The sequence below is a fragment of the Butyrivibrio sp. FCS006 genome, from assembly GCF_000424525.1.
GTDB lineage: Bacteria > Bacillota > Clostridia > Lachnospirales > Lachnospiraceae > Butyrivibrio.
In genome coordinates this window covers 435,151-492,821 of sequence record NZ_KE384205.1, presented here as the reverse complement: position 1 = coordinate 492,821, position 57,671 = coordinate 435,151, and the positions used below count along the sequence as shown (strand labels likewise).

The following is a 57,671-nucleotide window of genomic DNA, read 5'->3' as shown; positions in this document are numbered from 1 at the left end:
TCGCTTGATAACTTTGATTACCAGACAACTGTTACATCGGTAATTGCTACACTGAATAACATTGGTCCCGGACTCGGTATGATTGGACCTATGGGTAACTATTCTGAGTTCTCATATTTCTCCAAAATCGTGCTAATGTTCGATATGTTGGCGGGTCGTCTGGAATTGCTCCCGTTCTTCATAATCATGAAACCGAAAACATGGAGACGGTAACAAATATAAAAATTCTATAAACTATTTTTATAAAAGCCATTGCTAATTGTGTCCAAATTGTGATAAACTTATAAAAGTTTTTGAGATTAGAACGTTTAAGTAATGGAGAGAGTCTTATGAATAAGACAAGGAAAGCGGCTATTGCAGTCCTTGTCATGTTCCTTATCGGATGTATAGCTTTTGCAGGTTTTGCTGTTTATGCTGATAAACAGACCAGTACAAACAAAGACGGAGATTGCTATAACGCAGTTACAGAAGCGATTCTCGGACTGGCTGGCATTGACCTTGATAAAGAGGCCGGTGATGTCTTGGGCGACAAGAGATTATCGCAGAAGCTTATAGTTACTACAGATAACGGCGCTGTTATCTCCAGTGGAACAGTGACAAAGATTCAGGATGATTTTTATCCCGATAGCTATAAAATAACATTTTCAAAGAAAGCCATTCTGACATCCAGAGCAGTTGTGGAAGTTACCATGGATATTAAGAAGGGCGAAGAAGTATATATCCTGATCGGTGACAAGGATTCAGGCTACACAGAATATGCCTGTGTAACAGCCAAGGAAGACAACCTGGTTACCTTCGATACCAACATTCTTCAGGATTACACACTTAGTAAGACAGACATTAAGAGTGCTCAGGAAGCCATGGCTGATATCTTTTCTTCAGATACAGGCGCTTCAGACAGCTCAAATAATTGATTCATTAATTTGTTATAAGTCCTCTTGGTTGCATAATGCAGCTGGGGGGATTTATTTTTTGCTTTTACAGCCCCGCGCGCTGATAATTGTAGTTCAAAAAGATACCGGAGCCAAGGGCTGCCCGGGCGCTTGAAATGCAGCGCCCAGCGTACTGTCCCTTGGCTCCGGTATCTTTTTGAACATTACGGTCACTAAGCGGGGCTGGTTAAAAGGGGATTGTGGCAAGGTAGATTCTGTGGCAAAAAGGCAGGATATTGGCTCCAGAACATGAGAAAACAAGCCAAAGGGGATTGTGGCAAGCCGGAATCTGTGGCAGGAAGGTAGGATATTGGCTCCGGGACATGAGAAAAGCAAGCACAAGGAGTTATTCCAAGCCAGAATCTGTGGCAGAACGGTAGGATATCGTCTCTGGGACATGAGAAAACAAGCAAAAGGGGATTGTGGCAAGCCGGAATCTGTGGCAGGAAGGCAGGATATTGGCTCCAGGACATGAAAAAAGCAAGCATGGAACACTGAATATCGAATTCATTACTGCTTGTTGAAGATTTTTAATCTAGGACAGTAGTGCCTCATGGACATTTCAGCTCAACCTTACGGTATATATGAAGATTTTGCTTTAGGACAGTAGTGCCTCATGGACATTTCAGCCCATCATTACGGTATATATGAAGATTTTGCTCTAGGACAGTAGTGCCTCATGGACATTTCAGCTCAACCTTACGGTATATATGAAGATTTTGCTTTAGGACAGTAGTGCCTCATGGACATTTCAGCCCATCATTACGGTATATATGAAGATTTTGCTCTAGGACAGTAGTGCCTCATGGACATTTCAGCTCAACCTTACGGTATATATGAAGATTTTGCTTTAGGACAGTAGTGCCTCATGGACATTTCAGCCCATCATTACGGTATATATGAAGATTTTGCTCTAGGACAGTAGTGCCTCATGGACATTTCAGCTCAACCTTACGGTATATATGAAGTTTTTGCTTTGGGACAGTAGTGCGTCATGGATCTTTCCGTTTTTCATTACGGTATATATTGAGTTTTTACACAGGGACAGTAGTCCACCATGGATCACCCCGTTTTTCATTACGGTATATATTGAGTTTTTGCTCAGGGACAGTAGCCCTCCGCGAATCGCCCAAATTCCCTTACGGTATTTTTGCAATTTCCCTCTCAGGACAGTAAACTTCCCATTCATCCACGCTATTGGCTCGCCATACCCTTCGCAAACACTTGCACAAGGGGCTCTCCCTGCCTAGGCGCGCATCCTTTCCGGTGGTCACCTTCTGCCGGCCCCCTTAGTGACCTAAACGCATGAAATGCCAAAACGTCAAGAATGGGCGATCTTTGCCCACTTGCTTTGTTCTTGACGTTTTGGCATTTCATGCTACAATCCCCGAAAGCAGGGGGCGGCAGAAGATGTATCAACCGTACATCAAACATCTAAGTACATAAATCAGGAAAATATGCACAGGATAAAATGCATAGAACAAGTACTTCAGCTTCCCAATCTTTCTGCCTCTCTTATGGTTGTAGCAATAAAGAAGCACAAAAGAAGGAAGAGCATAGTACTCGGTACCAAGGAAGCTCAGTTCCAAATATCCCGCTACTAAATTGAGTGGGGACTGGTATCTGAGCAAGTAGAAAATAAAGATAAGCCCAACGCCGAAGCCATGATAATCGGAGTGAATACGTTCTGCAACAAGTATTCCGAGTCCGCAGGAAAGTCCGGCTAAAGTGTAAGAGACCCAGAGCGGAACAGGAAACTTTTCTCTAAGCTTGTCAATAAAGAAATCAGCAGCCCAGATAACAAGCAGTCCGATAAGGAGCGTGAAATACACATTGCACCTATCCCAGATATGATCAAGGTTGGCGCTAAGGCACTCAAAGAAATTGATGTTAAAGACTTCTTTCTTCGCAAAGAAGGTTACATCAAAAAACGGTTCTGAAATTAGGCCAAAAAGTAACAGGCTAAGAGCATATCTTAGCCTGCTTTTTGTATGAATGAATCCTTCCACGATCAAAAAGCAGAATATCGGAAAAGCATTTCTGCCGATAGCACGAAGGATATCGTATATAAGCTTGATCTTCTCAAAAGGAATATCATCAGGATAAAGACCGGCTTTCACAACCGGAAGCATTATACCTGCTGTTAAGTGGTCCAGAAGCATAACAAGACATGCAATCACTTTAAGAGTGTTACTGTTTATTCTCTTCATGCCATCTGAAATACCACGCATAACTGCTCCTAAATGATTTACTCGAAGATGACTTTGTCCCAGGTGTCGTCAGGAACAAGAGCGATGTAAGTCTTACCTGTGTTGATCTGAAGCTCTTCACCGTTTTCATCGTAGAACTTGGTTACACCGGTCTCACTGGTCTTAGCCCATGTGCAATCCTTAGCTACACCGTTTGTGAGATACCATGCATACTCTCCTGAGCCGATGCAGTTGTAGATAAGATATCCGTTCTCATCGAGCTGAGCGAATGAGCATTTCTGAAGGATTACGTTCTTGAAAGTAAGTGGCTGCTCATTGGCTGCATCAAAGTACTGATCACCGTACTCGTAGTACTCGTAAAGACCTGTCTCTGCATTGTATACAAGCTTGGATGAGTTGTGTGTGAAAGGAAGAATAACACCGTTTGCTGTGTATGATCTGTCATACTTCTCATCGAGCTTGATCTCTTTGCCGTACTCAACGAAATTGAAGTGGCTTCCCTCGTTTGCATACTGGTTGTAAGTTGCTGAGATGCCGAATCTCTCGATATCTGACTCAAGGTCACCGTTTAAGATGTACTCGGTAAACTCTCTTGACTTACCGTTGTCTACTCTTGAGAAGTAACCTGAGATGTGATCCTTAGCCCAGTCCTTAGCAAAGTAAGCATCGTTGTGGTAAGGGCCTCCGTCGTGGCAGAGGATTGCGTTCCACTCAGAAGCAAGAAGGATATTGGTAGGTCTTGTGCTTCGGATACTTCCAAGCTGGTCGATTGATCCCCAGTCCTTAACAACGCACATAAGTCTTGTGATTCTGTCATTCTTGGTGCTGTTCATGAGCTCATAAACAACATCAGCTTTTGTTGTGTCAAAGTGAGGAAGAGCAGTGATCTCGTTGTCGACCATGGCTGCGATAGGACGCTGGTCATTGATATCCTCGCTGATAGGCTCACCTGTGAGCTCTGAGAAATACATTCCTTCAGGAAGTACGTAAGGCTCGTCGGTATCTACAGGTGCTTCCTCCTCTACAGAGGTCTCCTCGGTAGCAGTATCTGTTATCTGTTCAAAAGAAACTCCGCTGCTTGACTCACTGTCATCGCCACCTTCAGGTGTTGATCCGCAGGCTGCTAAAGTCACGAGCATTGCTGCACTGAGAATAGTTGCAATAGCTCTTTTGCCATATGTTCTAAACATTTTCATAATCTCCTTATTTAAATTGAAAATAATCAATCCTTTATATTCTACCAAAAGCGCAGGGGTTTTTCCATGCCTTTTACATTAAAGTTTCATGGTATAATAAAGAAGAATAGCAAGACTATAATGATTTTAGGAGGCAGTGCTTATGAAACTGATGTTTATTGGTGCTGACCATGAAGTTACCGGAAGCTGTCATTTTATCGAGGCTGCAGGCAAGAACATCTTAGTTGATTACGGAATGGAGCAGGGCAGGAATTACTTTGAAAACGTGCCACTGCCTGTATCTGCGCCGGAAATTGATTACGTGTTCCTGACACATGCTCATGTGGATCACTCAGGAAATCTCCCACTCCTATATGCAAAGGGCTTTAGAGGCAAGATCTTTTCAACAGAAGCCACAGCTGAGTTGTGCAACATAATGCTCAGAGACTGCGCCCATATTCAGATGCAGGAGGCAGAGTGGAGAAATCGTAAGGGAAAAAGAACTAAGGAAATCGATATAATTGAGCCCACCTATACCATGGAAGATGCAGAGAACACTATCAGGTGCTTTGTTCCCTGTAGTTATGGTACAGAGATTAACGTTTGTGAGGGCATTAAGATAAGGTTTACCGACATCGGTCACCTTCTTGGTTCCTCCAGTATCGAAGTCTGGCTTCAGGAAAAGAATGTGGAGAAGAAGCTTGTCTTTTCCGGAGATATAGGAAACAAGAACCAGCCGCTTATCAAGGACCCTCAGATGACGGAAGAGGCCGACTACGTCGTTATGGAATCCACCTACGGCGACAGGCTCCATCCCGGCGAGAGACCCGATTATGTAAAAGAGCTGGCGGCTATCCTGGACAGAACCTTTGCCCGGGGAGGAAATGTTGTAATCCCTTCCTTTGCAATTGGCAGAACCCAGGAAGTACTGTATTTTATAAGACTTATCAAGAGGGGACAGCTGGTCACCTCGAAACCTGATTTCAAAGTATTTGTTGATAGCCCTCTTGCAGTTGAGGCCACAGAGATCTTTGAGAGAAATCAGTATGATTGTTACGATGATGAGGCGCTTGAACTCATCAGGAAACATATAAATCCGATAACCTTCCCGGGACTTAATCTGTCCATCACAACAGAGGAGTCCAGGGCCATCAATGAGGACCCGGAGCCCAAGGTCATCATCTCTGCAGCCGGAATGTGCGATGCAGGCAGAATCAGACATCACCTTAAGCACAACCTCTGGAGAGAAGAGAGTACCATTTTATTTGTAGGCTATCAGTCCGTTGGAACCACTGGACGCGCCATCATAGACGGTGCAGAGCAGGTCAAGCTCTTTGGCGAGACAATTGATGTCAAGGCAGAAATAGCCAAGCTTGAAGGCCTCTCAGGCCACGCCGATCACAACGGCCTTATTGAGTGGATAGAAGGCTTTAAAAAGAGACCTAAGAAGGTATTTGTCGTACACGGCGAAGACAGCGTATGCACATCCTTTGCAAAGTGCCTTGAAAACGAGCACGGATTCGATGCTTACGCGCCTTACAGCGGAACAGAATTCGACATAATCTCCGGACAGATAATGAAGGAAGGCATTCCTGTTCCGGTCAAGAAGAAAGAATCTACCCTTGTTTCCGACGTCTATGCCCGTCTCAAAGCCGCAGGGGCAAGGCTTATGGGCATCATAGCCAAGGCAGAGGGAATGACAAACAAGGACAAGGCGAAATTCGCAGATCAGATAAATTCACTTTGCGACAAGTGGAGCAAATAAAGGGAGGAGTAACTATGGCAAGAGCGGATGAGATTTTCATCGACATGTGCAGGGATATCCTGGACAATGGCACCTCAACCGAGGGGGAGAAGGTAAGACCACACTGGCCGGACGGAACACCGGCATACACTATCAAGAAATTCGGTGTTGTAAACAGATATGACCTTTCCAAAGAGTTTCCGATCATGACTCTGAGAAAGACAGCTCTTAAGAGTGCAACTGACGAGGTTTTGTGGATCTACCAGCAAAAGAGCAACAACATCCATGACCTCAACAGCCACATTTGGGACGAGTGGGCTGATGAGACCGGATCCATCGGAAAGGCCTACGGCTATCAGATCGGTCAAAAGAGTATCTACAAAGAGGGAGAGTTCGACCAGATGGACAGGGTTATCTATGACCTCAAGAACAATCCTTTTTCAAGACGTATCATGACCAATACATATGTCTTTTCCGACCTTCACGAGATGCATCTCTACCCCTGTGCTTACAGCGTGACCTACAATGTAACTCAGAAGAAGGGCGAGGATAAGCTCACACTTAATGCAATCTTGAACCAGAGATCACAGGACGTTCTTGCAGCCAACAACTGGAACGTTGTTCAGTATGCTGTTCTGGTGCATATGATCGCTCAGGTATGCGACATGAACGTAGGCGAGCTGGTGCATGTAATCGCCGATGCGCACATCTATGACAGACATGTTCCGCTCATCAAGGAACTCATTGAGAGAAAGCCTCTTCCGGCGCCCAAGTTCCATCTCAATCCGGACATCAAGGACTTCTACAAGTTCACCAGAAACGATGTTTCACTTGAGGGCTATGAGGTTTCAGGTGAGCAGTTAAAAGACATACCGATCGCCATATAATTACGGAGGACATATAAATGCAGGCAATTGTAGCAGTGGACAGCAACTGGGCCATTGGAAATAAGGGACAGCTCCTGGTGAGCATCCCTGCGGATCAGAAGGACAACTTCAGGGCAAGGACCCTTGATAAGACCATAATCTACGGAAGGAAGACTCTTGAGACCTTTCCCCAGAAGATAGTTCTTCCAAAGAGAAGAAACATCATCCTCTCAACCAAACCCGACTACGAGGTGAGGAACGCAGAGGTTGCACATAACAGAGAAGAGCTCCTTGAACTTATTAAGGATGAGGATCCGGATGATGTATTTATCATCGGCGGAGCCAGTGTTTATAAGGAGTTTCTTGATGACTGTGACAAGTGCATCGTAACCTTCATCGACAAGGAATATGAAGCAGATGCTTATTTCCCTAACCTGGACAAGATGCCGGAATGGGAGCTTACAGAAGAGAGCGATGAACAGGTTTATTTTGACTTAACATACACATACAGGATTTATACAAGAAAATGACTAGAAAAAAGGCTTTAGTACTTATCAACAAGACTGCCGGAATGGGCAGAGCAGGTAACGATACCTTCGACATAGTGAAAAAACTTGCGGAGAACGGATATGAGCCGCTGGTTTATCCAATAATTCCGGGGACAGAACTGTCCTCGGAAATTCTTCTTTCGCAATATGACGGAAAGATTGATATGGTTTTGTGCAGTGGCGGAGACGGTACTCTTAATCACGTCATGAGCGCCATTATGGACATGGACCAAAAGCCGGTCCTTGCCTATGTGCCTGCGGGAAGTACCAATGATTTCGCCAAGGGTCTCGGTATTCCTGCTCAGCGTTCCAAGGCTATAGATATCGCTGTTTTGGGAAAAGAGTATACGTATGACGTTGGAAGGATCGGAGAGCGCTACTTTAATTACGTGGCTGCCTTCGGTGCTTTTTCCAAAGTGAGCTATGCTACGGATCAGGAGCTTAAGAACGTTCTTGGATATGCAGCCTATGTCATCAGCGCAATTGCGGAGCTTCCGCAGAACATCGGCTACAGCACTCATATGAAGGTAGAGGCTGAGGGTATAAGCGAAGAGGGCGATTATCTTTTTGGTGCCATGAGTAATTCGGCTTCAGTGGGTGGAATGAATCTGTTCGGTGATTCGGATATCCATCAGGACGATGGTAAGATGGAGCTCATGCTTATCAGATCTCCCAAGAATCTAGCAGAATTCAATGCAATTCTGACGGCTCTTGCCACCAGAGAAGAAGGTAACCCATACATCACCTTTAAGCAGGTAAGGTGGGCTAACTTCTATTCTGAGGATGAGGTGGAATGGACTCTCGATGGTGAGTTTGGCGGTGCTTATAAAGAAAGCAGAATTGAAGTTGTCAATAAAGCCATAACCATCAGAGTTAAATAACTGCGCTAACAATTATTGCTGCTAAAATGGAAATTCCATAGCAGGTGTTTATTATGATGAAATTCTTTATGGATGTTATAAAGGTCTTTTCCTTGATCTGTGCATCCCTAAAGGTGTGAATGTTCTTCATTACAAGTGGGAGCGACAGGAAGTAGATCAGGGCAACAGGATGCAGGAATCTGCATATCACCATAAGCGCAACTGATGCATAGGTTCCGTAGTAGAGAAGTGCATAGAGGCGCACAGCCCACTTTCTTCCTATGTAGTATGCAAGAGTAAGTCTTCCTACCGCAGTATCCTTCTCAATATCGCAGGTGTTGTTGGCCAGCATGATGTTGGCTGTGGTAAAGGTTGTAACCAGCGAAAACAGGAAGAAGGAAATAAAAGGCATTACATTTATAGAAAGGTTGATTGTCTCAAATGAAAGGCTAAGGGCCAGATAGTGAGACGGATTGTTTATATACATCATAAGAAAAGGAATAAACATTCCGTATGCAACGCCTGAGATAACCTCTCCGAGTGGAATTCTGGAGATGGGTATCGGGCCAAAGGTATAAAAGATTCCGAGAAGGAAACATAATCCGCCAAGAAGCAGAACGATGATACCGGTATTAAATGCAAGGTACAGACCAAGAACAGTACTGATACCGAGCATTACCATAATGGAAATAAACGCGCTCTTTCTTGGAATAGGAAGCATCTCGGGATAATCCTTGCTGTCAATGTAGTTATTGATGGCAGTAGTTGTCAGATCAAATAAGAACATGGCGATAAAGAAAATAGCCATGAGCTTAGTATTTATCGGCTGTTTCTCATATATCATAAAAAGCATTGTGTTAATATATGCGAACAGACTGGTTATCTTTGTGGTTATCTCCACGTACTTCAAAAATTTTTTAATCATTAGTATCTCCTCAAAGTCAGATGTTTACTGACGTTTTAATAAAAACGTTTTTACGTAAATTAGATTTTGCAAAATAAATTGCGATTAAATATTGTCGTACACAATTAATTATGCTATCATATCGATACTCATTAAGCAATATTTCATTTGGATGTATTAAAGGAAGGATAGTTATGACTAAGATTGTTGTAATCGGTGCCGGCTACGCAGGCGTGCTGGCTACCAAGAAACTCGAAAAAAAACTTCGTAAAAAGAAATTACTGGACTCCTGTGAGATAACCATTATTGATAAGCATCCTTATCACACCATGCTCACAGAGCTCCATGAAGTAGCTGCTTGCCGTGTCGGCGAAGAGAGCATCAAGATGAACCTCAAGCAGATATTTGATGGCAGAAAGGTCAACGTTGTTCTTGATACAGTTACAGGAGTTGATTTTGAGAATACTACCGTTAAGGGTAAGAATGCTGAGTACAGCTATGATTACCTTGTTGTGGCAGCAGGTTCCAAGCCAACATACTTTGGCGTTGAGGGAGCTGAGAAATACAGCTACAAGCTCTGGTCCTATGACGATGCAGTCAAGCTTCGCGACAGGATCCATGACTGCTTCAGAATGGCTGCAGATGAGACAGATCCTGCAAGGAAGAAAGAACTCCTTAGCTTCTACGTTGTAGGCGCAGGCTTTACCGGCGTAGAGATGGTTGGTGAGCTGGCAGAGTACACACCAATTCTTTGCAAGAGATTTGGCATCGACAGAGAAGATGTAACCATCGTTGATGTAGACGGACTTTCACGTCCTGTTCCGATCCTGCCTGAGAAGCTTTCCAATAAAGTAGACAAGAGACTTCGCAAGATGGGCGTTGACGTTGTCATGAACGCACAGGTAGTCGGAGTTGGCGAGAACTTTATCAAGCTCAAGAAGGGCGACGATATAACTGAGCATGTAGCAGGAACAGTTATCTGGACTGCAGGAATCGAGAGCTCAGAGATAACAGCTTCTATTGCTAAGGAAGTAAAGAGCGGCGGAAGAGGCCGTATCGAAGTTGATGAGTATCTCAGAAGCGTTGACCATGAGAATGTTTATGTGATTGGTGACAACATGCTCTACACAGCTCCCGGCGAGGAGAGACCTGTTCCTCAGATGGTTGAGAACGCTGAGCATTCAGCTGCAGCTGTAGCTAAGAACATCATGGTTGCCATTACCGGAGAGGGAGAAAGAGAGAGCTATGCTCCCAAGTTCCACGGCGTAATGGTATGTGTGGGCGGTCGCTACGGTGTTGCACGAGGCGGAATGGCCAAGCACCAGATCAACTTCGCATCTTTCTTTGCAATGTTTGCTAAGCACTTCATCAACATAATCTACTTCATTCAGGTTATGGGATGGACCAAGGTATTCAGTTACCTTACACATGAATTCTTTACTATAAGAAATAACAGAAGTTTCCTTGGCGGACACTTCTCCAACAAGACACCGAGCTTCATGATGGTACCTTTAAGAGTATGGCTCGGAGCTGTATGGGTATTTGAAGGCGTTATGAAGATCGTTGAAGGGTGGCTCCAAAAGCCAATGCTCGAGGGCTTCTTTGGCGGTGCAAATTCATGGTTTGATTCACTTCTTGGAAGGATCGATCCCGCAGCTGTTGATGCAGTTTCATCCGCAACCACAGAGGTGGCAGACGCTGTTGCATCAGCTTCAACCGAGGTCGCTGCAGCTGTTAATACCGGAACAGTTATTTTTGACTGGAACCTTGGACTCTTTGAGATGATCTTTGTATCAGGCACAGAGCTTGCCAAGTCAACCATTTCAGATTTTGCATTCAAGCTTCAGGTTCCTTTTGTTGACTGGATCGTAGAGAATATGGTCCTTTCAAGTGATGCTATGACAATGTTCATGCAGGGCTTTATTGTTGTTCTGCAGATTCTTATCGGCCTTGGACTTATGGGAGGATGCTTCACATTCCTTTCAGCAGCAGTTTCACTGGTACTCCAGGCTATGTTTGTAACTACAACAGGTCTTTACCTCAATACCTTCTGGATGATCTTCGCAGGTCTGGCAGTAATGTTTAACGGCGGTCATTCAATCGGAATTGACTACTATCTCATGCCATGGCTAAAGAGCAAGTGGAAGAAGGTTAATTGGGCAAGAAAGTGGTATTTATACAATGACTGATCTTTACATGGATTATGATAAAGCCTTTGATATGGTCCGGGAAGAAGCATCCGGAATCATTAAAAGAGCTCCCGGACTTATTAGGGGCTATACCTCTTATCTTACAGAGGCTCAGGGCAAAATGATGAGGGCAGCAGCTACACTTGCCTGCTCTATGAAGGAAGAAGAGCAGGTTCCAAAGGATGCGGTGATCTTTGCATCTGCAGTGGAAACCCTTCATCTGGCAACACTTATTCATGACGACATCATGGATGATGCAGATCTTCGAAGAGGTCTTGTAACCCTTCAGAAGAAGTCAGGGAAAAGAACTGCTGTCATCTGCGGCGATTATCTTCTTGCCGCTGCCATGAGACAGCTCTCAAGGGCTGAAGAGAGAGACAGATACAAAAAGTTTGATTTCTCCAAATATGTTGAGAGAGTTGCCTTGGGAGAACTTAGGCAAAACATCAACAACAGAAATTACAGGCTGGATGTTTTTAGATATCTGGCGATCATAGACGGCAAGACAGCTGCGCTGTTCGAAGGCGCATATCACGCAGGAGCTCTTGCAGGTGATGAGGATGAGGAGCGCATTAAGCTCTTCAGAAAACTGGGACGTTATACAGGAATCATCTTCCAGCTCACCGATGACTGTCTTGATTATGAAGTCTCAGAGAATAAGGCAGGTAAGCCTGTTCAGTCAGACTTCGAAAACGGCGTTATGACAATGCCATTTCTTCACGCCCTCGCTCAGGATCCTTCTCTCGTGTCAGAAGCCGAGAGTGGGAATCTGTCTAAGGAAAGAGTAATAGAGGAAGTGGCAAGACATCAAGGAGTAAGCTTCACCCACCAAATGGCAAAGAGCTATTACGACAGGTGCTGCGATATCCTTGATGAGCTTGCACTTACGGGCAAGAGAAAAGAAGTCCTCACAGGCATCTTGGAGAGAGCCTACAGAGGTCTTAACTGATATTTTGGCTAAATAGCCTTAATATAAAACGTTTCATAAAAGAAAGGGAAGAAAAATGAAAAAGAAATTACTTTCATTGGTAAGCGCTACAGTGCTTTCAGCTGTAGTACTTGCAGGCTGTGGCTCACAGTCAGGCTCTACAGGAGCTACAGGAGCAGAGCTTAAGACAGGACTTGGTACAAGCGTATCAATCTCAAGCTCTGAGGATGCAACTGCTGATGCAGACGGAAAGGCTCAGGCTGACGCAACAATCGCTGCTGTTACAGTTGATGGAAACGGCAAAATCACACAGTGCATCATCGATATCGCACAGACAGAGATCGGTGTAAGCGCACAGGGAACAATCACTTCAGATCTTAACGCTGAGTATCCTTCAAAGAGAGAGCTCGGTGATAACTATGGTATGAAGAAGGCTTCTGCAATCGGAAAAGAGTGGTATGAGCAGGCTGATGCTTTCGCAGCATGGGCTGTTGGTAAGACAGCTTCAGATATCAGCGGAATGGCTATCTCAGAGGGTTATGCAGGCGATGCTGATCTTGCAGCTTCTGTATCAATCCACGTAACAGGTTTCCAGGCTGCAGTTGTTGAGGCTGTAAACAATGCTACAGCTTTAGGTGCTCACGAAGGCGACAAGCTTGGTCTTGGTGTTTCAACAAAGATCTCTAACTCAGAGGATGCTTCTGCTGAGGGCGACGGAACTGCTGAGGCTTATACAACAATTTCTGCTCTTACAGTAGGTTCAGATGGCAAGATCACAAGTGACATCATCGACGCTGTTCAGGCTAAGATCACTTTTGATGCAAACGGTGCTATCACAGCTGACACATCTGCTGATGTTAAGAGTAAGAATGAGCTCGGTGAGGCTTATGGCATGAAGAAGGCTTCAGCTATCGGCAAGGAGTGGAATGAGCAGGCTGCTGCTTATGCTGCTTACACAGTTGGAAAGACAGCTGATGAAGTTGCCGGAACAGCTATGGAAGAGGGCCGTGCAGCTGATGCTGACCTTGCAGCTTCTGTATCAGTTCACATCACAGACTTTAACAGTGTTATCGCTAAGGCAGTAGCAGCTGCAAAGTGATAAAGCTATAATTGTTAGGTGAGTAAGTTCAGGTAATATGTGGGGGGTGTGCTTAATTGTGCACCCCCAGTTTACGCTTAAGGAAAATCATGAAGATAAAGAATTTAAAGCCGGCGATTTTTATGGGAATACTTTTTATTGTGCTCATAGCCGGAATTTTGATCTATAGGTCTTTTGCCAAAGAAAAAGAACTGACAAGATATACAGCCACTTTCCTGGATGTGTTTGACACAAGAACAGAGATTGTTGGCTTTGCCGTGAATAAGGAAAAGTTCGCTGAGGATGCGCAGCTTATCAAGGACAGGCTGATCTACTACAATCAGCTCTATGATATCTACAACGACTATCCTGGCGTTAATAATATAAAGACAATAAATGATAATGCAGGTATTTCACCTGTAGAAGTTGATCCTGAGATAATTGCTCTTTTGGAGTTTAGTATTGATACCTATTATGAGACGGATGGCGCGGTAAATATCGCACTGGGGTCCGTTTTATCTCTCTGGCACAGACAGAGGGAGATTGGAATTGCTGACCCGGAGAGGGCCAAGCTCCCTGATGCAGATGCACTTAAAGAGGCGTCGCACCACACTGATATAACAGGTATTATAATTGATAAAGAAAAGAGTACGGTTTATCTAAGCGACCCGGAAATGTCGCTGGATGTGGGCAGCACCGGAAAGGGCTATGCAGTCCAGAGAGTTATGGAGTATGCTAGAGAAAAGGGCCTTAACAATGTGCTTCTGAGCCTTGGAGGAAATATCTCCTGCATAGGTACAAGAATAGATGGCTCGAACTTCAGGCTCGGCATCCAGAACCCTGATGTTTACAGCGATGAGCAGTACATCGAGATGGTGGATATAAATGACGGAGAATGCGTTGTGTCCTCCGGTGATTATCAGAGATTTTATGAGGTCGACGGAGTAAGATATTGTCATATCATCGATCCGGACACTCTGTATCCTTCTGATGAATTCGCAGCTGTTTCAGTCATCACAGATGACTCGGGCAAGGCTGATTCCTATTCGACGGCGCTCTATACAATGAGCCTTGATGAGGGAATGGCATTTGTTAAGGAGCGTGACAACGTGGAAGCCATGTGGGTCATGCACGACGGAGAAAAGATATATTCCGATAATTTTAAGGAAAAGTACGTAAAGTAAATGAAGAAGAATGATGTTATCCTCATTGCAGCCTTATTGGTAGTAGCACTGCTGACCGCAGGCGGAATGAGGATCTGGCAAATGAATAATACAAAGGACACAGCAAACGTTGTGGTGACCATAGACGGAGAGGTTTATGGCACTTACCCTCTGTCAGAGGACAGGACCGAGAGGATTGAACTACCTGATGGCTCCTACAACATTCTGGTCATCTCGGACGGATACGCCGATGTAACAGAAGCTTCCTGTCCCGATCAGATCTGCGTCAAGCACAACCACATCAGATACTCTAAGGAATCGATAGTGTGTCTGCCAAACAAGGTTGTGGTGACGGTAGAAGGCGGTAAAGAAAATGAAATTGATGGGTCGACATTTTAAGATGCACCCGGGAGTTTTGCAATGAATAACAAGAGGATAGCCTTTTTGGGGCTTTTTGTGGCACTGGCATTTGTGCTTTCATACATTGAGTACATGCTGCCACTCAACATAGGAATACCGGGTGCCAAGGTGGGCTTTGCCAATCTGGTGGTCATGGTGGCACTCTACACAGTGGGTGAAAAAAATGCCATCGCACTCTCCCTCATAAGAGTAGTGCTGGTGGGACTTACCTTTGGAAACATCTCAATGATGATGTACTCTCTGGCAGGAGCAGCTCTGTCTCTCTTTGCCATGCTGATAGCCAAAAAGATAGGCAAGCTTTCGGTGACAGGTGTAAGTGTCCTCGGCGGAGTTTTCCATAACATCGGCCAGATCATAGTGGCCATGCTTGTTCTGGAGACGGAGAGCCTTATTTATTACCTGCCGTTTCTGATGGTGATAGGAACCATAACCGGAGTACTTATTGGCTTTGTTGCAAACCTTATCACTATAAGAGTTAAGAGAGTTTTTAGGATGTGAGGACCTTCGTGGATCATAGAAAAAGACTGATATCCATAGTTTTACTTTTACTGTTAACGGCGCTGATCTCGGCGCCTTTTTTCAGTGGGGAGAAAAATGCCATGGGAAAGAGAAAAAGCTCTTTTGCAGAATATGATGACTTTGAGCCGGTGACAATCTATCTGGCCACGGACACTCACTACATTTCACCTTCTCTTACGGATGGCGGAGAGTATTATCAGAACATGATAAGAAGCGGCGATGGGAAATTCATGCCCTATAACAAAGAGATCAATGAGGCTTTCCTTGAAAAAGTTATCGAGGATAAGCCTGCGGCTCTTATCGTGGCAGGAGATCTGACCTTTAACGGGGCGAGAGAGAGCCATGAGGAATACGCTGCTATGCTTAGGAAGGTCGAGGATGCCGGAATACCGGTACTTGCAATTCCCGGCAATCATGATTTTACAGTCAAAAGAGCTGCCAGATTCTCCGGAAATGCTTATGAACTTGTAAGCAGTATTGATGCCGGTGAATATCTGCAGCTGTACAAGGATTTTGGAAGAGAGGATTCCCTGGATTTTGATGAGACATCACTTTCCTATATCTATGAAGTGACTCCGAATCTCAGGATACTGTGCGTAGACGTAAATACTGTTGCCGGAATGTCAGGGCTTCTTACGCCGGGAACGCTTAGCTTTGTTGAAGAGCAGCTACAGAAAGCAAGAGAAGATCATGCCTATGTTATCAGCGTAACCCACCAGACACTTCTCGTTCACTCAGAGCTGACAAGCCAGGGAATGAGCTTTATAAACAGCGACAAGCTCCTTGAACTCTATGAGGAATATGGCGTCGTGGCAAATCTCTCGGGGCATATGCACATCCAGCACATTGCAGCAAGTGGTGGCGGAGTTCCGGACATAGCGACAGGTTCTCTTATGACATCTCCCAATTACTACGGTGAGCTGACCTTTTCAGGTAAGAAGATGAGCTACAGGGCTGTGCCTTTTGAGGTAAAAGACATCCCGGATTTTGCCAAGGCTTCCCACGATTTCCTTTGGGATAACGCTTATAAGCAGGGAAAAGAAAACCTGTCAGACAGCGATGATGCAGATGAACTTGCCGGCTTTTTTGCTGACTTTAACGTGGCATACATCGCAGGAAGGAGCGACCTTATCTCCTGGGATGAAGAGGTGCTTAAGAAGTGGAAAAAGACTGACACCTTTGTGCCAAGGTACTTTGAACTGGTGCAGGAGGAAGATGCAAACGATTTTACGGAGTATGAGATAAATCTCGATGAAAAGAACTAATAAGAAAAGAGCGTACAGCTAAAAACTGTACGCCCTTTTCTTTATGATTATAGCGTGTTTGGACTGGATTTATGACTTGAAGAATTCCATCTCGTTATTGAGCTGTTCAGCGATTTCCTTCAGGTTATTAGCTGAACCTGCAAGTGTTGTAACAGTAGCTGAGAGCTCCTGCATGGATGCGCCCGTCTCTTCTGAAGAAGCTGCGTTCTCTTCGGAAATAGCAGAGAGTGCGCTCATGGTATCTACTACTGCATTCTTGGATGATTCGCAGGTGTCCGCACCCTGGGAAATGAGCTGTACGCCGCCTACGGTACTGCTGATATCGCCCAGCATTCCGTTTACTGCGTTCAAGGTCTCGCCAAGAGCGATCTGCTGATCCTGGTTGCCTTGTCTTACATCCTCTGCTGCCTGAACGGCTGCTCTGGACTGCTCGAGAAGGATATCCATCTCTTTTCTGATATCGTCTGCCATAGCCTTGGAATCATCAGCAAGTTTACCAATCTCTTCAGCAACAACCGCAAATCCTTTTCCTGCCTCACCTGCTCTTGCAGCCTCAATTGAAGCATTGAGTGAGAGGAGGTTGGTCTGTGTTGCGATGGAAGCAATTCCTTCAACTTTGTCGTTGATATTTGTGACAGCGTCCTGAGTTGCGCTGATGGTTTTTGAAATCTCATCGATCTTGGCTGTCATCTCAGATGAGGAATCCTGCAGGGAAGCAAGGGATGTGCTGGATACTTCTGATGCTTCCTTCATCTTGTCTGCAAGACTTGAAAGGCTTCCTGTGGAACTCTGTACGTCTCCGACTGCATCGCCGATTCTTCCTACGTTCTCTGAAGCACTCTGGATCTCGTCTGCCTGCTGTGTTGCTCCGGATGCGATCTCCTGAACTGCATTTGAAACATCCTCAGCGGTCTGAGAGATCTGGTTGGCCATATCGGAAAGTTCCTCTGAGGAGGTTCCTACGTCTGAAGCAGATGCCTTGATATGGGATACAATGTCTTCAAGCTTTTCAATAACGGTGTTGGTACTTCTTACCATTCCGCCAAATTCATCTTTTCTGTCATGGTGTTTCTTAACAGGTTTAAATCTACCGTCAGCAAGAGCTGAGAGCGATTCGTTAACTTCACCGATTGGTTCTGTAAATGCCCTTGACATGAAGAAGGAGATGATACCTGCAACTATTGCGAGTATGATACCGATGATGATTACAAGCCCGGCAGCTGATGTGGCGGTTGACTTGATCTCTTTTACACTCTTGGCACAAGCTATAACCCAGCCTGTTGTACTGGATCTTACCCAGCAGATTATGGACTCTCCATTACCTGCTGTTTGCTGATACATGCCACTTTCTCCGGAATCACTCATGAATGGTGAGCCTGAAAGGTCGATGTCCTTTTCGTTCTCAGGTGTGATTTCCATTGCTGACATAGCAGCTACCATACCTACTCTGTCGGAAACAAAAGCATCTTCTGCTTCTGCCGCAAGGATTTCGTGAAGAGCATCCATGCTGTAGTTACGCTGAACCACACCGATTACGCTTCCGTCATCAGCAAAGACAGGGGTTGCGATGGTGGTTTGTCTTGCACCTGTTGAAGCAGAGGTTATAACGTCGGATACATAGGTCTTTCCTGCCATAGCCTGCTTGAAATATTCTCTTTGCGATACATCTACCAGTTTTCCTGATGCACGAAGGATCTGCATACCGTCAGCACCGGTAAGAACGGAGATGTTTCCGTCACCAAGAGCTGCATCAATGGTATTTAAGTATGCCTGCGCTTTTGAAGCAGCGGTAAGATCATTAGGGTTGATATAGAAGGTCTTGGTGGAAGGTGCTGCTGCAATTGCCTGCATTGCAGTGATGTTCTTCTGGATTACGGTCTCGAATGAGGATTCAATGTACCATGCCTGCCAGTCCAGTGCATCAATTGCGTCGGCTGTCGCCTTCTTGGTTGATGTTACATAACTTACAATGATGGCTACTATCAGAGGAACGATAGCAACCAGCATCATTACAGAGATGAGTCTGGTCTTGATGCTGTCGAAAAACTTGATGTTTGATGAATTTGCTTTCTTTTCTTTTGCCATAACACGCCTCCATGATATTTTGATAATTCGTGTACTAAATATTATACTCTTTTGTACGGGAAATGGCGCATTTTGGAAAGAAAAAATTATATAAATTTTATGTTTAAATATATATGTATATTCTGTATTGCGATTATTGATTTGCGAAATGCTAGGCCCTCTTTAACATTTGAACGTTTTCTAGTAAAATAGCAGAGTTGGAAAACGGAAATAGGAGCAAAAAAAATGATTAAAAATACATTTTCTCTTGAAGAGAGCGTAATAAATGATGCTCAGAAAGAGCTTGCAAAGATCGGCAGCAAGGAACTTATAGGGTGCGAGAATATATTGAATCCTTCATATCTCGACGGTGATGTGACCTGCAGCCTTATCGCTGATGACAAACAGGTAAGGTTTACCGTAACCGGAACAGAAGGCGTGTTTAAAGATGTCTTTTTACCACTTAATAAATCGGTGAAGTTCTATGCTGGTGAAGCATATGATTTTATCTGCTCACTTGAAAAGAAACTGATCATTACCATCAAAAATGATTCCTATACAGAGGGAACCAAGGAAGAGCTTATAGCTTTTTTACAGGCAAGAAGCGCTGATATGACTGCAGCAGAGATAGCACAGCAGAAAGCATATCAGGAAGCAATGGAGAAAAATGAGCAGAGAAGGGAAGCTGAGAAGTATTTCGGATCAAAAGAATCTACCGGCAATCTTCCTCAGTATGCACCAAGGAAACGAGACAGATTCAAAACTCAGAAGTACTTTGCCGTAGCCTTTGCGATATTCGGAATGTTAGACAGTATGGATGGCATGTTCTTCGGACGCGGCCGTTTTGATCCGATGAATACACTCAGGGCAGGACTTATAGGGCTTGTGCTTGGATTCTTTTTAAGCTTTGCCTATACCTTTTTCAGAGCATGGTTTGACGGCCAGAAGGAAAAAGTGAAGGTGGGTTCGATAGTTCTTTTCTTCATAACCTTCCCGGCCTTTGCCGTAATGGGCATCCTGGGGGCTATTCCCTACAGCGTATACCAGCTCGTTGATGGTAAAAGAAATCGAGGAGTGACCAGGGTTATTAACATAGCCGTACCGATATTCATGGGACTGGTGCTGATCTTGGAGCTTGGTCTTTTGTATCTCATCTTCGGGCTTGGGATGTTTTCGTAAAAAATGTGGATTATTTTGTATCGTTATGTTATAATCTTTAGCGACTGTGCCCAGAAGGGGTAATTTAGCATTAATAGAAGGAGAAACAAAAATGAGCGTAACAGTTGAGAAGCTTGAAAACAACATGGCCAAGCTTAAGATCACAGTTCCTGCAGAACAGCTTGAGAAGGCTATTGAGAAAGCATACCAGAAGAACAAGAACAAGATCCAGATTCCTGGATTCCGTAAGGGTAAGGCTCCTCGAAAGATGATCGAGCAGATGTATGGCAAGGGAGTATTCTATGAGGATGCTGCCAACGATCTTATCGAGGAAGAGTATCCTAAGGCAGTAGAAGAGTGCGGCGAGGATGTCGTATCTTCACCTAAGATTGATGTTGAGGAGCTTGAGGCAGGTAAGGATTTCGTATTCACTGCTGAGGTAGCACTTAAGCCACCTGTTAAGCTTGGAAAATATAAGGGAATCGAAGTAGAGAAGATGGACCTCGATGTAACAGATGACGAGGTTGACGCTGAGATCGACAAGCAGAGAAACATGAACGCAAGATCAATCGACGTTACTGACAGAGCAGTTAAGGACGGCGATACAGTATCTCTTGATTTCGAGGGATTTGTTGACGGTGTTGCTTTTGACGGCGGTAAGGGAACAGATTATCCTCTTACAATCGGTTCAGGCGCATTCATTCCCGGATTCGAGGAGCAGCTTGTTGGATTTGAGATCGGCCAGGGAGGCGATGTAAACGTTAAGTTCCCTGAGGACTATCAGGCAGAGAACCTTGCAGGCAAGGATGCAACCTTCAAGTGCAAAGTTAATTCAATCAGAGCAAAAGAGCTTCCTGAGCTCAACGATGAGTTTGCATCAGATGCAGGCTTTGATACAGTAGCTGAGTACAAGGAAGATGTTAAGAAGAAGCTTGAGGAAAAGAAGGCAGCTGATGAGAAGGCTAAGAGAGAAGATGCAGTTGTAAGAGCTGTCATCGAGGACTCTGAGATGGAGCTTCCTGAGGCTATGATTGAGACCCAGCAGAGACAGATGGTTAATGAGTTCGCTCAGAGACTTCAGATGCAGGGTATGAACATGGATCAGTACCTTCAGTACACAGGCGGATCAGTAGATCAGATGCTCGCACAGGTTAAGCCACAGGCTATCGAGAGAATTAAGAGTAGGCTCGTTCTTGAGGCAGTTGCTGAGGCTGAGAAGATCGAGGTTTCAGATGCTGATGTTGATGCTGAGATCGAGAGCATGGCTCACCAGTACAGAATGGAAGTTGAGAAGCTCAAAGAGATGATGTCAGATGCTGAGAAGAAGCAGCTCAAGAGCGATCTTGCAGTTCAGAAGGCAGCAGACTTCCTTGTAGAGAACGTTAAGGAAGGCGCTAAGAAGGCAGCTAAGAAGACAACAGCCAAGAAGGCTGCAGCTGAGGACGGCGAGGAGAAGCCCAAGAAGACAGCAGCTAAGAAGACAACAGCTAAGAAGGCTGAGGCTGAGGAAGGCGAAGAGAAGCCAAAGAGAACAACAAGAAAGAAGAAGACTGAGGAAGAGGCTTGATCTTCAAAATCTGAATAGTACAGAGTTTATGAGCGTCACAGGCGATATGTCTGTGGCGCTTTTTTTGTCGCTAAAATGTGTGATACGATTGTGACAGAGCTTTTGATACCATCAAGACTAGGAAGTAAGGACATATGAGTTTAAAAACCTAGGAGGGAAAGAAAATGGCAGAAACAGGAATGGTTTGGACAGATGATTTTGAAATGGGCTATTGCAAGTTCGGATTTGGCAGCAGGACTTTTGTAATATTGCCTGGGCTTAGTGTTCAGAGTGTCATAAAGGCAAAAGAAGCTGTGGAAGCGAGCTATGCCATGATGGGCAGTGATTTTACCACATATCTTTTTGACAGAAAGTACGAAGTGTCCGATGGCTATTCAATATACGACATGGCGGATGATACAGCAAACGCAATGAAGGAACTGGGCCTTAAGGATGTATACCTCTTTGGCGCATCTCAGGGCGGAATGATCGCGATGGCCATAGCCATTAAATATCCTGAGCTTGTAAAAAAGCTTGTCCTTGGATCTACATCATCTCATGTTAAGCCCGAGCAGCGCACAGTTATCGATCACTGGATAGAGCTTGCCAAGGAAAAGGATCCCAAAGAGCTGTATCAGAACTTTGGAAAAGAGGTCTATCCTCCGGCAGTTTATGAACAGTACAAGGATTATTTCAATGATGTGGCTGAAACGGTTAAAGAGGGCGAACTCGAGAAGTTTGCTATCCTGGCCGAAGCCATCAAGGACTTTGATGTGACTAATGAGATTGAAAAGATCAAATGCCCGGTACTGGTTATCGGAGTGTTTGATGATGAGGTTCTCGACAGTGATGCGTCCATGGAGATTGCAGAAAAGCTCGATAACAGGACCGATTGTGCTCTTTATATGTACAACGGCTATGGACATGCGGCTTTTGATACAGCACCTGATTACCGAAAGAGAATCTACGACTTCTTCATGAAAAACTGATGAAAAGTGCGCCTGTCTGCTGTATATTGTAATTACTATGGTAAAGACAGTGTTTAGGCGGATAATAAAAGATTTGTGGGATAACAGAGCGCCCATAATTGCTCTGGCTATCATGTGGGCGTTGGCTGAACTTGTATTTCACAGGTTCTGCCCGGTGGTGATAATGAGTGGATTTCCGTGCCCGGGATGCGGGCTTACGAGAGCTCTTTTTAACCTTATTACACTGCACCCCATAAAGGCGCTTGAGTATAACCCTTCATACCCGTTTTGGGTTGCACTTTTAGTAGCCTTCGTTATAAGGCGTCACGTGCAGGGAAAGAGCACAAGGATTTTGCGATATCCTCTGATGGCTGTATGCCTTATAACCATTGGGATTTATATATGGCGGATGATAGCTCTTTTCCCCGGAAAAGAGCCTATGGTGTTCTTCGAGGGAAATGTATTAGGACGGATCGTGCCTTTCTATAATCAGTTAGTTAACGATTTAATTCACTAAAATATTTCGTTAAAAAATTTGCAATCATGCAACTATGTATATATAATAGCTAAGGACATTTTTTAGAGGATTGTTTTAGAGGAGGAAAAAACAATGGATGATATGAACAACCTTAATCAGACACCACAGCAGATGCCTACATACGGACAGCCTGAGGTAGAGCCTGTTATAACAGTTGGTGATTGGGCACTCACAATTCTGCTTACATGGATTCCTTGCGTAAACATCATTATGCTTTGCATTTGGGCATTTGGAAGCAGTACACCTAGGACAAAGTCAAACTGGGCTAAGGCAATGCTTATCTTTGTTGCTATTAGTGTAGTACTCAGCATTATTTTCTCATCAGTTCTGGGCGCTTCACTTGCTGCAGTATTTGGCGGCTGATAAAGATCTGTAAAAGAAAACGAATTTTAGGGGCTCTGTTCACCTGTTTGGTGGATGGAGCCCTTTACGTTTTTGGGGTAGTTGTAAAGGGTTCACAAAATGCGGTATAATATACATTGGTTTAGAATGTAATCTAAGCAGACTGGAGGAATAGTAATAATATGAGTTTAATACCTTATGTCATTGAACAGACCAGCCGTGGAGAGAGAAGTTACGATATCTATTCAAGGCTGTTAAAAGAAAGAATCGTATTTTTGGGGGAGGAAGTTAATTCTACATCTGCAAGCGTTGTTGTAGCACAGCTTCTTTTCCTTGAAGCAGAAGATCCCAACAAGGACATTCATATGTACATCAACAGCCCCGGAGGAGAGATCACATCCGGAATGGCTATCTACGACACAATGAATTACATCAAGTGCGATGTCAGCACAATCTGCATCGGTATGGCAGCCAGCATGGGAGCATTCCTTCTTTCAGGCGGAGCTAAGGGCAAGAGAATGGCTCTTCCCAATGCGGAGATCATGATCCATCAGCCACTTGGCGGAACACAGGGACAGGCTACCGAGATTGAAATCGCAGCTAAGCATATCCTGAAGACCAAAGAGAAATTAAACAGAATGCTTGCAGCCAACACAGGTAAGCCTTACGAGGAGATCTGCAAGGATACTGAGCGTGACAACTGGATGGATGCTCAGGAAGCTCTCGACTACGGACTCATTGATCAGATCGTTGAGAATCGTCCAAGAGAGAAGGATGACAAGAAATAATTAAGGAGAAATTATGGCAAAGAATTCCGGAGAGATCAGGTGCTCTTTTTGTAACAAGACACAGGATCAGGTAAAAAAGCTTATCGCAGGACCTGCAGGTGTTTATATCTGCGATGAGTGCGTAGACATATGTGCGGACATCATTGAGGAAGAGTTTGAGGATGAGCCTGCCCAGGCCAAGGACCAGCAGATCAATCTTCTTAAGCCTGTTGAGATCAGGAACTTCCTTGATGAGTATGTAATCGGTCAGGAGGAAGCCAAGAAGGTTCTGGCTGTCTCTGTTTACAACCATTACAAGAGAGTTCTTGCACCTAAGAGCGATGACAAGAATGATGTTGAACTTCAGAAGAGTAACATCATCATGATCGGACCCACAGGTTCAGGTAAGACCTATCTTGCACAGACTCTGGCTAAGATCATCAATGTTCCCTTCGCCATCGCAGATGCCACAACTCTTACAGAGGCCGGCTACGTAGGTGAGGACGTTGAGAACATTCTTTTAAAGCTTATCCAGAACGCGGACTACGACATTGAGAGAGCTCAGTACGGTATTGTTTATATCGATGAGATCGACAAGATAACCAAGAAGAGCGAGAACGTATCCATCACACGTGACGTATCAGGTGAGGGCGTTCAGCAGGCACTTCTTAAGATCGTAGAGGGAACTGTTGCATCTGTTCCACCTCAGGGCGGAAGAAAGCATCCTCATCAGGAGCTTATCCAGATCGACACCAGCAACATCCTCTTCATCTGCGGAGGAGCTTTCGATGGTCTTGATAAGATCGTCGAGGCAAGACTTGACCGCAACTCCATCGGCTTTAACGCTGAGATTGCAGACAAGTCAGAAAGAGAGATCGGAGAGGTTCTCAAAGAGGTAACACCTCAGGATCTTGTTAAGTTCGGACTTATCCCTGAGTTTGTAGGTCGTGTGCCTATCACAGTAACTCTTGAGGGCCTTTCAAAAGAGGCTTTGGTGCGTATCCTTACAGAGCCCAAGAATGCTCTTGTTAAGCAGTACCAGAAGCTCTTTGACTTCGATAACGTTAAGCTCACCTTCGAGGATGAGGCAGTACAGAAGATCGCAGCCATGGCTTACGAGAGAGAAACCGGAGCCAGAGGACTTCGCTCTATCATGGAGAAGTCAATGATGGATGTAATGTATGAGATTCCATCAGATGACACCATCAGCGAGTGCGTCATCACAGAGCCTTGCGTTGACGGAACCAGCCAGCCTCTCATCGTAAGAGGCAAGGAGCCCAAGAAGCTTAAACAGGCGAAATAATTATATGGATTTCAGGTCCCCGATTGTCCGGAAGATGATCGGGGGCTTTTAACTATTATCGGACTGTGATGATTATTGCTGTTGCTTAGTCCGATTCTTTGACTGAAATTTTACTAAGAATGTAATAAAAACAGCCATTTTATCGGACGAGAGATTCATCAGCGTAAAGTTGGTCCGATTATAGCGTCTCTGAAGAATGTGAAAAAGCCATTTTTCAACAAAAAAGGCGGACTAAATAAGATATTAGAGAGCCTTGGTCCGATGATGAATGATGTATAGCGAGGGAGGGAGAATTCATCCAAGACATTGAGGGCAAGGTCTTGGAGTGCATCTAGTGGAAATGAATAAAGACAACACCCTGTTTACAAAGAGTATGAAGAAGACTCATACCATATACATGCCGGATATGCTGCACTATCACAATGAACTTCTTAGTGCAGCTTTTTCTCTTGGCGGATACAAGCTGGATGTTGTCCCGGAATATGAGCATTTCCCTGCGGAGATGCTTTCTTTGATAAATCCGAGTTACTGCACATGCGCTATGGATATAATAGGAAACCTGATGGCGCATCTGAAGAACCCTGATATAGACATTAACAAAGTCGCGATTCTGGAACCTCAGGCCGGAGGCGCATGCAGAGCGGGAAACTACTATGACCTGATCATCCAGTGTGTGAAAAAGAGCGGCTATAGGATTCCGGTTCTCTCTCTGAATTTTTCAGGCGCGGAGTCCCACCCGGGATTTAAGATAACGCCGATGATGCTCTTTGGCGCTGTTGCAGGGGTGTGCTATGCAGATCTTCTTATGGCTCTTTTCCAGCAGATAAGACCCTATGAGAAGGAGAAGGGAGCCGCAAAGAGAGTCTATGACAAGTGGATTAAGGCTTTGTCCGAAGACGTTTCCGCCCGCCGTAATCTCTTTTTCAGGGAAAAGAAATATCAGGAGATAATAGATGATTTCCTTGAGATTCCAAGGTTCTCCCGGGAGGAAAAGACCCTTAAAAGGGTGGGCATCTGCGGAGAGATTTACATCAAGTGTTCTCCCATAGGAAACAGGCACCTGGAGGATTTTCTATATGAGAATAATATGGAATCAAGGATGGAAGGGTTCCTTAACTATTGCACCTATGTGGTCTATACTGAAATGAAGTCGGCAGAACTTAAGGGTGCGTCAAAGGCCATGCTCAAGGCATATGCCTTTGCGATGAATTATCTGATTGGGGCACAGACGCAGGTGAGAAAAGCTCTTTTGCAAAACGGGTTTCTCGCGGATGGCCTGTTTGAAGATATGAGAAAGAAGGCGACACCGATACTCAGCGAGTACTACAACATCGGAGATGGTTGGCTTGTGATGGCGGAGGCCATGGATATGATAGAGCAGGGGTACGACAAGATACTAATCGTTCACCCTTTTGGCTGCCTTGTCAGTCATGTGGCAGAGCGCGGAGTCCTTAAGAAGCTGCGCCAGCTATATCCCGGGGCCAATATCAATACAATTGAGTATGACTACGAGCAATCCAAGGCGCTTCGGGAGAGCAGGATCATGCTGGCAACTTCGTGATAGATTTCAACTGTTGTATTTATGGGGGGAACAGGATGATTGACGTTATGAGAATGGATGGAGAATTTAACCTTTTAACTGACGGCGCAGGAATAGTGATATATTCAGTCGGGGCGATAAAGTGTAATGAGGGCGAGAACTTTTTTCAAAAAGAATTCAGCAGTCCAGATAAGGTGGCTGAGCACATTGCCAAGGGAGATATCATAGGCTTTAATACCGGCAGTTCCGGGGAATACAGGATCAAGGTCAGAGAAGGCTATCCCTCTGAGCAGATCATAAGTGAATATCCTGTGGCTATAAGACTGGCTTTGGATGTAAAGGGCGGGAAGGTTTACGTCATTGATCTGCTGTGGCTGACTGAATGGAGTGATGAAGTTCCCGAAGAACAGACGATTGTGCTGGATGATGGTATCTACCATGTTACGGTGTTGACCAGAAAGCCCGAATCCGGGATTTGGGGAGATGATCAGGAGATATATCTCTATTTTCAAGTTATCGACGAAATGCCTGAGATAATGTGGAAGGGCGTACCATACCTGTTTAAGGAGTGAAAATATCAACGCTATAGGGTATACTGTTAGTAGGCCAAGAGAGGAAGAATGAACATATGGTAATTAAGAATGTAAATCTTGAAACAGTCTGTGGTATAACCAGTACACTTCCGGACAATGCGCTTCCGGAGTTTGCTTTTGCCGGCAAGTCCAATGTGGGTAAGAGTTCTCTGATAAACGGTCTCATGAACCGCAAGAACTACGCGAGGACATCGCAGGAGCCTGGTAAGACACAGACTATCAATTATTATAATATAAACGGCGAGTTCTATCTGGTGGATCTTCCGGGGTACGGTTTTGCCAGGGTTTCCGAGAAGACCAAACAGCAGTGGGGCAAGATGATCGAGAATTATCTCCATACATCAAGGCAGCTTCGAAGGGTCTTTTTGCTGATAGATATAAGGCACGACCCTTCTGCAAATGACGTGCAGATGTACAAATGGATCGTGCATCAGGGCTTCCAGCCTGTCATCATCGCAACCAAGGCTGACAAGATCAAGCCTTCCCAGATGGAGAAGCATCTGAATATGCTCCGTCAGGGACTGGGGCTTCCTGAGGAACTTAGGATCTATCCGTATTCTGCGCTTAAGAAGACGGGAAGAGATGAGATTTATGAGCTCATGGACAGCATTCTGGCTGAGGATAAAGAGACTGATGAAGGAGGCACAGAGGAGTGAAGGACTTTTTCAGAAAAGTGAAGATGGAATACGTTGTTCAGTCACTTGTTATTATTGCAATCGGCGTTGTGCTCATAGCATGGGCACCGGCAGTTATTCCGCTTATGGCAAGAATTCTTGCAGCTCTTTTGTTTGTTGTCGGAGTACTGTTTGTGCTTTCATATTTCTTTAAAAAGGAAAGAGGCTTTGTGGACTCCGGTTCCTTTGCTTTCGGAATCATCGTGGCAGCAGTCGGCGTTTGGATTTTCCTTAATCCTGTTGCTTTCACGGATTTTATTCCTAAGATCTTCGGTGCTTTTATTCTTCTTAGCGGCATTAGAAATCTGGGACAGACATTCTCACTTGTGAGATATAAATATGGCCTTTGGTGGCTGTCGCTGATATTTGCGCTGGCAACTGTTGCGCTTGGTGCAGGACTTATCTTCAAGGCATCACAGGCTAACGAACTGATCGTAAGGCTTATCGGCGGATTCCTGGCCTATGACGGTGCATCAAACCTCTGGACTGCATCAAGGCTTGGCAAGTATGGAAAGGCTTTCGAGGCAGCTAAGCAGGAGGCTGAAGCAATCGATGTGGACGCAGAGATTGTGGATGTAGACAAAGACAGCGCTGAGAGATGAAACGAAATAAATAAAAATAAAGAAAATTGAAAGATAAATCACATTTTTGTCGGTTGAATCGCATTGATTTGCCGACAAAAATGTGATTTAATTTTTATAGGAGGATCACATCCTATGAAAAAATATATAACTCCTGCCAAGATAACTTCAGATGAGATCAAACTGCTAAGGGAGATCACGGGCATGACCCAGAAAGAGTTTGCTGAGTTTGTCGGTGTGTCCAAGCGTACGGTAGAGCGCTGGGAGTATTCAGATGATGAGATAACGGGACCTATCACTCTGATTGCGGACATGCTCATCAAAAACCATGATCTTCCGCAGAAGATACTGGTGCCTGAGAAAAAATATAAATTGAGACTATGGTACATGTATCACAGCTTTGTCTGTTCGATAATTGATGTGGATGAGATGGAACGGAAGGTTGAAGTTCACAATTTCATTTCCAATCCGCTGTATCGGGCTATGGGTGTGAACACTGAACCCACTTATGAGGAATATGAGGAATTTGTCAGATCAAGATGTTTTCCTGAAACCAGGGACAAGCTAAAACTTGAACTCAAGAAACTGGACATACCGTTCTATGACCCCATCATGATTATAGAAAAGACTGAGGGTCGCATGGCGGACGATGATTTCTGGATAAGAATAGAGAGATGATATATGGTGAAGCTGTTTGATGAGGATATTAAAACTACAGATCGGAAGTCATCTAAGGGAAACCAGCTGAAATTCGAAAGAGACGGATTCTGGTACAAGGCTGATAACCTGGGCTATGAGGGACTGGCTGAGTGTGTTGTATCAGCTCTTTTGCATAAGTCTTCTCTTGATGAAAAAGAGTTTACCGACTACGAGCAGGAATCCATAGAATACAATGACAACATATACAGGGGATGTAAAAGCCCGGACTTTACCGACGGATGGAAACTCATCACCCTGGAGAGGCTCTTTTTACAGACATATGGAACGTCTCTTAATAAGATGATCTATAGCACTGCTGATCATACTGAAAGACTGAGACTTATCGTTGGTCAGACAGAGAGGATTACCGGCATTAGTGATTTCGGCCCTTACATGAACAGGCTTCTTACTTTGGATGCGCTCTTCCTTAATGAGGACAGGCACACTCACAATATGGCGGTTCTTATGAATGATAGAAAAGAGTTCCGTTTATGTCCGATATTTGATAACGGAGGAGCTCTGCTTTCGGATACCAAAATGGATTATCCGTTGGGCCGGGATGTCTATGAACAGATTTGGCAGGTAAGGCCCAAGACTTTTGGCGAAACCTTTGAAGAACAGCTCGAGATTTCAGAGAAACTGTACGGAAACAATATCTCTTTTACCTACTCGGAAAAAGATGTTGATTCGGCCATTAAAGGCTTATCGGATTACAGTACGCAGGAAAAAGAGCGCGTTAAAGAGATAATACTTCAGACAAGAAGAAAGTATGGATATCTCTTTTCGAAATAGGTTGACGCTCAATCACTTTAGTGCTACAATTTGCTAAACCAATGAGAAAGAAGAGTACTTCATTTTTGAAGCTCACAGAGAGTATCCAGTGGTGAGAGGATGCAGTGGATGGATGAAGGAATGGACTTTTGAGGGCGAAGCGAAAGGGCGATAGCCTTAGTAGTATTCGACGGGAACTCCCGTTACAGAGTAGAGGAAGTGTTGGCTTTCTCATGAGAGATCGGATCATCCGATAAGCAAGGTGGCACCGCAGGATAACAGTCCTGTCCTTGTATGAAACTTCATACAGGGACAGGCTTTTTTATTACAAAAAAAACGCGTTCCCTGTACCAACACATTTTGATAGCCGCACAGACGGCAAGGAGGATTAAAAATGGACGTACAGAGCACAGCAAAAAGAGAAGTATTGGTTGAGGAAAAGAAGGGACTTGCTAACACAAGAAACCTCATCCTGGTTGGAGTTATGATGGCAGTAGGCATCGTTCTTCGTATGTTTGCGGGAGTTATTGCACTTGGTAACATGCACCCTAACTTCCTGATCGCAACATACTGCCTGGCTATTTTCATCATCAAGCCTAACCTCAAAGAGGCAGCAGCTATCGGTCTTATATCAGGCGCAATCTCACAGATCGGAACATCAATGCCATGGCTTGGACTTGGCTCTGAGACACTTGGAGCAATCGCTATGTGCCTGCTTATAAGGCTTGCACTTCCCAAGTATGTTAAGCCCGTTGTCTGCACATTCCTGGCAACACTTATCTCAGGATTCGCATTTGTCGGACTCGCAGCACTTACCTATGCTAAGCCGATGCCCGGAGCACAGTTTGTAAGCATGGCTATTGTAACTATTGTGACAGCACTTCTCAACATGGTCATTGTTACAGTACTCAGTATTCCGGTTAATAAAGTTATGGGAAATAAGGAAGAAGAATGATTTCAGTTAAGAATTTAGGTTTTGTCTATAAGAACAGTAAAACAGCAGCACTCGATGACATAAATATCGAGATCGCAGACGGAGATTTCGTAGGAATTACCGGCACTTCAGGTGCCGGTAAAACTACGTTTACCTTCGCATTAAACGGAATAATTCCCCAGAAGATAAAGGGAGATTTTTACGGAGCAGTGACCATTGACGGTGTTGATACTGCTGAACATCCGGCCGAGGAATTTGCAAGGAAGGTCGGAGAGGTCTTCCAGGATATCGATTCGCAGATGGTGGCTTCGGTTGTGGAAGATGAGATACTTTTCGGACTTGAGAACTTCGGCGTTCCACACGAAGAGATTGGGGCGCGCGTAGACAGAGTCTTGCACGAGCTTGGAATAGAAGACCTTCGTGACCGTGAGATTTCAAGCCTCTCAGGAGGTCAGAAGCAGAAGGTGGCAATAGCATCAATGCTTGCGCTTGAACCTGAAGTGATAGTTCTGGATGAGCCCACAGGTGAGCTGGACCCCGAGAGCAGCAGAGAGATCTTTAAGATACTTACTGCCCTTAACAGAGAGAAGGGCATCACTGTAATTATTGTCGAGCAAAAGATCATGCTCCTTTGCGAGTATGTTAAACATATGATGGTTCTTGATAAAGGCAAGGTTGCCTTTTACGGAACCCCGAGAGATATGGCAGCATCCATCAACACCTTCAAGGACCTTGGCATAAACGTGCCAAGAGTAACCGAGCTTTCAGCAGAGCTCATCAGGGAAAAGATATATGACGGTGAGGTTACGCTTACTGTGGATGATGCAGAGAAGATGGTCAGGAGGATCCTTGAATGATACGTTTTGAAGATGTTAGTTTCGGATACTCCGAGAAAAGACCTATTTTAAAAGACTTAAACTTCCGCATCGAAAAGGGAGGTTTTGTGGCGCTGATCGGTGCCAACGGTGCAGGTAAGAGCACCATAAGCCGCCTTACCAACGGCCTTTTGCATCCAACCAAAGGTCATGTTTACCTTAATGGAAAAGACACTTTACAGACCCCTTCGAGTACACTTGCAAGGGACTGTGGATTTCTTTTCCAGAATCCCGACAGACAGATCTGCGAAAACACTGTAAGGGATGAGATAGCTTTTTCCATGAAGGCGCAAGGGTGGTCTGAGGATAGGATCAAAGATCGCACAGAGCAGGTCCTTGAGACCTTTAAACTTGACCCTGAGTGGTTCCCCTTTTCAAGAAGCCGCGGAGAGAGACAGAGGATTGCACTTGCCGGAGTGATTGCCTGCGAGCCCGAGCTGCTTATTCTCGATGAGCCCACGACAGGACTTGATTACCTTGAGTGTATCCGCATCATGGATTATGTCACAAGGCTCAATGTGGAAAAGGGCGTAACGGTCCTAATGGTCAGTCATGATATGGAGCTGGTCCAGTCCTATGCAAAGAGTGTCATCGTACTCAACCATGGCGAGATCCTGGGACAGGGTCCTACAAAAGAGATGATGAAAAATGTCGACGTCCTTAAAAAGGCCAGAGTGCTCCCAGCGCAGATACCTGAGCTGGCGCTTCGCTTTGGGGATGAGTTTAAGGATGTGTTTACTATTGAAGAGATGCTTGACGCCCTTCGAGGGAAAGCTCAGAAGGGAGGCGCGTTATGAATCTTTTGAACTATGTGCCGGGAGATAGCTTTCTTCATAAGTTAAATCCTGTGACCAAACTGGCTGCGGCTTTTATGTATGGAATCGCAGCAATACTGTGTGAGAATGTTTTTGCGGAAGTTTTGTTTATCGTGGCGATGATCTTGATTTCTGCAACAGCCGGGCTTTTTAAGAGAGCTCTTTTCCTTACGAGAAACCTGATGATCCTGGGACTTATTATGTTCGTGATACAGCTCTTTTTCGTAAGAGACGGAAGTCCCCTTCTGGTTATCGGAGGCGTGGTGCTGTTTACGACCGGCGGCCTTAAGAGTGCACTGCTCTTGTCACTTAGAGTTATCGCAGCGATGCTTCCTCTGATGCTGTTGTTCGCGATCACCCGTATGAATGATCTTTGCAATGCGCTGGTAAAAAGGCTTCATCTGCCCTACAGATATGCGTTTATTGTTACCACTGCGTTCAGGTTTGTGCCGATATTTGCAACTGAGTTCCACGACATTCAGGATGCGCAGAAGGCCAGAGGCGTGGATTTTGATACAAAAAACATCTTCAGGAAGCTGGGGCTTATTGCGCCGCTGTGCGTGCCTCTTTTGGTATCAAGTCTTAAGAAGGTAGATGTATCTGCTATGTCTGCGGAGATGAGAGGGTTTGAACTTAGGGGCTATAAGAGCGGTTACAAGGAGTATCCTTTTGCTGTAAGGGATGTGGTCACTGTTCTGGTGCTGGTTGCGCTTATAGTGGCTGTTGTTGTTTTTAAAACTGTTTTGTGAGTGAGAGAAAGTTATGGATAAATCTGTTAGTTTGAAATACGGAACTGAAGTGGTGGATATTGAGATCAAGGGCGCGAAGTCCATTGAGTTTTTAAACCCGGATCCGATGCCTGAGATAGAGGATGTTTCAGAGGCTTTCAGGCTATGCGTCGAGGAGGGGGCAATTGCTTCTGCACCGCTTCGCGAGAAGATTTCGGCAGGTGATGAGATTACGATAGTGGTATCAGATATCACCAGGAGCTGGATGCACCAGGGAGATATAGTGACTCTCCTGGGGCATTATCTTCATGATACTTGTGCTGTTCCTTTTGAAAACATCTGCGTGTTAATCGCACTTGGTACTCACAGGAAATCTTCTGAACAGGAAAAAGAGATAATCGCAGGCTCCTACATGTATCAGAATGTTACGGTTGTGGATCATGACTGCGATGGTGAATGTGTACTTGTCGGACAGACTTCAAGAGGCACAGATGTGCGCGTCAATCCTTTGGTTGTTGGCAGAAAAGTCATCGTGGTCGGAGGAACTGTTCATCACATGATGGCAGGCTTTGGCGGCGGAAGAAAGAACATCCTGCCGGGAGTTGCTTCAAGGCAGACTATACGTCAGAACCATCAGAGGGCGCTGGATCCCAAGCTTGCTCATTCAGACCCCAGGGTTGGATGCGCTCTTTTGGATAATAATCCTATCAACGAGGACATGAACGAGGCTGCGGCTCTGGTTGAAGTGACTTACGGCATCAATATCGTGGTTGCTACAAGTGGCAGGTACAGCGGACTCTTTGGCGGAGACCTATACGAAGCGTGGAAGGAGAGCTGTCTTTTCCAAAAGAAGTGTTACGAGAAGTGGATCGACGAGGAAGCTGACATTGTCATCGTCAGCAGCGGCGGAGCGCCCAAGGACATGAACCTGTATCAGGGCTGCAAGGGCATGCTCAACGGCATGAGAGCCATGAAGGAAGGCGGACAGATGCTCTGGCTCTGTAAGTGCCCTGAAGGATGCGGAGCTCCCGACTACACAGCGTGGCTTGCGCCTCTTAAGGAAGGCAGACTCGATGAGGCTCTTCGCGCAGACTTCACCATCGGCGGATTTATCTTTTACCTGACTGTCGAGAACCTGAGGAAGGGAGAGTGCAGGATTCTCACCACTATTGACGGCGATACGACAGGGCCTATGGGTATGGAGGCGTTTACTGATGCTGCGGAGTTTGTGTCCGGCGTTGATTTCACGGATAAGAAGGTTTATGTGATTCCCTACGGCGGATCAGTTGTGCCGATGGTTAAAGGGAAGGATTGATGTTGAAAATGTGATTTTATGCCTTCAGTAATAGAAAATGCTACCCTAGGGCATACATTTTTAACGATAAGAAGAAATAATAATTAGCACTCTCTTGACGAGAGTGCTAATTTGTGTTATACAAAGAATAGAACAACAAACACAGAGCAGGAAATCCATTTTGCCTGCGGAGAGGAGTGTTTATGAATATACAGAAGTTTACCCAGAAATCAATTGAAGCCGTGCAGAACTGTGAGAAGGTTGCGGTTGAGTACGGCAATCAGGAAATTGAACAGGAACACCTTCTATATTCTCTCATGACAATTGAGGATAGCTTAATTGCCAAGCTTGTAGAGCGTATGGGGGTCGACACAAGGTCTTTTATCATGAGGATAGAAGAGGCTATCGGCAAGAGAACCAAGGTATCCGGAGGCCAGCCGTATATCGGCGCTGACCTTAATAAGGCGCTGCTGTCCGCTGAGGATGAGGCCAAAGCACTTGGAGATTCCTATGTTTCCGTTGAGCATTTGTTCATGGCTGTGATCAAGAAGCCTAACAAGGCGGTAAAAGAGCTTTTGGCGCAGTTCGGAATTGACAGGAACAGATTCCTTCAGGTGCTGTCTGAGGTTCGTGGCAACAGAAATGTGACAACGGATAATCCGGAGGCGACTTACGATACTCTGAATAAGTACGGAACAGAACTGGTTGAGAAGGCCAGACGTCAGAAGCTCGATCCTGTAATTGGCAGAGATACTGAGATCCGTAATGTCATCAGGATTTTGTCGAGGAAGACTAAGAACAATCCTGTACTCATCGGTGAGCCAGGTGTTGGTAAGACTGCGGTTGTAGAAGCACTTGCTCAGAGAATAGCCAGTGGCGATGTTCCGACAGCGCTCAAGGACAAAAAGATCTTTTCCCTTGATATGGGCGCTCTGGTGGCCGGAGCCAAGTACAGGGGCGAGTTTGAGGAGAGGCTCAAGGCCGTCCTTGAGGATGTAAAACAGTCGGATGGTGAGATCATTCTTTTCATAGATGAGCTGCATTTGATCGTTGGCGCAGGTAAGACCGACGGCGCAATGGATGCGGGCAACATGCTTAAGCCTATGCTGGCAAGGGGCGAGCTTCACTGTATCGGCGCAACGACGCTGAACGAATACAGGCAGTACATCGAGAAGGATGCTGCCCTTGAGAGACGTTTCCAGCCGGTTATGGTGGACGAGCCTACCGTTGAGGATACCATAAGTATCTTGAGGGGCCTTAAGGAGAGGTACGAGGTCTTTCACGGAGTAAAGATCATGGACTCTGCGCTGGTGAGTGCTGCGGTTCTTTCGAATAGATATATTTCGGACAGGTTCCTTCCGGATAAGGCTATAGACCTGGTGGATGAGGCTTGCGCGCTGATCAAGACCGAGATGGATTCAATGCCGGCGGAGCTCGATGAGATGAATCGTAAGATCATGCAGATGCAGATCGAGGAGGCGGCTCTTAAGAAAGAGGATGACTCCTTAAGCATTGAGCGTCTTAAGAATTTGCAGAAAGAGCTTTCGGAGCTGCGTGAGGAGTTCGATACCAGGAAGGCTCAGTGGGACAATGAGAAGCAGGCGGTTGATAAGCTTGCTGCAATGCGTGAGCAGATAGATACCATAAATTCTGAGATTGCGATTGCCCAGAGAGACGGTGATTACGAGAAGGCCGGAGAGCTTCAGTATGCAAAGCTCCCTGCTCTTAAGAAGCAGCTGGAGGAGGCTGAGGAGGCGGCTAAGGCCGGCGAGAATGAGACTTCGCTTGTGCATGAGAGAGTTTCCGATGAGGAGATTGCAGGTATCATCAGCAGATGGACCGGAATTCCTGTAAATAAATTGACTGAGAGTGAGAGGAACAAGACTCTGCATCTGGCAGATGAACTTCATCATCGTGTCATCGGTCAGGACGATGCTGTAACCAAGGTTTCTGAGGCAATCATGAGATCCAAGGCAGGCATCAAGGATCCTAGTAAGCCAATCGGTTCATTCCTGTTCCTCGGACCTACAGGTGTTGGTAAGACAGAGCTTGCCAAGTCGCTGGCACAGGCGCTCTTTGATGATGAGAACAACATGGTCAGAATTGATATGAGTGAGTACATGGAGAAGTTTTCCGTGTCCAGACTTATCGGAGCACCTCCCGGATATGTTGGATATGAGGAAGGTGGCCAGCTGACAGAAGCTGTAAGACGTAAGCCTTATGCGGTAGTTCTTTTCGATGAGATCGAGAAGGCTCACCCGGATGTCTTTAACGTGCTTCTTCAGATCCTGGATGACGGACGTGTTACGGATTCTCAGGGCAGGACTGTGGACTTCAAGAACACTATCCTTATCATGACTTCAAACATTGGCGCCCAGTACCTGCTTGATGGAATCAGGGATGACGGAACCATCAGCGAGGATGCTGAGAATATGACTATGGATGATCTGCGCGGACACTTCAGGCCTGAGTTCCTCAACAGACTTGATGAGATAATCATGTTCAAGCCTCTGACCAAGGACAACATCGGAAACATAGTAGGCCTCATCGTTGATGACCTTAACAAGAGACTTGCCGACAGAGAAATCAGCGTTCGCCTGACTCCTGCTGCAAGGCAGTTTGTCATCGACAACGCTTACGACCCGATCTACGGCGCAAGACCTCTTAAGAGATTCGTGCAGAAATATGTTGAGACGCTTTCAGCAAAGCTGATCCTTGAAGACAGGGTAGCTCCTCATGATATAATTGAGTTTGACGTACAAGGTGGAGAACTTGTCGCAAGCGCAGTGAAGGGATGAGTCACCGGGGACGTTTCACTTTGACTCATTTTGAGACACCGGGGACGTTTCACTTTGACTCATTATGAGTCAATGGGGGAGTCAAAGGGGACGGTTCTCTTTGACTCCTCGCCGGTTCACCGATTCTGCGAATAGAAAGGAACATGTAATATATGGATAACAGCTGCAAGAGATGCCTGTTGCGCGACATGGCGGGCAATGAGGACATCAAATCACAGCTAGAGAAGACAAGAAGCCTGATGTCAGATGATGAGAAGGCTTCTGATGAGAAATATGAAAAGAGGTTGTCACAGTGCAAGAGCTGTGACAACCTTCTTGATGCTACCTGCCTTAAGTGTGGGTGCTATGTTGAGATAAGGGCACTGGCTGACGGCGCAAGATGCCCGGCCAAGAAGTGGTAAGCTGTTAGGGAGTCAACGGGGACGGTTCTCTATGACTCCCTTTTTTATGAAAGTCATGCTCAAAGCTAAAAAGTGAGTTGACGCATGACTATCAATTCAAAGATTTTGTTCAAAAACTTTTGTCTGCCATATTTTCTATACCCTGCAATGAGTTTGCTTGATATACATAGAAAATAAATTTGCACAAAAACTTTGGATAGCCTTATTTCCATGCCCTATGCTTACTTTTGCTCATATATATAGAAACCCATTCTGGCTTGCCAACAACTTTCCATACCCCAAGACAACTTTTTTAACTATATATAGAAAAATCAATAATCAAGCTTTTCAATCCTCTTTATTTTCCATAACTTAGCCCCGGTTAGACTCATATATATATAAAATCTCAGAATCAAAGATTTTCTACGCCCATAAGACACTTTTCACAATATAAGTAGAAGGGATTTCCTGTTATAATTTGAATACCTCTTTTTTCTACGCCAACGGAGAACTTTTTCAAATATAGGTAGAAAAAAACTCAGGGCATTCTACGCCCACAGGCTACTTTTATCTGTATAGGTAGAAAATAACCCCTTATGCAAATTTCCTCTCCTTGGCTTTCTACGCCCATAGGCCACTTCTGACCATATGGGTAGAAAATCAAAAAATGAGCCACTGACTCCGTCCCTAGGGCTCAAAAAATGAGCCATTGACTCCGTCCCCGGGGTTCATTATCATTAAGCTATGACTAAGAAGAAGCTTGCTCTCGAGGTAATCGAGAGACTAAAAAAAGAATATCCGGATTCCAATTGCACACTGGCATATGACAAGGCGTGGCAGCTGCTGGTGAGCGTAAGGCTTGCAGCGCAGTGCACGGACAAGAGAGTGGATATGATAACCCCGCTCCTGTATGAGAAGTTCCCGAGCATTGAGGCACTAGCCAAGGCACCGGTGGAAGAGATTGAAGAAATCGTAAGGCCCTGTGGTCTTGGTAATTCCAAGGCAAGGGATATTTCCGCATGCATGAAGATGCTGCATGAAACCTATAACGACAAGGTTCCGGATACCATGGAAGAGCTTCTTAAGCTCCCGGGAGTTGGCAGGAAGAGTGCAAACCTGGTTCTCGGCGATGTATATGGCAAGCCTGCTATCGTCACTGATACCCACTGCATCAGACTCTGCAACCTCATTGGGCTTGTTGACAATATCAAGGAACCTGCCAAGGTGGAAAAAGAGCTGTGGAAGATCATTCCGCCTGAAGAAGGCAACGGTCTTTGCCATCGCTTCGTTGATCACGGCAGAGCAGTGTGCATCGCCAGACGCCCGAACTGTGCAGAGTGTTGTCTCAAGGACATCTGCAAGACCGGCAAGAAGTCCTAAATCTCGCCCAGCAAACACAGGCATGAAATGCCTGCCCAAGAACCCCAACCCCAGGCCCGACAAAAAGATAACGAGAAAACTTGACCAGACTCAAAGACCAGTAAACGTTTTCGAATAGATAATTGAGATACAATATCGCGTAAAGGGCGAACTATCGCCCATCACAATATCAAATCGTCAACGGGGGATATTATGAAGAATATCGAGTATCTGCGTCTACTTAGCAAGGAGTTTCCCAATTCCAGGAAGGCTGCAGCGGAGATCATCAATCTTCGCGCTATCTGTGCGCTTCCCAAGGGAACTGAGTATTTCTTTTCCGATATACACGGAGAGTACGAAGCCTTCTCACACCTGCTTCGAAGCTCCTCCGGTATCATAAGAGCCAAGATCGAAGAGACCTTTGGCAATCAGATGACTGAGGCCGAGCAGCTTCAGCTCGCAAATCTAATCTATTATCCCAGAGAAGTAATTGATGAAATAAGACATGATGAGAACTACACCCAGAAGGACCTCCAGGAGCATCAGAAGATAACCATAAACAGGCTTATCTCTATTTGCCGTGTTGTCAGCTCCAAGTACACAAGGTCCAAGGTCCGCAAGAAGATGCCCGCCGACTACGCCTACGCCATTGACGAGCTCCTTCACCTTGACATGAATGACTTCAACAAGAAGCTCTATTACAGCGAGATCATAAACGGTATCATCGAGATCGATTTTGCGGACGAGTTCATTATCGCCCTCTGCGAGCTGATCCAGAACCTGACCATCGACTCCCTTCACATCATCGGAGATATCTTTGACAGAGGAGCAAGGCCCGATCTTGTTATGGAAGAGCTCATGAACTTCCACGACGTTGACATCCAGTGGGGCAACCACGACATTGACTGGATGGGCGCAGCCTGCGGAAATACGGCCTGTATCGCCAACGTGCTCAGGATAGGAACCAGCTACAACACCTTCGATGCGCTTGAAGACGGGTACGGCATCAACCTTCGTCCCCTCTCCATGTTCGCTGCGGAAGTCTACGGCGATGACCCTTGCGAGTGCTTCAAAACTCACATCCTTGATGAGAACAAGTACGACGCAGTAAATCCCAAGCTCGCCGCCAAGATGTGCAAGGCCATCAGCATCATCCAGCTCAAACTCGAAGGTCAGCTCATCAAGAAGCACCCCGAGTACGGCCTTGAATCCAGGCTCCTTTTGGACAAGATTGATTACGACAAGGGCGAAGTCACCATCGGGGAAAAGACCTATAAGCTCAACGACACAAACTTCCCAACCATAGACCCGAAGGACCCTTACAAGCTCACCGAGGCAGAAGAGACCCTCATCAGGACCCTGAGATTTTCCTTCATGCATTCGCAGCTCCTTATTAAGCACGTGCAGTTTTTATACTCCCATGGCGGAATGTACAGGATCGTCAACGAGAACCTTCTTTATCACGGCTGCATTCCCATGGACGAGAGCGGAAACTTTGTGCCCATGACCACTTCCGACGGAAGCTTTATGGGAAAAGAGCTTATGGACTACATCAACAAAAAGGCCCACGATGCGTTCTTCCTCGATAGCAGGGATTATCCGAAGGAGAAGCAGGATGCAGTGGACCTCATGTGGTATCTCTGGTGCGGCCCATATTCTCCTCTTTTCGGAAAAGACAAGATTACAACCTTTGAGCGCATGTTCCTTAAACAGGAAAAAGAGCTCACCAAGGAGAACTTCAACCCCTATTACAAATTTTCAGGCATGGAGCCTTACGCAGACAAGATCCTCAAAGAGTTCGGCCTTGACCCTGAATGGGCGCACATCATAAACGGCCATGTTCCGGTTAAGACCGCCAAGGGTGAGAGCCCCGTTAAGGCCGGTGGCAAGCTCTATATTATCGACGGCGGAATCTCCAAAGCCTACCATGAGCAGACAGGAATTGCAGGCTACACGCTGATCTTCAACTCCCACCATCTGGCGCTTGCCCAGCACAAGCCTTTTGTTAAGGGAAAAGAGAATACACCTACCATCCAGATCACCGAGAAGACCAAGAAGAGGATCCTCGTACAGGATACTGATATAGGAAAGGGCCTTCAGAAACAGATCGATGATCTTAAAGATCTTTTAAAGGCGTTTGAGAGCGGCCTTATAAGGGAGAAGAATTAGAGTTAATAGACTGTTTATAAAAATGTTATTTGACGATATATATAGTGACTAAGTAAAATGTCTGTAGGTAAGATTCGAAAGGAAATCAGAAGATGGATGCAAACGGATTAACCCCTGAACAGCAGGCGCTCCTTGCCAGCATTATGGGAAAGTCTTCACAGGCCGGTGGCGGCGGTGGCTTCAGCCCGGCTTCCGTTCCTACGCCTGCAGCTTCTGCACCTGCAGCTGCTCCTTCCCCTGCGGATTCAGGCAAGATGTTGTCTCAGGCAGAGATTGATGCTCTGATCGCATCGATGGGAAATTGAATATTTAAAAAGACAGTCCCTCGTCAATATCGGCGAGGGATTTTTTTGTGCGTGTGTTAACGATAGGCTGTTTATTAAATTATTGTAAAAACGAACAAAACTTATATATATGCATTATAATGTATCTTGAGAGGGCATAACTATGCCCCGGCCTAAAACTGTTAAATTAGCAATTAATAAAGAAAGGTGCATTTATATGGAGAATAAGGTCAAGAAGGCAAGAAAGAGCGTCAGTGGGAAACTATTAAAGATCGTTATCCCGATGATCGCAATTTCAATCATTGTGATCATGCTTATCGTAGCAACCCAGGCAAGGAGCATCATTGTCGAGCTTGCAGAGAACAACCTTGAAAAAGAGTCCGAGTACTACACAGAGAAGATCGGACGAGAGATAACCAACATCGTTGAGTATCTTGATGCATCGGCAGAAGCTCTTGGCGCAGTGTCATTCCCCAATGACCATGCAATGGCGAGCTTCCTTATCCCAACACTTTCAAAATCTGAGTACATGCCAAACGGTATGTATATTGCAACGGCTACAGGAGACTGGATTGATCCTTCAGGATGGGTTCCGGATCCCGACTACGTACCACAGGAGAGAAGCTGGTACATCGAGGGACTTGAGCACAAGACCTTCCTTCCCGGCGAACCCTATGTGGACTCAGACACCGGCAGCACCGTAGTGTCTTTTACCAGAACGGTTAAAATCGCAGATGCCAGATCAGGTGTGGCTGCAGCGGATTATACCCTTGACGGTATCGTTGAGGAGATCAGTGCTATCAAGCCTGTTAAGACCGGCGGGGCAATGCTTCTTTATAATGACACCATTCTTTCGTATTTTGATGCAAGCTTTAACGGAACCAGCGTCAGTGCACATCCCGAGGCCCTGTTCCTCCAGAATGCATATCAGCTTGCACAGAGCGGATCGACAGATGTAACTGAGCTCAAGAATGAACACGGCGATACTTATTATGTTCGCGCCAGTGTGATCCCCGGAACTGACTGGACACTTATCTGTTCTGTATCTAAGAACGACGTATTAGCAGGTCTTAACAGATTCCAGATCATATGCTATGGCCTCATGATCCTCATGGTCATCGCCATTTCTGTAGTTCTTTACATGCTGATCAGAAACATCGTATCAAAGCCTGTTGGCGCCCTTACTGAAAATATCACAAGGATCACTGACGGTGACTTCACGGTTGAGATTCCTGAGGGCGGCGATGACGAGATCGGCCTTATGAATAACAACATGAGAGAGTTCGTAAGTCACATGAGAGGAACTCTCGGAAATATCAAAGACGAGACAGACAGACTTGCAATAGAAGCTGAGAACAGTAAGGATGCATCCGGCAAGCTTAACATTCAGGCTAATGAGCAGTCCACAAATATGGGACAGATCAGAGATGCCATGAACGGAATGGCAAGTGCAGTTGCAGAGCTTGCAGAGAACGCTACAGAGCTTGCTAACGAAGTTGCAGACCTCACCGAGCAGGGCAATGCAGCCAGCGAAACCGTTAACAACCTGGTTGTTAAGGCAAAAGACGGACAGCGCGACATGGAAGTTGTACAGAGAGGCATGGAGAAGATTTCCACGTCCATGGGCGATATGAACAGCGACGTTCAGGCGGTTGGCGAGTCTGCTCAGAAGATCAACTCCATCATCGAGATCATCAACTCCATTGCATCCCAGACAAACCTCCTTTCACTGAATGCTTCAATTGAGGCAGCAAGAGCAGGAGAGGCAGGTAAGGGCTTTGCCGTAGTTGCTCAGGAAATCGGACAGCTGGCAGCTAACTCCGCAGAATCAACCACAGAGATCGGCAAGATCATAGCTGAGATCACTCAGCAGATAAAAGAACTTTCGGAGAAATCCCAGGCTAACATGGATGAGATCACAGCGAGTTCAGAAGCCGTACAGACTGCAGGAAAGACCTTTGAAGAGATCTTCTCAAGTCTTGATGAGACCAGCGATACATTCAGAGAGATGATCGACAAGATCGGCAACGTAGACACAATAGCTACATCCGTTGCAGCTATTTCCGAGGAGCAGTCGGCAAGTACACAGGAAGTTACAGCAACAACCGACAATCTCGCAGTCAGCGCTCAGCAGGTTGCAGACGAGAGCCAGGGTGTTGATGACAGTGCAACAACAGTATCAAGTGCAGCAGCAACTATTGAGGACTTTGTAAGAGACTTTAAGATCTAAAGAAGGAGGAAATTATGTATATTTCGATGCAATGCTCAGATAACAGTGGAATGCTGAATACGGAGATATGTACCTTTTATGGTATAAGATACGTTCCAAGATTCAGATCGGCCGTAATCTCTACAGAGCATCTGAATCATGAATACGTAATTCCAATGACTCCACAGGATTATGAGGTGGCGGTAAAGCAGATACATGCAGCCATGAAGGCACATGCTACCATGATCTCAATTGACAGTGGAATGGTTTGTCGCGGCCGAAAGGGCGAGATCAGAAATGTGGAGCCACAAAAGCTTACAATTTCAGCGGTATAAATTCATAAGACAAAATTAAACCGTCACTTTTCTCTGAATAAAAGTGACGGTTTTGCTTTTGTTTAGTCCAGGCGAAAGACCTGTTTCATCTGCTTCTGGGCTCCTGTCTTTTCGTCCTTTTCCAGGATCAAAATGCCCTTCATGCTCTCATCCCATCTGTCTACAACTTCGCTTTCTGCCTGATATTTTCCAGCATATTCTATGCCCTTTTCACACTCGTAATATCCAAATACCTCAGCGTCAAACTCTGCATCATCAAGCTCATACATGTAGATGCTGTAGTTGCAGATCCCTGCGGCCTTTAAGACTTCTACCATCTCAGGCCAGATCTCATCATGTCTTTTGATGTACTCGTCTTTCTTGCCCTTTAAAACCATACCTTTCCATGCATATCGTTCCATACTTACACCTCCTTATAGTTATTGTGTTTGGCGTGAGTCAGTGGGGACGTTTCAGTTTGACTCATTTTGATTCGCAAAATGAGTCAAACTGAAACGTCCCCACTGACTCACGCCAAACTTAAACGTCCCCATTGACTTAAACAGTTCCCATACCACTTCTTGGACACTTGGTTATGTTTTCAAAAACAGGGTCGATCGCATACTCCACATGAATGTCCTCAATACCCTCAGCAGGTTCTTCAATCTCGATATCCTTAAAGCTTATATCCTTAAGCTCGTGCCCAGGCTCATCAAAGCCGCAAAGCTCGATGGAAGGGCAGTCGTGCCACTCATTCTTGCCGGCGTTGTTATCAAGAAATCTTCCAAGAAGATGCATTCTCTCGAAGTGACAGTCCTCGATAACGGGAGTGGTCTTCGCGCCTTCGCCGTCGTCGTTGAAGGTCACGGAATGGATCATTACGTGGGAAGCAGCAATGTCCCTTACGGATACGCCCTTAACGTAGCCCCCGCGCTTTTTGGTTGACTTGATCTCAATGCCTGACCAGGTGGGCCTCATGTCGCAGTCCCATAAAAAGACATTTTCCACGCCGCCGCTCATTTCGCTTCCAACGCAGAGTCCGTGACCGATGTGGCAGATGCAGTCAAAGACTCTGATGTTCTTTGTCGGTCTGCCGATGACATTGCCCTCAGGGTTCTTACCTGACTTGATGGCAACGGAGTCATCCTCGGTGTAGAAGTCGCAGGCATAAATGGTCGAATTGGTCGATGAATCGGGATCCCAGCCATCGCCGTTCCACACGCCCTGAGACTTTATGGTGCAGTGATCGGTAACAACCTGATCTGAGTAAACAAAGTGTAGATTCCAGGAAGGAGAAAAGCCCAGTGTCAGATTTGTGATCCAGATATTTCTGCAGTTGCTCATATTGATTAGCCTGCCTCTGACTCTGTGGGAGATGGTCTCGGGCTTCTCATATTCTTTTATCTTATCGCCCAGCGAAGCGATGTATTCCTTAAGGTCCTCGGCCTCAATCTTGGCGCAGGCCTTTGCAAGGAGCCAGCCGCCGCCCATGATGCTTCCGCCGCCTCTGATCACAACGTTTTCGCAGTTGTATGAGGCGTCGTGATCGAGCTGTCCGAGATTTAAAAGACTTCTGTAGCAAAGCCTCTCATAGCCCTCAAACCTGCTTTTTATCTTGGGCAGGTAATCGGAAGGACTCTCTGTTCCCTGCAGGGTTGCACCCTTATCAACGAAGAGCTCTGTGTTTGAGTGCATATCAAGAGCGCCTGTAAGGTAGGTTCCTGCCGGCACATATACATAAGAATTCTCATCGCAGTCATCAAGAGCCTTCTGCAGTGCTGCGGTATTTAAGGTCTTGCCGTCGCCGACTGCATTGTAAGGCACCGAAGTAACATCGATCATTTTCTTAAGGCGAGAGGTCCTGACCGTGATCTTTCCAAGGGAGCGTGAATCCCCATCGGGAGAGTGCATGATGACCTCCACCTCTATGTCTTTTTCAGGCAAAAGACCTTTAAGAGTAAAGTGAGTTTTATCTGTATCTCCGACCGGTTCACCGTCTGCAATCACGCTGTATGAAAACTCTTTTGTTGCATCCTCGGGAAGGTCCCAGAAAACTTCTGCTTCACTTGCTGTGGCTCTAAAATCCATCATAAATTCATGCTTCAAAGTTGATACTCCTTGTCTTTATGTCTTCTTCCAGATCAATGAATCTGGCAAGAGCTGTATAAACTTCCCCTCGGGAAATCCACTTTCCGGGGGCTGCTTCTTTTCTTTCGTCAATTCCAAGCTCCATGGCCCTTCTTACGCATTCCTCCAAAGGGATATCTCTTTTGGCCTTATCACTTTCATAGAACCTCATAAGGAAGCTGTCCAGTTCCTCGTAGGTCAGAGATTCATCGGGACGGAAAAAGAGCTTGTCACCTTCTCTCTTAGTAGTTGCCGGATCTATCAGGTTTTCAGATATCAATGTCTCAACATATCCGCTGTCCCATTCATCAATCTTAAGGTCAGAGTACTTGCCTCTGTAAGGCCTTGTTCCTGCGATACGGAGAGCCTTGAACAGTACCATGAGGAGCTGAGCCCTTGGCATTGGTGCATCAGGATGAAGGAACATAACACAAGGGTCCAACAGGCAGTATCTGAAGGCCTTTTCAAGGCCTTCCTTATCTTCAAATCCTGCAATATCAAGGTAGGGCAGTGCTATTGAAAAGATATCCGGTTCAGGCTCCTGAGCGGGAATAACCTTCACGTCTGACTCAGGACTCCAGAAGCTGCAGGTGAGTCCATTATCGCACCTTCCCAGAAGAGTGTCTTTTCCCTTATCCAGGGAGCGCAGAGTATTCATGAAAATGTCGGCTATCATCACGCTGCCGTATTCGTTGGTGTGAGTCATGTCACCGGGCATGAAGAAGTCTTTTGCACTGTCACCAAACTCTAGCCACTTCTTGAATGTCAGGCCGTGAAGATCTATGAAGGGCACATCAAGCTCTTTTGCCACAGCCTCTGTAGCCTTGGCGTGGTCTGCAAGGAGCGAGTAGTGCCTGCCCATGTTAAGAGCTCTTGCGTCCTCTTTAGAAAGCTCAAGAGGAACGCGGCTGATGGGAGAGCAGAGGATAGCTTCAGCTCCGGCTTGCCTTGTCTCCTTGACGTATCTTCTCAGGTTATCTGCATAGCCACCGAAAGCCGCGAGGTTCCTGCGCTTCTGGTCGTTGTGACCAAACTGCATTATCAGGCAGTCGCCGGGCTTTATCATCTCTCTGATTATGTCATAGTGGCCATCGTCCCTGAAGCAGTTCGAAGTAAGCCCTGAGTGTGACATGTTGCAGACTGCAGCGCCTTCGATGAAGCGTGGCAGTGTCTGCGCCCATCCGGAGAAGCTTCCGAAGGGGAAGTAAGGAATTCCTGCATTCTGATCGGTGACGGTTGAATCGCCACCAATCCAAATAACAGGGACTTTCTCCTCGGTTATTGTGACGTCCAGCGATACATTTTCCGGCGAAACGTCGCTGCCGGTGTAGCTTATGAAGATGTCCTTGTCGTTGCACCTTGTTGCGGAAAGTGCAGGAATGAAGGGCGTAACGGCGGTGTGATAGGTCTTTTCAAAGGTGCTGCCACAGGGCACGGTTACGTCTCTTGCAATCATGGCTCTTCTTGAGGAAAAGAGTGTAAGGTGCTCGATACTCTTGTTCAGAGCGCTTATTCTAACGCTGACTTTGTAGGTTCCAAAGGAAGGAACCGTCACTTTCACAATCTGAACCTTACGGCCTTCATCTGAAACCGCTTCATAGAAGTGCCTTGTGTTCCAGCCGCCGCTCTTTAGTGACTGCTCATGGGCAGTACCTGATGAAGTAACTGCCATTTCCGGTGTAAAAAAGCCATAGCCTCTCCCTTGCGAGTAGAGGCTATCGTTATTTTGAAGTTTGAAGTTTATTGAAAACATGGTCGTTCCCCGTTTGTTAATATCAAAGGTCGTAGATTGCCGTGGCAAGCGGAGCAATGTCTTTTGCCTTAAACTCACCGCTGTCTGTGACGATGGTTGCTGACTGCTTGCTCTCTGAGTTGTTGATGACAATGAGTTTCTTGCTGCTCTCAAAGAATGCGCACTCAACCATTGGATTGTCGGTGACATACTTGTGATCAAAGGAAAGTCCGCAAGCATACAGCAGAATGTTGAGAAGAAGCCTGTAGTTCTCGGGCGCGTTCTCAAAGGTTGAGAGGTAGATTCCTTTTCCTCTTCCGAAGTCATTTACTGTAAGGAGAGGGTAACCGTCTTTTGACCTGATAACTTTTGCTGCGCCGTCGGTAAGGTGAACCTTGCCGCGAAGAGGGATGTGGCTACCCTCAGGAATAATGCCTTCTGAGTTGTCATCCACAAAGGCCCATTTGCCCATGCAGGACTTGTAGTCGCTGTCTCTGTTTACGCCAAGGACGCCTGACATTCTGAATCTGAAATCCTTCTCGCCTGTTGATGATGGCTCGTTGACGCCGATAAAGCATCCGCCTGCGTTAACCCATTCGGTGAGGACTTCTTCCACAACCGGGTCATTCCAACTCTCTGCGCCGCACCATGCTGTTCCTGCAGAACCTGCGTTGATGATGACATTTATATCCGTTAGATCCATGCTCTTTAAGTCGTCGAAATCGATGTATGTAACATCGACGGGAAGACCGGAGAGGGTCTCGTTTATGTGGATCAGGTCATGCATGTAGGTTTCATGGAAATGGCCTGACAAAGTCCAGCTACGCAGTTTTCCCCATGAGTGAAGTACTGCGACCTTGATCGGGAGGACGTAAGGTGCGCCTTCTTCATGAAGCTCTTTTATCTGTCTGAACTCATCTGAGATTGTTGCGATATATTCTACAAAGTCCGGGAAATCCTGCACCAGGTGAAGGTATCCGCCAAGACCTATTCTGTCTATTTTGGCACGAAGAAGAGCACGACGGGCGCTTCTCCAGTAAAGAGCTGCATCCCTGGCCGGATCGCCGCCCTTTGAGAAAGTCGGAAGTCCGCCAAGCCCCACAGGGAACAGGTAAGGGTGAAGCCTTATTTCATGAACCGGAACGTCAACTCCTGCGCAGAGTCTTACCTCATAGCCGGAGAAGATGCACTTGATAAGTCCGTCAAAACCAAACTCCTTAAAGCGCTTACCGTATGGCTCAATACCAACCCAGCTGTCATCGTAAAAGACATATGCCTTTTTGCCAAAGCTGTGAACGATGTCCACAAGCTCTTTTCCGAAGGAAACAACGAACTGATTTACAAAGTTCATGTAGTCTCTCTGTGTCTTGACAGGCGGAAGGTGCGTTGGGTGAAGAAGTCCGGTGTTTATGAAATCCTCGGCTGTGAGCTTATATCCGTAGCTCTCCGCAAAGTCATCCAGCATTTTGGGACTTACGGTGAAGTCGTAGGAACCCCAATCGGTGAAAAGATTGCGGTTTCTTGGGCTGCTCCCCCACATCCATACGAAGTTGTAGAACATGGATGTAAAACGTACAACTGTTGTGGCCGGATGATCCTTGCACCAGTTTGTAAGCCAGTCCTTTAGGTACTCTCTGGTCTGGGGATATACAGGATCGATCTGCATCAGATGCTCCTTGTTCCAGTTGTTGGTCACGTGGTTGTACATGGAAATCTCTTCCCAGATTCTGTAAGCCAAAAAGCTCACGGTATATTTGTGCCATGGAATGATGTTGTTAACTATGACATTCTGAGCCTCTTTCTCATAGGTCCAGAAATTTCTGTTGACTTCCCTTCCTGTGGTGCGGTCATAGACCTGCCAGTATTTCATTGAGTCAGCGCTGTCGTTGATCTTAAACTGCTGATCAAAGAAATCATCCATCAGGTGGAAGGTTAAAATTGAATCCTCTGCAACCTTGGGAGCTGTTGTGAGGAAGGTCTGCTGGAGCTTGTCCGGGTTCTTCCTCGCCCATTCATTGTGATCCCTGATTATGCAGATAGTGGAGTAGATCCCATATCCTGAATTTGTAATCTCATCTGAAAGAACAGTACCGTCACTGTCCCTGATAACATCTGCGCCCCATTTTTTAGCCAAATCAAGGGTAAGCTCTTCATATCCTGCTTCCCCGGGCAGAGTGAAGCCCCCTTGTGTGTGCTTTAAGATGTTGTCCATTTTTGTTAACCCCCGAATAATTAAAGTGCTCCGTCGCTTCTGATCTTGTCGTAGTTTAAGATGCCTGCGAAATATGCAAGAGCCAGACCCTGTCCCCAACCCTGGATCCAGTCTCTGGAAATACCACGGTATCCGTCTCTGTCCTTCATGACAGCTGTGCCACCGGAGACGTTCAAAACTCTTCCGTCAGGTGATACGTTCTTAAGGATACCTTTGGTTGATTTGTTGATGTATTTGATGTGAAGAGGATTGCCCTTGTTTATCATGGCAGCAGCAATTCCGCAGCTGGCTGATATCTCCTCATAGGACTCCTCATCGTCAAGGATGGTCCTGTAGAGGCCGTCATCGGTCTGCAGCAGCTTGATGCTTGCAAGCTGTTCGTTCAGTGAGCCGACAATGTCGAGGAACTTAGGGTATAAGTAGCACTCCGGAAGAATGCGACCAACCTCTGACATTGTGTAGGCTGCCCAGGCATTTGCTCTTCCCCAGAAGAACCCTGACATGTGGTCTTTGGTGATGTTGTTGTAGCCATGATAGAAAAGACCTGTCGCCGGATCCTGAAGATATTTGATGTGCCAGTAGTACTGGTTTAGAGCATCGTCAATTAGTTTTTCATCTTTTAAAAGGACTCCTGCTCTAAGCAGGAAAAACGCTGCCATAAAAAGCGTGTCAGCCCAGCACTGCTCCGGGAAATCGTTGTTTACCGAGACTGTGTGCTGAAGGACATTGTCGCCAAATCTAAGGGCGTCATTCTCGAGATAGTCGATTTTGCTCTTTGCGATATCCAGGTATTTCTCATCGCCTGAGTACTCATACAGTGACAAAAGAGCATGTCCCATGGCGCAGGTATTTACAGTAAAAGATGGAACGCCGAGCTCAATATACTCATCGATCCTATCCTTGAGAGCAAGGATGTATTCCTCATTTCCTGTGGCCTTAAAAGCCTCGCAAACGCCGTAATAAGCTACTCCTCCGGGCCAGTCCCAGGTGAGATCCATTCTCATGGTGCGCTTTACAATAGCGTCGATCGCAGCCTCAATTTCTTTTTTGTCATATATAAGATTGCCCATAATTTCGCCCCTTTATGGTTATTTTACAAAAAGTATATTTTCATATGGTCGAAAAATCTCTCCATATACTAACAAAAACTTTGCAATTTCAACTATTTGAGGTTAGAATTTCTATTAGGCGTGTTTTTTGCCAAATGGAACTGTATATTTATTAAATTAAGGAAAAGATTATGTCAAAGCCCAAGAAAACAGTAATTGAATACAGAAATTACGAACTTCCCATCAACTTTCCCGTACTGGTGCTGACCGGAGACAGATGGTATATCTCTGACGTCAAGTCCGGCAAGCTCCATTTCCACAACTGCCTGGAGATAGGTATATGCCACCAGGACAGCGGATTTATTGAGTTTGCGGATGAGCCTGTGCCCTTTAAGGCAGGGGATGTTACCTTTATATCAAGGAACGTTGCTCATACATCCTACAGTACCAAGGGTGAATCGAGCTTGTGGTCATATATTTTCCTGAATCCCGATGATCTCTTTAAAGGGATATTTGGCGCATCTTCGCCATATGGGGAGATATATTATGATATGACTCAGAATCTTCAGATGATACTGCACGGCTCCGAGCACAAGGAGATCTACAGCCTTGTAACCCAGATACTGTCTGAGCTTGTGAACAAGGAGATGAATTATCAGATAGCAGTTAAGGGTCTTATGTTATCTCTTTTTATGAAACTTATGAGAGTCTATGCGGGGCAAAAGAAGCAGAGCATCGCTCAGAGAGCTGCCCATGACAACGATATTGCCATCATGCCGGCACTTGAATATATAAGGGAAAACTACATGTTAAACTTCCCTATAGAAGATCTGGCGAATATGTGCCACTTAAGCCAGACCCACTTCAGAAGGGTGTTCCACGAGATCATGCAGACAAGTCCTCTGGACTATCTCAACACCACGAGGATCCTTCAGTCCTGCATTCTTCTTAGGACCACAGAGGAGTCGATCCTTTCTATATCAGAGCAGGTGGGATTTCGGTCGGTATCCAGCTTTAACAGGCATTTCTCTGAGAAGATGGGCGCTCAGCCCGGAGAGTGGAGGCGCAAGATGGTCAAGATCGACAATGCCTCAATAATGAAGTATACAGGCTGGACACAGGCTGAGAAGCTTACGGAATCAAGAAAGTAAATATACATATATAGTGAATAATGGATGAATAAAAAGAGTCCTTGAGGCTCTTTTTATTTTGTGCCCAGAGGAGAAATGGCTTTGTGCAAAATGTATAAAATCGAAAACGATTAAGTGTAAATAATAAACATATCAACAATAAACTTGAAAAATAAATGGGTGAAAATGCATAGCTTTTTTGACTAAGTGATTAGATGGGAGAGATAAATTACTTTAGTATTGTCCATAGAAAGGGGAGAGAGATATGGGAGCAAAAAATAAAAGTAGGGGAGCAGTCGCTACCAGTTCAAGCTGGAAGCATTCTCTAAAACGAGACTGGCAGTTATATCTTCTTCTGCTCATTCCACTTATTTTGGTTGTAGTATTTAGCTTTGGCGCATATCCGGGTCTGAGAATGGCCTTCATGGATTACAAACCTGCCAAAGGCTATGCGGGTTCTAAATGGGTCGGCTTTGATACCTTCAGAAAAGTATTCAGAGATGCGGACTTCTCAAGAGCCCTTAGAAATTCAATAGTATTTAACTTGCTTGATCTTTTCGTTGGATTCCCGATGCCGATCATCCTGGCATTGATCCTCAACGAACTCAGGTATAAGAGATTCAAGAAGGTCTCACAGACAATTCTTTACCTTCCTCACTTCTTATCCTGGGCCATCATCGGAAGCGTGGCACTTACAATGTTCAAGCCAACAAGTGGTCTTGTAAACATCGCCATGATGAAGATGGGAATGATCACCCAGGGAATTCCGTTCCTCAATGAGAAATGGCACTGGGCAATAACTTACCTGCTCATCGGAGTGTGGCAGTCCATGGGATGGGGCACGATCCTCTACCTGGCAGCTATTACCGGTATCAGCGGAGAACAGTATGAGGCGGCCATGATCGACGGTGCAAACCGCTGGCAGAGAATGCTTCATATAACACTTCCGGGAATCAGGAGCACAATCGTAACACTGCTCATCATGAACCTTGGACGTGTAATGGGAAGTAACCTTGAGAGACTTACATCCCTTGGAAATACACAGGTAAAAGAGTTCCAGTATCAGCTGGCTGTGTACATCTTCAATAAAGGTATTGGAAATAACAAGTTCAGTATGGCTACTGCCGTCGGCCTTTTCCAATCAGTTATCGGTGTTGCACTGGTTCTTTTATCAGACAGAATAGCCAAGAAGCTTGGCGAAGACGGACTACTATAGGAGGAACTTAATCGTGGCTAAGAAAAAAGAAATAAATGCGGCAGAAGAAAGTTTCTCCGCCGGCGGAGCGCATGCTGTCAATAAATTCAGAATAAGCGACGCCATCATGATGCTTGTCATCATCCTGCTCTGTGCAACCTGCGTGCTTCCGTTCTTACACGTAGCAGCCAAATCAATTTCAGGTAACACGGCAGTAATGAGCCAGTCAGTTTACTTCCTGCCAAAGGACATCACCTTCGACGCATTCAAGCAGGTATTTGCAGACAGCTCAATGACTTACTCAATGATATTTTCAGTGATCATCACACTTGTGTTTACTCTTCTTGGAATGATCGTCTGCACCTGTGCAGCGTATCCGCTTTCAAAAAAGAGACTTAAAGGAAGAGGAGTTCTGGCATTCATCCTCATGGTGCCTATGTACTTCTCAGCAGGTATCATCCCTCAGTACATCCTTTATTACCAACTTGGAATTCTGGATACAGCCTGGGTACTGATACTGCCACTTATCTATTCACCATACAACATGCTGATCATGAAGAACTTCTTCCAGAGCACAATTCCTGACAGCTTGGAGGAATCAGCATTTTTGGATGGCGCAACAAACTTCCAGATTCTTTGGAAGATCGTGCTTCCTCTTTCAAAGCCAATCCTGGCTACACTATCACTCTTCTATGCAGTAGGAAGATGGAATGCATACGCAGACAACATGTACTACACAAGATCTTCAGAGCTCAAGATGATCCAGTACAAACTCTATCAGCTTGTTGCATCTGCCACAGAGGCTCAGAACGCATCACTGGCAGATACCGGCGGAATCACACAAGCAACACCTGAAGTACTGCAGGCAGCATGCATCATGTTCGTAACTGTACCGATCATCATAATATATCCGTTCCTTCAGAAATACTTTGTACAAGGTACTATGATAGGGGCTGTGAAGGGCTAATACACTATGGGAAAACAATTTTGTTTAAAATAAAAGGAGGATTACTATGAAGAAGAAAGTATTATCAGCCATACTTGCAGCTAGTATGGTAATGGGGCTTGCAGCTTGTGGCAACAACGGACCTGTTCCTACAGCGTCAGAAGACACACAGACTGCAACAGAAGCACCTGCAGCTGAGGCACCTGCAGCTGAGACTACAGAGGCAGCAGCAGACGTGGTTCCCGGAGTTGACGGATTTGAGCCATTTGCAGATCAGGTTACTCTTAGAGTAGCTGTTTACGACAGAGGAGATAACGGAAACGGATGCTCAGACGTTGAGAACAACTACTGGACAAACTGGGTTCAGGAGAACTTCGGTGACAAGTACAACATCAAGGTTGAATATGTAGGCATCACACGTTCAGACGTTATGACTGACTACGCTATGCTTGCTTCAACAAACACACTTCCTACTCTTTGCATGGAGTACGACTATGACAAGCTTGCTACATGGGCATCAGACGGATACCTTCAGCCCATTGATCTCGAGCAGTTCAAGACAATCGCTCCTACATACTGGGCAAACATGGAAGAGAACGGCCTTACAGGCTACACACAGTTTGACGGTGAGGACTACATCGTTCTTGGTAAGAGACCTTACGGTAACACAAACTACACATTCGTAACATGGTATCGTAAAGACTGGCTCAAGGAAGCCGGCTATGACGGATCATATCCTGCAACAAACACAGAGCTCCTTGAGGCTCTTGGCAAGATGGTTGAGAACGGACATCAGTATCCTATGAGCGGATCAAAGGTAGCAGGTGCCGGCGCTGACCAGAACTACTCATTCAGAGATTACCCTCAGGATGAGCTCACATGGTGCACAACAGGTGACTACCAGGTTCCTGCTCTTTCAACAGAAGCACAGAAGAGGCTTCTTAAGTGGAACAACGAGCTCTACAACGATGGTTACCTCAACCCTGAGTACTACCTCAGAAGCACAGATGATGTAAACGCTGACTTCATCAACGGTAAGGCATTCCAGTGGTCAGGTTACGTTTCATCAACAATGGATGTTCTTAACTCTTTCTATGAGAACAACCCTGATGCAGAGCTTGGCGTAATGGTATGCGACAGCAAGCTTGTAAAGGATGAGACATGGGGATCAAGCAACGCATTCAGACCTAACAACATCTTCGGCGCAATGGTTGGCTTTGCTAACAATGCAACACCTGACGAGGTTAAGGCCGGTGAGATGTACCTTGAGTGGATGGCTCAGGACGAGAACCTCTTCACAATGACATGGGGTATCGAGGGTGTTAACTTCAACTATGACGAGAACGGAAATCCTGTAGCAGTTGGTGATCAGTCAGGTCTTCCTGAGCAGCAGGGTCACAACAATAACGTTGACTACTGGATGGTTGTTACAGCTTCCAAGTCATTCGGTGACATCGAGTCTGATATCAAGGCTATCAATCCTCAGGGACTTCCTCAGGACTTCTACGAGGACATCCTTGCTAACTACAAGGGACAGCTTGCACTCTATGAAGCTGGCAGCGTAAACGTAGATTGCCTCTTCGGTGGCGCTCTTGAGTCAGTAACAGAGTACGGCACATCACTCAAGGAAGAGATCTATCCTGAGTACCGTGATCAGCTTGTAATGTGCAAGCCTGATGAGTTCGATGCTCTTTACGATGAGCTTTCACAGAAGTACCTCGATGCAGGTTACCAGGAAATCATCGACGAGAGACAGGAAATGTTCGAAGCAGGCGAGACAACCAAGCTTCAGTAATACAGATATTGCATAACTCCTAATTATATATAGAGCCCTCGGGAACGCCTTGTCCCCGGGGGCTCATTTTTTGAGTCACCGGGGACGTTTCAGTTTGACTCATTTTGAGTCACCGGGGACGTTTCAGATTGACTCATTTTGAGTCACTGGGGACGTTTCAGATTGACTCATTTTTGGAGTCAATGGGGACGGTTCTCTTTGACTCCTTGCTGTCTTGTCGCTGCGTTTGCTCTGGGTGAAATCTGTGGCAGAACGGTGTGGTATCGTCTCCGGGACATGAGAAAAGCAAGCAGAAGGGGCTATTCCCAGTTGGAATTTGTGGCAGAACGGTAGGTTCTCGCCTTCGGGACATGAGAAAATCAAGCAAAAGGGTCTTTTCCCAGCTGGAATCTGTGGCAGAACGGTAGGTTATCGTCTCCGGGACATGAGAAAGGCAAGCAGAAGAGTCTTTTCCTAGCTGAAATCTGTGGCAGAACGGTAGGTTATCGTTTCCGGGACATGAGAAAATCAAGCAGAAGAGTCTTTTTCTAGCTGGAATCTGTGGCAGAACGGTAGGTTCTCGCCTCCGGGACATGAGAAAATCAAGCAAAAGGGTCTTTTCCCAGCTGGAATCTGTGGCAGAACGGTAGGTTATCGTCTCCGGGACATGAGAAAGGCAAGCAGAAGAGTCTTTTCCTAGCTGAAATCTGTGGCAGAACGGTAGGTTATCGTTTCCGGGACATGAGAAAATCAAGCAGAAGAGTCTTTTTCTAGCTGGAATCTGTGGCAGAACGGTAGGTTCTCGCCTCCGGGACATGAGAAAATCAAGCAAAAGGGTCTTTTCCCAGCTGGAATTTGTGGCAGAATAGTAGGTTCTCGCCTCCGGGACATGAGAAAAGCAAGCAGAAGGGGCTATTCCCAGCAGAGATTTGTGGCAGATTGGCACGTTTTCCCTTCTTTGACATGTAAAAGGATTTTACACAATCTGAATTTTGACCAGAA

Annotated in this window: 52 protein-coding genes and 1 other annotated feature (1 of these 53 running past the window's edge); of the genes, 43 read left to right on the top strand and 9 right to left on the bottom strand. The window is 45.7% G+C overall.

The window, feature by feature from the left end:
• From G633_RS0116655 to G633_RS20030, 3 genes are all read left to right on the top strand, one after another.
• Positions 1-213 carry the final stretch of a TrkH family potassium uptake protein gene (locus G633_RS0116655; protein WP_026520600.1) on the top strand. 1,233 nt of this gene lie to the left of the window's left edge, so only the last 213 of its 1,446 coding nucleotides appear in the window; its start codon lies beyond the left edge, outside the window; its stop codon occupies positions 211-213.
• Between the two features lie 116 nt (positions 214-329).
• Complete coding sequence (locus G633_RS0116650; protein ID WP_026520599.1) at positions 330-914, top strand: hypothetical protein; 585 nt, start codon at positions 330-332, stop codon at positions 912-914.
• Between the two features lie 292 nt (positions 915-1,206).
• Positions 1,207-1,407 carry a hypothetical protein gene (locus G633_RS20030; RefSeq protein WP_155834987.1) on the top strand — a complete coding sequence of 67 codons (201 nt, stop codon included), beginning with the start codon at positions 1,207-1,209 and terminating at the stop codon, positions 1,405-1,407.
• Between the two features lie 940 nt (positions 1,408-2,347).
• On the opposite strand, the gene G633_RS0116635 is transcribed toward G633_RS20030, so the two are convergent.
• Together G633_RS0116635 and G633_RS0116630 are read right to left on the bottom strand one after the other, a co-directional pair.
• Entirely contained in the window at positions 2,348-3,163 is an 816-nt protein-coding gene (locus G633_RS0116635; protein ID WP_026520597.1) for a TraX family protein, read from the bottom strand.
• Positions 3,164-3,180: 17 nt separating this feature from the next.
• Positions 3,181-4,332, bottom strand: a complete 1,152-nt coding sequence (locus tag G633_RS0116630; protein ID WP_051200327.1) for a DUF3048 domain-containing protein — start codon at positions 4,330-4,332, stop codon at positions 3,181-3,183.
• A gap of 148 nt (positions 4,333-4,480) precedes the next feature.
• Here G633_RS0116630 and G633_RS0116625 point away from each other — a divergent pair, with 148 nt between their 5' ends.
• From G633_RS0116625 to G633_RS0116610, 4 genes are read left to right on the top strand one after another with little or no spacing between them, the layout of a single operon-like run.
• Complete coding sequence (locus tag G633_RS0116625; protein WP_022768713.1) at positions 4,481-6,082, top strand: MBL fold metallo-hydrolase RNA specificity domain-containing protein; 1,602 nt, start codon at positions 4,481-4,483, stop codon at positions 6,080-6,082.
• 14 nt (positions 6,083-6,096) lie between these two features.
• Entirely contained in the window at positions 6,097-6,948 is an 852-nt protein-coding gene (gene thyA, locus G633_RS0116620) for a thymidylate synthase (protein ID WP_022768712.1), read from the top strand.
• 17 nt (positions 6,949-6,965) lie between these two features.
• Positions 6,966-7,457 carry a dihydrofolate reductase gene (locus G633_RS0116615; protein WP_022768710.1) on the top strand — a complete coding sequence of 164 codons (492 nt, stop codon included), beginning with the start codon at positions 6,966-6,968 and terminating at the stop codon, positions 7,455-7,457.
• On the top strand, positions 7,454-8,356 hold the full coding sequence (locus G633_RS0116610; protein ID WP_026520595.1) for a diacylglycerol/lipid kinase family protein: 903 nt from the start codon (positions 7,454-7,456) through the stop codon (positions 8,354-8,356). Before G633_RS0116615 ends, G633_RS0116610 begins: the two co-directional genes overlap by 4 nt.
• Here G633_RS0116610 and G633_RS0116605 read toward each other — a convergent pair.
• A complete protein-coding gene (locus G633_RS0116605; protein WP_022768708.1) occupies positions 8,349-9,260 on the bottom strand; it encodes a UbiA family prenyltransferase in 912 nt (303 codons plus the stop codon). The genes G633_RS0116610 and G633_RS0116605 overlap by 8 nt on opposite strands.
• A gap of 173 nt (positions 9,261-9,433) precedes the next feature.
• Here G633_RS0116605 and G633_RS0116600 point away from each other — a divergent pair, with 173 nt between their 5' ends.
• The 7 genes from G633_RS0116600 (at position 9,434) to G633_RS18880 (ending at position 16,801) form a co-directional block, all read left to right on the top strand.
• Positions 9,434-11,428 (top strand): FAD-dependent oxidoreductase, encoded by a 1,995-nt coding sequence (locus G633_RS0116600; protein WP_026520594.1) that lies wholly within the window; start codon positions 9,434-9,436, stop codon positions 11,426-11,428.
• Positions 11,421-12,377 (top strand): polyprenyl synthetase family protein, encoded by a 957-nt coding sequence (locus G633_RS0116595; RefSeq protein ID WP_022768705.1) that lies wholly within the window; start codon positions 11,421-11,423, stop codon positions 12,375-12,377. The genes G633_RS0116600 and G633_RS0116595 overlap by 8 nt, the downstream gene beginning before the upstream one ends.
• 55 nt (positions 12,378-12,432) lie before the next feature.
• Positions 12,433-13,455: a hypothetical protein gene (locus tag G633_RS0116590; protein ID WP_026520593.1), complete on the top strand. Its 1,023-nt coding sequence runs from the start codon at positions 12,433-12,435 to the stop codon at positions 13,453-13,455.
• A gap of 122 nt (positions 13,456-13,577) precedes the next feature.
• Positions 13,578-14,618: an FAD:protein FMN transferase gene (locus G633_RS0116585; RefSeq protein ID WP_026520592.1), complete on the top strand. Its 1,041-nt coding sequence runs from the start codon at positions 13,578-13,580 to the stop codon at positions 14,616-14,618.
• Positions 14,619-14,996: a NusG domain II-containing protein gene (locus G633_RS0116580; RefSeq protein WP_022768701.1), complete on the top strand. Its 378-nt coding sequence runs from the start codon at positions 14,619-14,621 to the stop codon at positions 14,994-14,996.
• A gap of 21 nt (positions 14,997-15,017) precedes the next feature.
• Entirely contained in the window at positions 15,018-15,515 is a 498-nt protein-coding gene (locus tag G633_RS0116575; protein ID WP_022768700.1) for a Gx transporter family protein, read from the top strand.
• Positions 15,516-15,616: 101 nt separating this feature from the next.
• Positions 15,617-16,801, top strand: a complete 1,185-nt coding sequence (locus tag G633_RS18880; protein WP_022768699.1) for a metallophosphoesterase family protein — start codon at positions 15,617-15,619, stop codon at positions 16,799-16,801.
• A gap of 69 nt (positions 16,802-16,870) precedes the next feature.
• On the opposite strand, the gene G633_RS0116565 is transcribed toward G633_RS18880, so the two are convergent.
• The gene (locus G633_RS0116565) at positions 16,871-18,886 is read right to left on the bottom strand and encodes a methyl-accepting chemotaxis protein (RefSeq protein WP_022768697.1); all 2,016 of its coding nucleotides are present in this window, start codon (positions 18,884-18,886) and stop codon (positions 16,871-16,873) included.
• 225 nt (positions 18,887-19,111) lie between these two features.
• Between G633_RS0116565 and G633_RS0116560 the strand changes: the two genes are divergently transcribed.
• From G633_RS0116560 to G633_RS0116440, 25 genes are all read left to right on the top strand, one after another.
• Entirely contained in the window at positions 19,112-20,044 is a 933-nt protein-coding gene (locus tag G633_RS0116560; protein ID WP_026520591.1) for a hypothetical protein, read from the top strand.
• A 91-nt stretch (positions 20,045-20,135) separates the two neighbouring features.
• Entirely contained in the window at positions 20,136-21,590 is a 1,455-nt protein-coding gene (gene tig, locus G633_RS0116555; RefSeq protein ID WP_022768695.1) for a trigger factor, read from the top strand.
• 164 nt (positions 21,591-21,754) lie between these two features.
• Positions 21,755-22,558: an alpha/beta fold hydrolase gene (locus G633_RS0116550; RefSeq protein WP_035771695.1), complete on the top strand. Its 804-nt coding sequence runs from the start codon at positions 21,755-21,757 to the stop codon at positions 22,556-22,558.
• 73 nt (positions 22,559-22,631) lie between these two features.
• Positions 22,632-23,054 (top strand): DUF2752 domain-containing protein, encoded by a 423-nt coding sequence (locus tag G633_RS0116545; RefSeq protein ID WP_196804288.1) that lies wholly within the window; start codon positions 22,632-22,634, stop codon positions 23,052-23,054.
• A 93-nt stretch (positions 23,055-23,147) separates the two neighbouring features.
• The gene (locus G633_RS0116540) at positions 23,148-23,438 is read left to right on the top strand and encodes a hypothetical protein (protein ID WP_022768690.1); all 291 of its coding nucleotides are present in this window, start codon (positions 23,148-23,150) and stop codon (positions 23,436-23,438) included.
• Between the two features lie 161 nt (positions 23,439-23,599).
• Positions 23,600-24,205 (top strand): ATP-dependent Clp endopeptidase proteolytic subunit ClpP, encoded by a 606-nt coding sequence (clpP, locus tag G633_RS0116535; protein WP_022768689.1) that lies wholly within the window; start codon positions 23,600-23,602, stop codon positions 24,203-24,205.
• Positions 24,206-24,215: 10 nt separating this feature from the next.
• Positions 24,216-25,487 carry an ATP-dependent Clp protease ATP-binding subunit ClpX gene (gene clpX, locus G633_RS0116530; protein WP_442852342.1) on the top strand — a complete coding sequence of 424 codons (1,272 nt, stop codon included), beginning with the start codon at positions 24,216-24,218 and terminating at the stop codon, positions 25,485-25,487.
• A gap of 373 nt (positions 25,488-25,860) precedes the next feature.
• Positions 25,861-27,048 carry a hypothetical protein gene (locus G633_RS0116525; RefSeq protein ID WP_196804287.1) on the top strand — a complete coding sequence of 396 codons (1,188 nt, stop codon included), beginning with the start codon at positions 25,861-25,863 and terminating at the stop codon, positions 27,046-27,048.
• Between the two features lie 35 nt (positions 27,049-27,083).
• Positions 27,084-27,599, top strand: coding sequence for a hypothetical protein (locus G633_RS0116520; RefSeq protein WP_022768685.1), 516 nt, complete (start codon positions 27,084-27,086; stop codon positions 27,597-27,599).
• A gap of 56 nt (positions 27,600-27,655) precedes the next feature.
• Entirely contained in the window at positions 27,656-28,276 is a 621-nt protein-coding gene (gene yihA, locus G633_RS0116515) for a ribosome biogenesis GTP-binding protein YihA/YsxC (RefSeq protein WP_022768684.1), read from the top strand.
• Positions 28,273-28,896, top strand: coding sequence for an HdeD family acid-resistance protein (locus G633_RS19600; RefSeq protein WP_022768683.1), 624 nt, complete (start codon positions 28,273-28,275; stop codon positions 28,894-28,896). Before yihA ends, G633_RS19600 begins: the two co-directional genes overlap by 4 nt.
• Positions 28,897-29,010: 114 nt before the next feature.
• Positions 29,011-29,553: a helix-turn-helix domain-containing protein gene (locus tag G633_RS0116505; RefSeq protein ID WP_026512495.1), complete on the top strand. Its 543-nt coding sequence runs from the start codon at positions 29,011-29,013 to the stop codon at positions 29,551-29,553.
• Positions 29,554-29,556: 3 nt separating this feature from the next.
• A complete protein-coding gene (locus tag G633_RS0116500) occupies positions 29,557-30,366 on the top strand; it encodes a hypothetical protein (RefSeq protein WP_022768682.1) in 810 nt (269 codons plus the stop codon).
• Positions 30,367-30,398: 32 nt separating this feature from the next.
• Positions 30,399-30,640: a binding site (T-box leader), on the top strand.
• 99 nt (positions 30,641-30,739) lie between these two features.
• A complete protein-coding gene (locus tag G633_RS0116495; protein WP_022768681.1) occupies positions 30,740-31,300 on the top strand; it encodes a hypothetical protein in 561 nt (186 codons plus the stop codon).
• Positions 31,297-32,136, top strand: coding sequence for an energy-coupling factor ABC transporter ATP-binding protein (locus G633_RS0116490; RefSeq protein ID WP_026512494.1), 840 nt, complete (start codon positions 31,297-31,299; stop codon positions 32,134-32,136). The genes G633_RS0116495 and G633_RS0116490 overlap by 4 nt, the downstream gene beginning before the upstream one ends.
• The gene (locus G633_RS0116485) at positions 32,133-32,951 is read left to right on the top strand and encodes an energy-coupling factor ABC transporter ATP-binding protein (protein ID WP_026512493.1); all 819 of its coding nucleotides are present in this window, start codon (positions 32,133-32,135) and stop codon (positions 32,949-32,951) included. The genes G633_RS0116490 and G633_RS0116485 overlap by 4 nt, the downstream gene beginning before the upstream one ends.
• Positions 32,948-33,718 carry an energy-coupling factor transporter transmembrane component T family protein gene (locus G633_RS0116480; RefSeq protein WP_022768680.1) on the top strand — a complete coding sequence of 257 codons (771 nt, stop codon included), beginning with the start codon at positions 32,948-32,950 and terminating at the stop codon, positions 33,716-33,718. The genes G633_RS0116485 and G633_RS0116480 overlap by 4 nt, the downstream gene beginning before the upstream one ends.
• A gap of 13 nt (positions 33,719-33,731) precedes the next feature.
• Complete coding sequence (gene larA / locus G633_RS0116475) at positions 33,732-35,012, top strand: nickel-dependent lactate racemase (RefSeq protein WP_022768678.1); 1,281 nt, start codon at positions 33,732-33,734, stop codon at positions 35,010-35,012.
• A gap of 182 nt (positions 35,013-35,194) precedes the next feature.
• On the top strand, positions 35,195-37,789 hold the full coding sequence (gene clpB / locus G633_RS0116470) for an ATP-dependent chaperone ClpB (RefSeq protein ID WP_022768677.1): 2,595 nt from the start codon (positions 35,195-35,197) through the stop codon (positions 37,787-37,789).
• A 152-nt stretch (positions 37,790-37,941) separates the two neighbouring features.
• Complete coding sequence (locus G633_RS0116465; RefSeq protein WP_022768676.1) at positions 37,942-38,190, top strand: DUF6171 family protein; 249 nt, start codon at positions 37,942-37,944, stop codon at positions 38,188-38,190.
• A 723-nt stretch (positions 38,191-38,913) separates the two neighbouring features.
• Positions 38,914-39,549, top strand: coding sequence for an endonuclease III domain-containing protein (locus G633_RS0116460; protein ID WP_022768675.1), 636 nt, complete (start codon positions 38,914-38,916; stop codon positions 39,547-39,549).
• Between the two features lie 192 nt (positions 39,550-39,741).
• Positions 39,742-41,697 carry a fructose-bisphosphatase class III gene (locus G633_RS0116455; RefSeq protein WP_035771691.1) on the top strand — a complete coding sequence of 652 codons (1,956 nt, stop codon included), beginning with the start codon at positions 39,742-39,744 and terminating at the stop codon, positions 41,695-41,697.
• 92 nt (positions 41,698-41,789) lie between these two features.
• Entirely contained in the window at positions 41,790-42,002 is a 213-nt protein-coding gene (locus G633_RS0116450; RefSeq protein ID WP_022768673.1) for a hypothetical protein, read from the top strand.
• Positions 42,003-42,198: 196 nt separating this feature from the next.
• Entirely contained in the window at positions 42,199-44,211 is a 2,013-nt protein-coding gene (locus tag G633_RS0116445) for a methyl-accepting chemotaxis protein (RefSeq protein ID WP_022768672.1), read from the top strand.
• A 14-nt stretch (positions 44,212-44,225) separates the two neighbouring features.
• Complete coding sequence (locus tag G633_RS0116440; protein ID WP_022768670.1) at positions 44,226-44,525, top strand: hypothetical protein; 300 nt, start codon at positions 44,226-44,228, stop codon at positions 44,523-44,525.
• A gap of 62 nt (positions 44,526-44,587) precedes the next feature.
• Here the strand turns inward: G633_RS0116440 and G633_RS0116435 are convergent, their stop codons facing one another.
• The 5 genes from G633_RS0116435 to G633_RS0116415 form a co-directional block, all read right to left on the bottom strand.
• The gene (locus tag G633_RS0116435; protein WP_026520586.1) at positions 44,588-44,926 is read right to left on the bottom strand and encodes an L-rhamnose mutarotase; all 339 of its coding nucleotides are present in this window, start codon (positions 44,924-44,926) and stop codon (positions 44,588-44,590) included.
• 136 nt (positions 44,927-45,062) lie between these two features.
• Positions 45,063-46,610 (bottom strand): glycosyl hydrolase family 28 protein, encoded by a 1,548-nt coding sequence (locus G633_RS0116430; RefSeq protein ID WP_242838889.1) that lies wholly within the window; start codon positions 46,608-46,610, stop codon positions 45,063-45,065.
• A complete protein-coding gene (locus tag G633_RS0116425) occupies positions 46,600-48,303 on the bottom strand; it encodes a GDSL-type esterase/lipase family protein (RefSeq protein ID WP_207638118.1) in 1,704 nt (567 codons plus the stop codon). Before G633_RS0116425 ends, G633_RS0116430 begins: the two co-directional genes overlap by 11 nt.
• 103 nt (positions 48,304-48,406) lie before the next feature.
• Positions 48,407-50,575 (bottom strand): 1,3-beta-galactosyl-N-acetylhexosamine phosphorylase, encoded by a 2,169-nt coding sequence (gnpA, locus tag G633_RS0116420; protein ID WP_196804286.1) that lies wholly within the window; start codon positions 50,573-50,575, stop codon positions 48,407-48,409.
• 20 nt (positions 50,576-50,595) lie between these two features.
• Positions 50,596-51,645, bottom strand: a complete 1,050-nt coding sequence (locus tag G633_RS0116415) for a glycoside hydrolase family 88/105 protein (protein ID WP_026520582.1) — start codon at positions 51,643-51,645, stop codon at positions 50,596-50,598.
• A 170-nt stretch (positions 51,646-51,815) separates the two neighbouring features.
• Here G633_RS0116415 and G633_RS0116410 point away from each other — a divergent pair, with 170 nt between their 5' ends.
• From G633_RS0116410 to G633_RS0116395, 4 genes are all read left to right on the top strand, one after another.
• On the top strand, positions 51,816-52,775 hold the full coding sequence (locus G633_RS0116410; RefSeq protein WP_026520581.1) for an AraC family transcriptional regulator: 960 nt from the start codon (positions 51,816-51,818) through the stop codon (positions 52,773-52,775).
• Positions 52,776-53,019: 244 nt separating this feature from the next.
• Positions 53,020-53,970 carry an ABC transporter permease gene (locus G633_RS0116405; RefSeq protein WP_026520580.1) on the top strand — a complete coding sequence of 317 codons (951 nt, stop codon included), beginning with the start codon at positions 53,020-53,022 and terminating at the stop codon, positions 53,968-53,970.
• Between the two features lie 13 nt (positions 53,971-53,983).
• A complete protein-coding gene (locus tag G633_RS0116400) occupies positions 53,984-54,916 on the top strand; it encodes a carbohydrate ABC transporter permease (RefSeq protein WP_022768659.1) in 933 nt (310 codons plus the stop codon).
• Between the two features lie 46 nt (positions 54,917-54,962).
• Positions 54,963-56,690, top strand: a complete 1,728-nt coding sequence (locus tag G633_RS0116395; protein WP_051200325.1) for an extracellular solute-binding protein — start codon at positions 54,963-54,965, stop codon at positions 56,688-56,690.
• Positions 56,691-57,671: the final 981 nt, after the last annotated feature.

Excerpts from the sequence above, each read along its gene's own strand:
- G633_RS0116650 (WP_026520599.1), top strand. The coding sequence starts at position 330 with ATGAATAAGACAAGGAAAGCGGCTATTGCAGTCCTTGTCATGTTCCTT.
- G633_RS0116635 (WP_026520597.1), bottom strand. The coding sequence starts at position 3,163 with ATGCGTGGTATTTCAGATGGCATGAAGAGAATAAACAGTAACACTCTT.
- G633_RS0116630 (WP_051200327.1), bottom strand. The coding sequence starts at position 4,332 with ATGTTTAGAACATATGGCAAAAGAGCTATTGCAACTATTCTCAGTGCA.
- G633_RS0116625 (WP_022768713.1), top strand. The coding sequence starts at position 4,481 with ATGAAACTGATGTTTATTGGTGCTGACCATGAAGTTACCGGAAGCTGT.
- thyA (WP_022768712.1), top strand. The coding sequence starts at position 6,097 with ATGGCAAGAGCGGATGAGATTTTCATCGACATGTGCAGGGATATCCTG.
- G633_RS0116615 (WP_022768710.1), top strand. The coding sequence starts at position 6,966 with ATGCAGGCAATTGTAGCAGTGGACAGCAACTGGGCCATTGGAAATAAG.
- G633_RS0116610 (WP_026520595.1), top strand. The coding sequence starts at position 7,454 with ATGACTAGAAAAAAGGCTTTAGTACTTATCAACAAGACTGCCGGAATG.
- G633_RS0116605 (WP_022768708.1), bottom strand. The coding sequence starts at position 9,260 with ATGATTAAAAAATTTTTGAAGTACGTGGAGATAACCACAAAGATAACC.
- G633_RS0116600 (WP_026520594.1), top strand. The coding sequence starts at position 9,434 with ATGACTAAGATTGTTGTAATCGGTGCCGGCTACGCAGGCGTGCTGGCT.
- G633_RS0116595 (WP_022768705.1), top strand. The coding sequence starts at position 11,421 with ATGACTGATCTTTACATGGATTATGATAAAGCCTTTGATATGGTCCGG.
- G633_RS0116590 (WP_026520593.1), top strand. The coding sequence starts at position 12,433 with ATGAAAAAGAAATTACTTTCATTGGTAAGCGCTACAGTGCTTTCAGCT.
- G633_RS0116585 (WP_026520592.1), top strand. The coding sequence starts at position 13,578 with ATGGGAATACTTTTTATTGTGCTCATAGCCGGAATTTTGATCTATAGG.
- G633_RS0116580 (WP_022768701.1), top strand. The coding sequence starts at position 14,619 with ATGAAGAAGAATGATGTTATCCTCATTGCAGCCTTATTGGTAGTAGCA.
- G633_RS0116575 (WP_022768700.1), top strand. The coding sequence starts at position 15,018 with ATGAATAACAAGAGGATAGCCTTTTTGGGGCTTTTTGTGGCACTGGCA.
- G633_RS18880 (WP_022768699.1), top strand. The coding sequence starts at position 15,617 with ATGGGAAAGAGAAAAAGCTCTTTTGCAGAATATGATGACTTTGAGCCG.
- G633_RS0116565 (WP_022768697.1), bottom strand. The coding sequence starts at position 18,886 with ATGGCAAAAGAAAAGAAAGCAAATTCATCAAACATCAAGTTTTTCGAC.
- G633_RS0116560 (WP_026520591.1), top strand. The coding sequence starts at position 19,112 with ATGATTAAAAATACATTTTCTCTTGAAGAGAGCGTAATAAATGATGCT.
- tig (WP_022768695.1), top strand. The coding sequence starts at position 20,136 with ATGAGCGTAACAGTTGAGAAGCTTGAAAACAACATGGCCAAGCTTAAG.
- G633_RS0116550 (WP_035771695.1), top strand. The coding sequence starts at position 21,755 with ATGGCAGAAACAGGAATGGTTTGGACAGATGATTTTGAAATGGGCTAT.
- G633_RS0116540 (WP_022768690.1), top strand. The coding sequence starts at position 23,148 with ATGGATGATATGAACAACCTTAATCAGACACCACAGCAGATGCCTACA.
- clpP (WP_022768689.1), top strand. The coding sequence starts at position 23,600 with ATGAGTTTAATACCTTATGTCATTGAACAGACCAGCCGTGGAGAGAGA.
- G633_RS0116525 (WP_196804287.1), top strand. The coding sequence starts at position 25,861 with ATGAAGAAGACTCATACCATATACATGCCGGATATGCTGCACTATCAC.
- G633_RS0116520 (WP_022768685.1), top strand. The coding sequence starts at position 27,084 with ATGATTGACGTTATGAGAATGGATGGAGAATTTAACCTTTTAACTGAC.
- yihA (WP_022768684.1), top strand. The coding sequence starts at position 27,656 with ATGGTAATTAAGAATGTAAATCTTGAAACAGTCTGTGGTATAACCAGT.
- G633_RS0116505 (WP_026512495.1), top strand. The coding sequence starts at position 29,011 with ATGAAAAAATATATAACTCCTGCCAAGATAACTTCAGATGAGATCAAA.
- G633_RS0116500 (WP_022768682.1), top strand. The coding sequence starts at position 29,557 with ATGGTGAAGCTGTTTGATGAGGATATTAAAACTACAGATCGGAAGTCA.
- G633_RS0116495 (WP_022768681.1), top strand. The coding sequence starts at position 30,740 with ATGGACGTACAGAGCACAGCAAAAAGAGAAGTATTGGTTGAGGAAAAG.
- G633_RS0116490 (WP_026512494.1), top strand. The coding sequence starts at position 31,297 with ATGATTTCAGTTAAGAATTTAGGTTTTGTCTATAAGAACAGTAAAACA.
- G633_RS0116485 (WP_026512493.1), top strand. The coding sequence starts at position 32,133 with ATGATACGTTTTGAAGATGTTAGTTTCGGATACTCCGAGAAAAGACCT.
- G633_RS0116480 (WP_022768680.1), top strand. The coding sequence starts at position 32,948 with ATGAATCTTTTGAACTATGTGCCGGGAGATAGCTTTCTTCATAAGTTA.
- larA (WP_022768678.1), top strand. The coding sequence starts at position 33,732 with ATGGATAAATCTGTTAGTTTGAAATACGGAACTGAAGTGGTGGATATT.
- clpB (WP_022768677.1), top strand. The coding sequence starts at position 35,195 with ATGAATATACAGAAGTTTACCCAGAAATCAATTGAAGCCGTGCAGAAC.
- G633_RS0116465 (WP_022768676.1), top strand. The coding sequence starts at position 37,942 with ATGGATAACAGCTGCAAGAGATGCCTGTTGCGCGACATGGCGGGCAAT.
- G633_RS0116460 (WP_022768675.1), top strand. The coding sequence starts at position 38,914 with ATGACTAAGAAGAAGCTTGCTCTCGAGGTAATCGAGAGACTAAAAAAA.
- G633_RS0116455 (WP_035771691.1), top strand. The coding sequence starts at position 39,742 with ATGAAGAATATCGAGTATCTGCGTCTACTTAGCAAGGAGTTTCCCAAT.
- G633_RS0116450 (WP_022768673.1), top strand. The coding sequence starts at position 41,790 with ATGGATGCAAACGGATTAACCCCTGAACAGCAGGCGCTCCTTGCCAGC.
- G633_RS0116445 (WP_022768672.1), top strand. The coding sequence starts at position 42,199 with ATGGAGAATAAGGTCAAGAAGGCAAGAAAGAGCGTCAGTGGGAAACTA.
- G633_RS0116440 (WP_022768670.1), top strand. The coding sequence starts at position 44,226 with ATGTATATTTCGATGCAATGCTCAGATAACAGTGGAATGCTGAATACG.
- G633_RS0116435 (WP_026520586.1), bottom strand. The coding sequence starts at position 44,926 with ATGGAACGATATGCATGGAAAGGTATGGTTTTAAAGGGCAAGAAAGAC.
- G633_RS0116425 (WP_207638118.1), bottom strand. The coding sequence starts at position 48,303 with ATGGCAGTTACTTCATCAGGTACTGCCCATGAGCAGTCACTAAAGAGC.
- gnpA (WP_196804286.1), bottom strand. The coding sequence starts at position 50,575 with ATGGACAACATCTTAAAGCACACACAAGGGGGCTTCACTCTGCCCGGG.
- G633_RS0116415 (WP_026520582.1), bottom strand. The coding sequence starts at position 51,645 with ATGGGCAATCTTATATATGACAAAAAAGAAATTGAGGCTGCGATCGAC.
- G633_RS0116410 (WP_026520581.1), top strand. The coding sequence starts at position 51,816 with ATGTCAAAGCCCAAGAAAACAGTAATTGAATACAGAAATTACGAACTT.
- G633_RS0116405 (WP_026520580.1), top strand. The coding sequence starts at position 53,020 with ATGGGAGCAAAAAATAAAAGTAGGGGAGCAGTCGCTACCAGTTCAAGC.
- G633_RS0116395 (WP_051200325.1), top strand. The coding sequence starts at position 54,963 with ATGAAGAAGAAAGTATTATCAGCCATACTTGCAGCTAGTATGGTAATG.